The organism is Blautia sp. AM23-13AC (genome assembly GCF_003435675.1).
Lineage (GTDB): Bacteria > Bacillota > Clostridia > Lachnospirales > Lachnospiraceae > Fusicatenibacter > Fusicatenibacter saccharivorans.
Genome location: NZ_QTUL01000006.1, coordinates 57,672 through 115,342 on the forward strand (window position 1 = coordinate 57,672; position 57,671 = coordinate 115,342).

Here is a 57,671-nt window from a genome sequence, read left to right on the forward strand (position 1 = left end):
GCCTGCGTATACGGATGCATCGGATTGCTGTAAATTTTCTCTTTTTCTCCGACCTCCACGAAATTGCCGAGATACATAACGCCGACACGGTCACTGATGTATTCCACAACGCTCAGGTCATGTGCAACAAAAATATAGGTCAGATCCAGGTCATGCTTCAGTTCATTTAAAAGATTCAGAACCTGCGCCTGAATAGACACATCCAGTGCCGAAACCGGTTCGTCTGCGATGATCAGAGACGGTTCTACCGCAAGTGCACGGGCAATTCCGATTCTCTGACGCTGACCGCCGGAAAATTCATGTGGATAACGGTTTGCATGGTAGTCATCCAGTCCTACCCGGTGCAAAAGATCCAGCACTTTCTTTTCCAGATCCGCTTTATCCTGATACAGATGATGCACCAGCAGCGGCTCTGCAATGATGTCAAAAACGGACATCCGTGGATTCAGGGACGCATACGGATCCTGAAAAACCATCTGTACTTTTTTCCGGATGGAACGCATTCTCCGGTCATTGTACTCTGTAATATCTTCGCCATCCAGATACACATGGCCTGATGTCAGATTTTCCAGTTTGCAGACCCCTCTTCCCAGTGTGGATTTTCCGCAGCCGGACTCGCCTACAATTCCGAATACCTCTCCTTTTTTCACCTCAAAGGTAACTCCGTCTACCGCTTTGACGAATTCCTTTTTCCCAAATCCGCTTCCGGCAACCGGATAATAAATTTTCAAATCCTCTACTCTAAGTAATGTATCCGACATCCTAGTCACCTGCCTTCTCTACGTGATCTGTTTTGAGCTGTCCGCTTTCGCAGAGCCAGCATCTGCTGATATGGCCTTCCTCGATCTGGAAAAATCCCGGTTCTTCCTCGCGGCATTTTTCCGAAGCGTATGGACATCGCGGCTCAAATTTGCAGCCTTTCGGCATATATTTCGGGTTTGGAACGTTACCCGGAATCGACTTCAGTTCTTTTCCGGCGTCTCCCAGTCTCGGAATCGATCCCAGCAGTCCCTTCGTATACGGGTGGGACGGATTGGCGAAAATTGTTTTTACATCTCCGCGCTCTACCACGCGGCCGCAGTACATAACGGCAACATCATCGCAGACCTCTGCAACAACGCCAAGATCATGTGTAATAAACAGGATGGATGTACCCGTCTCTTTTTTCAGCTGATTCATCAGATCCAGTATCTGTGCCTGAATCGTTACATCCAGTGCGGTCGTCGGCTCATCCGCAATCAGGATTTCCGGCTTGCATACAAGCGCCATGGCAATCATGACCCTCTGTCTCTGTCCGCCGGAAAGCTGGAACGGATACTCCTTCATCATATGCTCCACACGCGGAACACCCGTTTTCCGGAGCATGTCCTCTGCCTTTTTCAGTGCCTCTTTTTTTGATATTTTTTCGTGCTGCAGAACACATTCTGCCACCTGGTCTCCGATCTTCATGACCGGATTCAGACTGGTCATCGGTTCCTGGAAAATCATGGAAATTTTGCTTCCGCGCAGCTTTCTCTGCTGTTCCTTCGTCAGCTTTACAATGTCATCGCCATCCAGCAGGATTTCGCCATCAGCAATTTTTCCTTTCGTTCCGGTCAGTAATCCCATCACAGAGAGGGATGTCACGCTCTTTCCACTTCCCGACTCGCCTACGATGCCAAGCGTTGCGCCGCGTCGAAGCTCCACATCGACACCGTCTACTGCTTTGATCACACCGCCATCGGTATAGAAATACGTATGTAAATTTTTTATCTCAAGTACGTTATCAGTAGCCACTTCTGCTCCTCCTTATCAATCGGAAAGTTTCGGATCGAGTGCATCGCGAAGTCCGTCGCCTAACAGGTTAAAGCTCAGTACGGTAAGGAAAATCGCAAGACCCGGGAAAATCGTCACATACATTGCGCTCGTCATATAGTTTCTTCCGTTGGAAAGAAGCAGTCCCCATTCCGGTGTCGGCGGCTGTGCTCCCATTCCCAGGAAGGAAAGGCTCGATGCCGTCAGAATGGAAGATCCAAATGACATGGAATACTGTACAATGATGTCCGGAATGGCTCCCGGCAGAATATGGTGAAACAGAATTCTTGCATCGGAAACACCGATGTTCCGTGCCGCCAGGACAAAGACGGAATTTTTCAGGCTCAGCGTTTTGCTTCGGACAAGTCGTGCGAAGGTCGGTGTAGAAAAGACAGCGACCGCAATCACAACGTTTGTCATGCCGCTTCCGAGGATTGCCACGATGGCGATTGCAAGAATCAGTCCCGGAAAAGCGAACAGGACATCGCAGATTCTCATAATAATAGAATCAATCCATCCGCCGTAATATCCGGCCAGAAGTCCGAGAATGGTACCACAGACTGCACCGACCGTAACAGCGCCGAATCCGACTGCAAGTGAAATCCGGGTTCCACAGACGATACGGGAAAACAGATCCCGTCCAAACTCATCCGTTCCAAACAGGTGCTTCATACTTGGTCCCTGCAGAATCGCATTGTAATCATACTCATTGATTCCGTACGGCACAATTTTGCTTCCGAAAAACGCAAGGAAAATGAGAAAAATGATAAAACAAAGCGCAACTACTGCATTTTTCTGTTTTTTAAATTTTCGAACCATCTCAGAAAACGGAGTTTTAATTCTCTCCTGGTTCTCGGTCTGTACTTTTTTCTTTTCTTTCATTCCACTCATCTCCTACTGAAGTTTAATTTCCGGATTCAGAACCGCATAGAGGATATCGACAATCAGGTTGATGACGATAAACTGCAGCGAAAAGATCAGAATCAGGGACTGGATTGCCGGATAATCTCTGTAATTGACCGATTCAATCAGAAGGGAGCCAAGGCCAGGATAGGCAAATACCGTTTCTGTGACAACAGAACCTCCCAGCAGAAAGCCGAACTGCAGACCCACAACCGTCACGACGGAGATCATGGAGTTGCGGAAAACATGCTTCCAGATCACAACCTTTTCTTTGATTCCTTTTGCTCTTGCTGTTCTGACGTAATCTTCTTTTAAAACCTCAATAATGGAGGATCTTGTAAATCGTGCGATCACGGCTGCAATTCCGACGCCGAGCGTGATCGACGGCATAATCAAACTTTTCAGGCTTGTTCCGCTTGTTGTCGGCAGAATTCGCAGTTTTACCGCAAACAGCATAATCAGCAGAAAGCCGATCCAGAACGAGGGGAGTGAAATACCCGAGACCGCAATCGTCATTCCGGTATAATCCTGCCATTTTCCCCGGTGTGTTCCGGACCACACACCAAAGAGCACACCAACAACCGAGCTCCACAGCAATGTGACAAATGCCAGACGGACGGTATTTCCGAATCTTCCCGCAATTTCCTTTGTAACCGGCTGCTTTGTTCGAAGGGAGGTTCCGAGATTTCCTTTTAAAAGTCCTGTCACGTAGGTAACATACTGTGTCGGAATGGATTTATTGAGGCCAAGCTCTTCTCTTACTGCCTCTACGTCATCCTGTGTTGCCTGCTCTCCTGCAACGAGTCTCGCCGGATCTCCCGGAATCAGGCGGACAAAGAAAAATACAAATGTAACAACAATAATCAGTGTGGGGATCGTACCCACAATACGCTTCAGTATATATTTTGGCATATTGTATCTCCTACTTTCATGCTTATCCTACAGGTACAATCCCACGGATCACTGCCTGCTTTCCTGTTTGTAAGAAACCGGCGCCCTCTTTTGATGGAAGGACGCCGGGGTCTTTTTCATATCCTTATTTCAGTCTGCCGTTATTCGGCTGCCATTCTGGCATTTCTCATGCCGATGCTTCCATCGCCTAACAGATATACTCCGGTAATGTTGTTGCTGGTTGCCCAGATGTTTTTATCGTTTGCGATGCAGAGCAGCGGGAGATCCTTCCATACGATATCCTGTACTTCTCCATAGATCTCACCACGTTTGTCTTCATCTGCAGTTGCAAGACCGTCTTTGAGAAGCTGATCTACTTTTTCATTCTCATAGTAGCTGATATTGTAGCTCATCGGCGGCTCAGACTCGGTTGCCAGCATCGGACGAAGTCCCCAGTCGGCATCACCGGTGGAAGTAGACCATCCGCTTAAGTAGCAGTCAACCTCGGCATCTGCTCCTGCGCAGTCAGCTCCCTGAACCTTTTCATTCAGAACGGCACTTTCCATTCCGTTCAATTCCAGATCAATACCAACCTCAGAAAGCTGCTGTTTGTAGAACTCTGCTTTTTTCTGATTTGCTGTCGTGTTGCTGTACATCAGTGTTGTGGTAAATCCATCCGGATATCCTGCTTCCTTTAACAGCTCTTTTGCTTTTTCCGGATCGTAGGAATACGGATCATTTCCTTTGTAGTGCTGTACTGCTTCTCCTACCATAGAAGTTGCCACAGAACCGTAACCGTTCATAACAACCTGGATATATGCCTCTTTGTTGATTGCATAAGCCATTGCCTCACGAACCTTAACATCGTTGAACGGTGCTTTCTGTGTATTCATGAAGAAGTACCATACGGTGATGCTGTCGCCCATTCCAACGGATACGTTGCTGTCACCTTTTAAGGTGTCAACGCTTTCGGTCGGTACAGACCACATAATCTGTGCGTCACCTGCCTGAACTGCAGATACACGGGTAGCACTTTCTGCAACCGGTTTGAATGTGATGCTCTTAAATCCTGCATCTGCATCTGCCAGAGCAGTTCCGCCGCAGACGTCTGCGTCATATCCCCACCAGTCTTTGTTCAGCTCTACCTTCATATGGTCACCGGCAACCCACTCAACAAATTTGTACTGGCCGGTTCCTACCGGTGCCTGTGCACAGGCATCTTCTCCTGCTTCAATCTGTTTCGGGCTCATGATCAGCGTAGCCGGATGTGCCAGGTTGCTGATGAAAGCACCGAATGACTGTGATAAATAAATTTTAACGGTATAATCATCTATCTTCTCTGCATGATCCAGAACATTGCAGAGGAATGTAGTACGTTTCAGTCCAAGGCTCTTGTCTGCCCATTTATTTACGTTTGCAATCAGGGCATCTGCATTCCACGGAGTTCCATCGGTAAAGCTTACGCCCTCACGAAGATGAATCGTATACTCGGTTGCTTCATCATTTGCTTCATAGCTGGTTGCCAGCATCGGAATGATCTGCATATTCTCATCGAATCCAAACAGACCGTCCATCATCATTCGCTGTACACCACCGGAAAGTGTATCGGAAGTATCCATCGGATCCATGGTGGTAAAGTCTACAGCTACCATTGCCGTAACATCAGAATCCTGGGATACCGACTCGCCTGCCGGAATCGTGATGGTATTCTCCGTACCTGCTTCTGAACCGGATGAGGTCGATGCAGCGGATGCTGTTGATGTGCTCTTACTTGTGTCAGAAGAACCTGTCGATCCACATGCTGTCAGTGCCAGTGCCGTTGCTGCTGCAACCAGAGCACGCATTACATGTCTTTTTTTCATTGTTGTCTCCTCCTTTTCTGCAAGTGTTGCTGTTTTCTTTGTTCTTTCTTTTCACAGATAACAGAACCATGATATAAAAAAGAGCAAAGATGCCTTACCTTTTTTTTACAGCCCCTTTGCTTAATCGGTATTATAGATGTAATGCGTCACTATGTCAAAGCATTCTTCTTGATTTTTTCTTTTCTTTTTTGTCTTTTTGCATTTAGGTTGTTTATTTTCGTCAAAAATGATATAATTATCCTAATTTTTAACCCATTACCACTTTTTAGCAGGAAAAGAGGTCCCTTTATGAACAGAAAACAAAAGCTTGGCAACGTATTGATCATTTCTTCCCGGAAACGAATGCTTTCCGAATTTCAGTCTTATCTTCACTCCGTGCTCGGTGAATATCTCACCTTCAACACCCTTTTAAGAGAGCAGGCCACAGACCCCTCTCTCTTCCGGGGATACCAGTGCGTCCTTTTTCCAAGCGTCCGCGCCATGGAAACCTTTCCGCTTACCCTTGACTCCTCCATTTTGCAGCTCCCCTGCGACCGCGTTTTCAACCATATGTTCCTGGATAAAATCATTCAGATTCCGCCGCACGAACGTGTCTATCTGGTAAACGATGATAAATATTCCACGCTCGCTATCATTTCCCAGCTTGAGGAATGCGGCATCACACAATATGACTTTGTTCCGTTTTATCCCGGATGCAAGGATACCGAGTCTGACATTCAGTTTGCCATCACCGCCGGCGAGCCGCAGCTCGTTCCTTCCCGCATCCCCAATGTGCTGGATATCGGCAACCGTATCATCGATATTTCCACTATTTTACAGCTCTGCGAATATTTCAACATTCCTCTGCAGACCGTAAACCGTGTATCGCGCAATTATGTCAATCAGATTCTTCACACCGTCAAGACCTCAGAAACTTACTATACAAATTATGTACAGACCGAACAGCTCATGCAGGTTATCCTGTTCTCTCTTCCCATTGGCATCTGTCTGTTTGGTGCGGATGGCCGCATTCAGTTCATGAACGCTAAATTTGCACATGCCTTCTCGCTTCCTTCCTCCAACTTTGAAGGACAGCCTTTTTCGGAATGTCTTCCGCCTGCCTACGCGGACACTGCTTTCGACCGCAACGGTGACTGGACCATTCTCCTTTCGGATCAGAAAACACAGATCACGTTAAGCGTTCTCTCTATGGTTTTTCCGGATACAGAGCCTGTTTTTCTTGCGTTTCTTCCCGAGAGCAGATCCACGGAAATGTCGGTACCGAAAGACGAAAAAACGGAAGAAAGCACTTTTTTCGCTTCCTCCCGTACCTTTTCCCTTTCCCTGTCCCACGCAGATTCCGTCCAGAATCTGATGGCGCAGGCCAGACATCTTGCACTTTTTGATTTTCCGATTCTGATCCAGGGAGAAAGCGGTACACAGCGCAGGACACTCGCACGTGCGATCCACAATTTTTCGCGCCGCCATCATTATCCGTTTTCCGTTCTTCATTCTCCGGGAAATGATCTGACCGAAGCCTCCCTGCTCCGGCTTCTTGCCGAAACCAACCATGGCACACTCGTTCTTTCCCAGGTGGACCGTTTTCCGCTTTCCATTCAGGATCTGCTGGTCAATGTTCTTACCAATGTTCATGGTAACTTCTTTTCCGCACCGGAAACCCGCCGTTTCGATGTGCGGATCATTGCTATTGCGGATGATAACCTTTACAAAAAAGTAGAAAAAGGAACCTTCCTGCGGGAACTTTTTCACCTTTTAAGTGCTTCAGAGCTTCAGACAGTCCCGCTCCGCAGACGCAGGGAGGATATTCCCGATCTTCTCAATTACTTTCTGCTTCAGTTTTTCCACAACACCGATATGACCTGCGACCGGATCTTTTCGGAAGGGCTTCTGCGCTTTCTGAAGGAATATGCGTACCCCGGAAATATTCATGAGCTGTACAATCTGTCCTGCAGCCTGTTTACCCGGTACAGCAGCCATAAGCTGCAGCTTTCCGATCTGCCGACATACCTCCGTTCCCGCCAGATGGCTGACGTTTCCCTCACCAACCTTCAATATCAGGTTCTTTCTTTCGTATCGACACATCCAAAAGCAGGCCGCCTGGCAATCAAAAACGGACTGGCCGACGGAGAAACCTTTGTATCCGAAGCGGCTCTGCGCACCGTACTCGGAGAGCTTTCTTCCGCCGGTTATCTCATCGTGCACCGGACAAAAGGCGGATGTGAAATTTCCGAGCTGGGGCGTATGGTTCTGGAAAAATAATTTATTCCGGGAATCCCGGTATTTCCAGAAACTCGGCAAGGCTGCGGTATCTGGCTCCGTCCAGGCCTCTTTTTTCCTTTGCGGTTACCATAGAGTTCAGGATCGCTTCCTCCACAGCCTCTGCCGCTGCTTCAAATGCCTCGTTGATTTTTTCTTCTTTTATCCGGGCACACACTTCCACCTCACATGTACTCTTTGTGTCTACGCGGTTTGCTGTTGTAAATCCGATCATGATTTCACCGCTTCCGTGGCCGGTGTAGGCTCCTGTTCTGGCGATTCCAACTCCACAGCGGCGGATAATCCGGTACAGCTGCCGCTCCGATACCGGAAGGTCTGTTGCCAGAACCGTCATAATTGATCCCCGGTCTTCGGCGCTGCTTCCGCATTCTTCCTTCCGGATCCGCTCCAGAATCTTCTCTCCTGCCGGTTTTCCACTGATTTTCAAATCTCTGGTTGCCCCGAAATTTGACTGTACCAGAACACCAATGGTATATGTTTTTCCGTCAAGCACCAGCGTGCGGGATGCTGATCCGATTCCCCCTTTCAGCCCATAGCAGATAGTTCCTGTTCCGGCACCGATATCACCTTCCGCAAAGTCTGTATCCGCCTGCTCCAGTGCCTGATACAGCTCTTTTTCCCCCACTACCCGGTTACAAATCTCATTGATTCTCGAATCATTACATTCTCCGACAACCGGATTGATAGAAAAAACATCTTCCCCTTCTTTTTTGGTCTGCTGTATCATCCAGGAAATCATGGCATCCGCCACTTTTCCGACATTCAGTGTATTGGTCAGGGCAATGGGCGTTTCAAGAGTTCCGAGCTCCTGTACCTGCACAAGACCGCACGTTTTCCCGAAACCATTATGCACATAGGCAGACGCCAGGTACTTTTTCAGAAACGGATTGCCTTCTCCCGGCACAATCACCGTCACTCCGGTATGCTGATTTCCACTTTCCACCGTCGCATGGCCTACCCGCACACCGGGCACATCCGTAATTTTGTTTCGCGGTCCGTTTTCATGATGTCCGATCCGATATCCGTAATCGCTGATTCTCTTCTGTCTCATCCTGTTTCCTCCTCTTTTTATGATGTACTCCCGGAATTTTTCAGCTCGCGCAAATACAGGCACAAAAAAAGACTCCGAAGATACATTTTTCTCTCACTTTACGCTCTCTTCTCTCTTCTGTCCATACCTCTTCCCACAATTTTTCTTCTTTTCTTTATATTTTTTTCCATTTCTTTTAGAATTTGGACACACTTTGCTCACATATTCCTTTTATAATAAAGCTCGGATAGTTGATAAACCACTCACTATCTCCCCCCTCATAAAAAGATGGCGATATACTTTTGTATATCGTCATCTTTGTTTTTACTGACAAAAACGCCCCCGGGCGGAAAACGTAACCACTTCCGTTTTCCGCCCGGGGGCATTCTTTCTTCCTTTTTGCTCAGGCCTCTGCAGCAGCTTCCTCTGCTTCCGCTTCTGCCATCGCCTGTTCGTACTGTTTCAGGATAATGGTCTGAATTTTTTCTCTGGTTCCGGAGTTGATCGGATGTGCGATATCGCGGTACTCCCCGTCCGTAGCCTTACGGCTCGGCATTGCGATGAACAGTCCTTTTTCTCCTTCGATTACCTTAATATCATGTACGACAAATTCGTCATCGATTGTGATAGACACAACCGCCTTCATTTTTCCTTCTTTTGTTACCTTGCGTACTCTCACGTCTGTAATGTTCATAAACTTTTATGCCCCTTTCACCCCATAATCAGATGGCGTATCTTTCGTTTTTTTCGACAACAATTTTGATGCCGTCCTCCCCACAGTGATAGGAGTTTGCACGGATGGTGTCCCTGCTCTCCACAATACAGTTTTCAATGTGAGTGTTGTCTCCGAGATATACATCATTTAAGATGATAGAATTTTTAATCACACAGTTGTTTCCAACATATACCTTCTTGAACAAAACAGAGTTCTCAACCTGTCCGTTGATGATACAGCCGCTGGATACAAGAGAATTTTTCACTGTGCAGCCAGGATTGTATTTTGCCGGCGGAAGATCGTCGATCTTGGAGTAGATGCCCGGATACTGTCCGAAGAAGTAATCTCTTACCTCCGGTTTCAGGAAATCCATGTTGGTTCTGTAATAGGAATCTACGGTAGCAATGTTGCTCCAGTAGGTATTGATCTTGTATCCGTAAATCCGTTTCAGGTTTTTGTAACGGATTAAAATATCCTTTACAAAGTCGTAGCGGTCTTCCTGTGCGCTGCGCTCAATCATTTCGATCAGCTGGCGACGGCGGATGACATAGATACCGGTAGAGATCACGTTGGAGCTCGAAACCATCGGTTTTTCCTCGAACTCCTCGATGCGGCAGTCCTCATTCATCTTCAGGACGCCGAAGCGGCTGGTATCTGCTTCCTTTGAATCCGTGCATACCACGGTAACATCCGCACGTTTTGCAATATGGTATTCCAGTACCTTATTGAAATCCAGTTTGTATACGCCATCTCCCGATGCGATGACTACGTACGGTTCATGGCTGTTTTTCAGCCAGCTCAGGTTCTGACTGATCGCGTCTGCCGTTCCACGGTACCACCAGCTGTTATCTGATGTAACGGTTGGAGAAAATACAAACAGACCGCCATGTTTTCTTCCGAAATCCCACCATTTGGAAGAGCTCAAATGTTCATTTAAGGATCTGGCGTTGTACTGTGTCAGGACAGCCACCTTCTGAATATGAGAGTTTGCCATGCTTGACAGCGCAAAATCGATGCTGCGGAAGCTGCCTGCGACCGGCATAGCTGCAACGGCTCTTTTATTGGACAGCTCTCTCATTTTGTTGTTGTTACCGCCTGCAAGAATAATTCCCAATGCTCTCATATTACTCACCGTCCTTTTCTACAATTGCTCCGCCGGACGGAAGTGTGCCATCCGGGTAATCCTCAAGGGAAGTTTCGCCGGAAATGCAGACATTCTTTCCAATGGTTACGCCATCCGGAATGACTGCCTTTTCTCCAACGGTCACAAGTCCGAATCCGTAAATATTCGGTTTTAAGACGTTCGGCGCTTCCTCGCCAACGCCCATCACAACATGCTTGCCGACATGTACGTTTTCTGCAATAATGGCCTTATTGACCTGGGTTCCCTCGCCGATTGTGCTGTGGCGCATAATAATAGAATCTCTTACAACAACACCCTTTTCAATGCGCACATCCGCACCGATGACGGAATTATGTACCTCTCCGTAGATTTCAGCGCCCTCGCCGATAATACAGCGGTCGACGACAGCGTCCCCTGAAACATACTGCGGACGGATGATATCACCTTTGGTATAGATCTTCCAGAACTCCTCATATAAATTGAATTCCGGAATAATATCGATCAGCTCCATATTTGCTTCCCAGTATGAGCCAAGCGTTCCGACATCTTTCCAGTAGCCGTTGAACTCATACGCAAACAGACGTTTTCCGTTGTCGCGGCAGTACGGCAGAATGTGTTTTCCGAAGTCACAGCTCGGCTGATCCTTCAGGGCTGTCAGAGATTCCTTTAATGCTTTCCAGCTGAAAATATAGATGCCCATAGAAGCGAGGTTGCTTCTCGGGTGCTCCGGTTTTTCTTCAAATTCGGTAATTCTTCCGTTTCCGTCTGTGATCATGACACCGAAACGGCTCGCTTCTTCGATCGGTACCGGCATACATGCGATGGTCACATCTGCGTGATTTGCTTTGTGATAGTCAAGCATCACCTCGTAATCCATTTTGTAAATGTGGTCGCCGGAAAGAATCAGAACATATTCCGGATTGTATGTTTCCATATAAGCCATGTTCTGGTAAATTGCATTTGCTGTTCCTGTATACCATTCACTGCTTGTACTTTTTTCGTATGGCGGCAGAACGGTTACACCGCCTTCGTTTTTATCGAGATCCCACGGAATGCCGATTCCGATATGGGTGTTCAGCCGCAGCGGCTGATACTGGGTCAGTACGCCTACCGTATCAATTCCTGAATTGATACAATTACTGAGCGGGAAGTCGATGATTCGATACTTTCCGCCAAATGCTACTGCCGGTTTTGCCACTTTCTCCGTGAGCACACCGAGACGGCTTCCCTGACCGCCTGCCAGCAGCATTGCTATCATCTCTTTCTTAATCATGCAATCACCTCTTGTCGTATCTAAAGATTTGCAGTAACTGTAAGAATGTACGGTTCTACGCTTACCGTTCACCGCTTTTCCGCGAACGGTAACCTTCGCTGCCCCCCTTCAGGCTTTGCCTTGCAGGAAGGGGCTACTTACACCTGAATCACTTTCTCACGCAGCGAAACAGCACCTGTCTCCCTGTGTACGAAACAGCAACCATGCTGTCGGTTCTGGTTTTTCATATCCACGCACTTCTTTGATAACTACAATTAAAATTATATCACACTTCCGTCTCATTGTGAACATTTTTTATAATTTTTCTTTTATTTTATCTTATATTTTATTGATTTTGACTATGCATTTTATTTGTGTCAAAAATCGTATCATGATTTTCTACAATTTTCGACAGCGTATTCATTTATTTTTACCAGTTTTTGTTACATTTCGTTCATTTTAGTTTGCAATATTTCTTTTTGCATATGTTCTGGTTTATAATACTTATCCATTGTTTTTTATTTCATTTTCGAATTCATCCGCTTTTTTTCTTTTACTTTTCCGGCAAATACGTGTATACTATTAGCCAGAACAGTTCCAGCCGGATTCCGGGGAACCGGCGCTGCATTTCGTTCTGTTCTTTCCTATATTAATTGAAAAATATGTATTGAGAAAATTTCCCCATTTTCAGTGAAAAGACACATTGAAGGAGATACCATGTACGAAGTAGATTTCAGCAAACCAATCCATATACATTTTATTGGCATCGGCGGCATCAGCATGAGCGGCCTTGCCGAGATTCTTTTAAAAGAAAGCTTTACAATTTCCGGTTCCGATGCAAAAGAAAGTGACCTGACCCGCCACCTGACTTCTCTTGGCGCACAGGTTTTCTACGGTCAGAAGGCAGAAAACATTCTTCCGGGAACCGACCTTGTTGTTTATACCGCAGCCATCCATCCGGACAATCCGGAATTTGCCGCTGCAAAAGCTGCCGGTGTTCCGATGCTGACCCGTGCCGAGCTGCTCGGACAGATCATGCGCAACTACGATACACCGATCGCCGTTTCCGGTACACACGGAAAGACGACAACAACTTCTATGCTCTCCCACATTCTGATGGCCGCTGACTGCGATCCGACTATTTCTGTCGGCGGTATTCTTCCGTCCATCGGCGGAAATATCCGTGTCGGCCATTCCGAAACCTTCCTGACCGAGGCATGCGAGTATACCAACAGTTTCTTAAGCTTCTTTCCGAAAATCGGCATTATCCTCAACATGGATGCAGACCATCTCGATTTCTTCAAGGATATCGACGACATCCGCCACTCTTTCCGTGCGTTTGCCCGTCTGCTCCCGACCGACGGCATGCTGATTATCAATGCCGATACGCCGAAATACGATTACGTGACCGAAGGTCTTGGCTGTAAGGTTGTCACCTACGCGCTGGAGAATCAGGCTGTCGCTGATTATACCGCTGCCAACATCACCTACGATGAGTTCGATCACCCGTCCTTCGACTGCATCTGCCGTGGCGAGCTGCGCGGTCGCTATACGCTGATGGTTCCGGGACTTCACAACGTTTCCAACGCCCTGGCTGCCATTGCACTGGCCGATGAACTGCAGCTGCCGGAAAACGCCATCCACGAAGGCTTTGCCACCTTCCGCGGAACCGACCGCCGTTTCCAGTATAAGGGTACATACCACGGAGCAAAGGTGATCGACGATTATGCGCATCATCCAACCGAAATCCGTGCAACGATGGAAGCCGCTGAAAACTGTGCGCACAGAACACTGTGGTGCGTCTTCCAGCCGCATACCTACACCAGAACGAAAGCGCTGCTCGATGATTTCGCTGCCGCTCTTTCCCTGGCAGACCATGTGGTTCTCGCCGATATTTACGCAGCCAGAGAAACCGATACGCTCGGCATCTCCTCCAAAGATATCCAGGAACGCATTGTAAAACTCGGCACTGCCTGCGAATATTTCCCATCCTTTGCGGAAATCGAAAACTATCTGAACGAAAATCTTGCCGAGGGCGACATGCTGATCACCATGGGTGCCGGAGACGTTGTAAAAATCGGTGAGGAGCTTCTTGCTTCCGAAAAATAAAATCATTCTTTCGCTTTACCTGCTCCCTGTGGAAAATGGAGTTTTCCTTTTTTCCACAGGGTCTTTTTTTGCTCCGAATCCACACAATCTGTCTTTTCGCCAAATAGTTACGCACATTTTTATTCACAGCTATTTTCCTGTATTTTCGCCTGTTTTCAGAGTTATCCACATTGTCCACAATTTTATACACATTTTTACGATCCACACAATGTGGATTTCCTGTGTATAACTTTGTTTACATAACGATATCACCAGAAAGTCCTATACTTCCCTGTTTTCCTCCATTTTTCAACATTTTTGGTAGATGATAATATTTCACAAAACGGATTTCTCCACATTATCCACATTGTCCACAGTCCTTTTTCATCCACCGTGCCTTTTTCCCGGAATGTTTTTTCCGCAAAACACCTATTCACTTGTCGAAAATACTGTGTTATACTTGGTTGTGTATGAGAAGGCAAGACGTATAATAAAAAACAGATCGCTAAAAGTAAAAATCTGCCGCACGATAAGAACAGGATGGTGTAATTTTGAGTATGCTGACATTAAACAATGACTGCCTGGCCAGTGTGACTGCTGTGCCGGATCTTTTTCTGGAACAATATATGCCCGCAGCCAACGGAGAATTTGTAAAAGTGTACCTTTATCTGCTGAAGCTGGTCAAAGACCATCAGCAGGATTCCACTCTGTCATCGATGGCAGATTTTTTTTCCTGCACGGAAAACGATATCGTCCGGGCGCTGAAATACTGGGAGAAGCAGGGACTCCTCTCGCTCTCCTACACCACTGGGGAAAGCGTTCCGACCGGAATCGCCTTTCTGCCGCTTGTCCGGAAGGAAGAAAGCGGAATCCTTCCAACACCGGAATCCTCGATTTCCGGCCCGATTGCGGCTGCACCGGCTGTTTCTGCTGTATCCGTTGAAATCCCGCAGACGGAACAGACCCCGGCTCCATCACCACAGCCGGCCGTTTCTGCCCCATCTGCCTCTTCTCCGGCAGATGATCTTTCCAGTTCCGGTATTTCCGGACAGTCAGTAGAAAAAAAACACGCTCCCGGCAGCCGCGAAGAACTGCAGCACGTTCTTTACGTTGCGCAGACGTATTTCGGTCATCTTCTGTCGCCAACGGAAATCGAATGCATCATGTTTTTCTATGATGATCTCCACTTTTCCGCGGATCTTCTGGAATACCTGGTGGAATACTGTGTTTCGAAGGGAAGCACCAGCATCCACTACCTGAAAAAGGTAGGACTCGCCTGGCAGGAAAGCGGAATCCGCGATGTTGCCTCTGCCAAACAGGAGACCACGACATTCAACAAACATTACTACACAATTTTGAAAGCATTCGGCATCCGCAACCGCGCACCGGTGGAAAAAGAAGCCGAGATGATGGACCGCTGGCTGAATACCTACGGTTTTACGATTGATCTTATCACCGAAGCCTGTCAGCGCACCGTTTCCAAGATCGGCCAGCCGAGCTTCCAGTACGCGGAAGGCATTCTCTCCAAATGGAAGGAACAGGGCGTCCGCTCCATGGCAGACGTCGAACAGCGCGATGCGGAGCACCAGAAAAGGAAGAAAACCGCTTCTGATCAGAATGCGGCACGAAAAACCGCTCCTGCTGCTTCAAGTAACCGCTTCAACAATTTCCATCAGAGAGAATACGACTACCAGAAGTTAGAAGAACAGCTTCTGAAATAACGCCCGGAGGACGAAACAACTATGGCACTGACAAACCCGCAATACGATGCGATTATGCGCATGTACAACGAACGGCAGCTCCGCCACCAGAGAGAACAGCAGGAGCACATCCGCATTGCTTATGAAAAGATTCCGCGCCTTGCGGAAATCGACGCCGAGATTGCATCCCTCTCGGTTCGGAAAGCAAAAGCGATGCTGAACGGAGACGCTTCCATGGATCTCGACCTGAATGCTGCCATCCGTGACCGTTCCCAGGAACGCGCGGCGCTCCTTTCCATGCACGGCTACCCGGCAGACTATCTCGAGCTGACGTATGACTGCCCGCTCTGCCGCGACACCGGCTACATCAACGGCACGCAGAAATGCGCCTGCTTCAAAAAAGCTGCCGTCGATCTTCTGTACCGGCAGTCCAACGTGGAGGAGCTTCTGAAAGCCGAAAATTTCAGCCAGTTCTCTCTGGATTACTACTCGGACAGCCTGACCAGTACCGGAACACCGCTCACTTCCCGCGAGGCCGCTGCTGCCGCGCTCGAAAAAAGCCAGGCGTTCGTCCGCAATTTCGGCTCGTCGTTTGAAAATCTCTTCTTTTACGGCGACACCGGTGTCGGAAAAACGTTTCTTTCGCACTGTATTGCCCGCGAACTGATCGAGCAGTCGTTCTGTGTGATTTATTTTACTGCATTTGATCTGTTTGACCTGTTTGCACGCTACACCTTTTCCAGTTCAGAAGAAGCAAAAGACGCTCACGCCAATATCTTTGACTGCGATCTTCTGATCATCGATGATTTAGGTACGGAACTGACCAACAGCTTCGTCTCTTCCCAGCTCTTTCTCTGCATCAACGAACGCATCCTGCGGAAGAAATCGACGATCATCTCCACGAACCTGCCCCTTGACCGCTTCATGGAGACGTACTCGGAACGTACCTTTTCACGAATTTCAAGTAACTACACCATCATTAAACTTTTTGGAAACGATATTCGGATCCAGAAAAAACTTTTGGGAGGAACCAAAGCATGAGTAAGGGAACTGAAGGACATTTTGACACACTGCCAATCGGAAGACTGGGACTGATCCCGCTGAACAGCAGCGCCGCACTTGGAAAAAAGGTCGACGATTATCTGGTCAGCTGGAGAAAGGGACGCGGCAATGAATTTGCGGAAAAATATGTCGCTGCCTATGAAGGATATGAGCGTGACAGCTACATTATCCAGTCTCAGGTTCCGCGTTTCGGTTCAGGCGAGGCAAAGGGTATCATCAACGAATCTGTCCGCGGTGACGATATCTACATTCTGCTCGATGTCTGCAACTACAGCCTGACCTATTCTCTGTGCGGCTACACCAACCACATGTCTCCGGACGACCACTTCCAGGATCTGAAGCGTGTCATCGCAGCCATCGGTGGAAAAGCCCGCAGAATCAATGTCATTATGCCATTCCTGTATGAGAGCCGCCAGCACAAGAGATCTGGAAGAGAGTCTCTCGACTGCGCACTTGGTCTGCAGGAGCTGACTGCTATGGGCGTAGAAAACATCATCACCTTCGACGCTCACGACCCGCGTGTCCAGAACGCGATTCCGCTGCATGGATTTGAAACCATCCAGCCGGCTTACCAGTTCATCAAAAACATCCTGCGCAATGCACCGGATATGAAGCTCGACAAGGATCATCTGATGGTCATCAGCCCGGATGAGGGCGGTATGGGCCGTGCTATCTACATGGCAAACAACCTCGGTGTTGACATGGGTATGTTCTACAAACGCCGCGACTACTCTACCATCATTGACGGACGCAACCCGATCGTTGCCCATGAGTTTCTCGGTGCTGATGTCAAAGGTAAGGATATGATCATCATCGACGATATGATCTCCTCCGGCGAGAGTATGCTGGAAGTTGCCAAACTCTTAAAGGATCGTGAGGCACGCAACATCTACATGTGCTCGACCTTCGGACTGTTCACCAGCGGACTGGAGAAATTCGACAAGGCTTATGAGGAAGGACTCTTCACAAAAGTTCTGACCACCAACGTCGTATACCAGACACCGGAGCTTCTCTCCCGCGAGTACTACATCAGCTGCGACCTGAGCAAATATATCGCTCTCATCATCGACAAGCTGAATCACGATGCCTCCATCAGCGGACTGCTGGATCCGGCGGATCGTATTCAGAAAGTTATTAAGAAATTTAAGAATCACGAGAAGATCTGATATTCCAGGGTTCAAAGTTCGAAAGCTGTTCGTGCTTGCACGATAAAGCGTTCGAATTTGGAACCCGCCAAACATGAGGACGTAGCGCCAGCGGATTCCGAATATTTGCAGAATCGCGGAACAATTCGTGAATATCCACAAACGCCGAAACTGTCACGAAAACGGTTTCGGCGTTTTTTTATATTTTTAGCAAATTCTTGCTAGTTTTTTCTTTTTTCGGCTGTATAATGAAATTACATTGTACGACGAAGGAGGTATCACACATGCAATTTGGACATTTTGATGATGCGAAAAAAGAGTATGTCATCACAAGCCCGAAGACTCCGCTTCCGTGGATCAACTATCTGGGATCTGAGAACTTCTTTTCTCTGATTTCCAATACCTGCGGCGGATACAGCTTCTACAAGGACGCAAAACTTCTGCGTCTGACCCGTTACCGTTATAACGATACGCCGCTCGATCAGAACGGACGCTACTACTACATCAAGGACGGCGATACCGTCTGGAACCCGGGCTGGCAGCCGACCCAGACGCCGCTCGATTCCTACGAGTGCCATCATGGCCTTGGCTACAGCCGCTTTGTTTCTTCCAAAAACTTAGTTGCCGCTGAACTGACCGCTTTTGTTCCGCTGGCAGATTCCTGCGAAGTAAACCGTCTCATGCTGACCAACAACGGCACCGAAGAAAAAACACTGGCTCTGACTTCTTTTGTAGAGTTCTGCTTCTGGAACGCCGCGGACGATATGACCAACTTCCAGAGAAACTTCAGCATCGGCGAAGTTGAGATTCAGGGTTCTGAAATTTACCACAAAACTGAGTACCGCGAGCGCCGCAGACATTACGCTGTTTATGCAGTCAACTGCCCGATCGACGGATACGATACCGACCGCGACGCTTTCCTTGGCGCTTACCGCGGAAATGACCGCCCGGAGACCGTTCTGCGCGGCACTGCAGGCAACACCGTCGCCAGCGGATGGGGTGTGATCGGTTCCCACCACATCGACGTTACCTTAAAACCAGGCGAGTCCCGCTCCTTTATCTTTGTTCTCGGCTACTGTGAGAATGCAGCGGATGACAAATGGGAAGCTCCTGGCGTGATCAACAAAAAACCGGCAAAAGAGATGCTCTCTCACTATCAGACCGACGAGCAGGTTGACGCAGCACTTGCAGAGCTTGCTTCCTACTGGGAAGGCCTGCTGGCAAAATATGCGCTCTCCTGTGCAGATGAAAAACTGGGACGCATGGTCAACATCTGGAACCAGTATCAGTGTATGGTTACCTTCAACATGTCCCGTTCTGCATCCTACTTCGAATCCGGCACCGGCCGTGGTATGGGCTTCCGTGATTCCTGCCAGGATCTGCTCGGCTTCGTTCATCTGATTCCGGACCGCGCAAGAGAGCGTCTGCTCGATATCGCTGCTACCCAGTTTGAAGACGGAAGCGCATATCACCAGTATCAGCCGCTGACCAAGAAAGGAAACATGGATATCGGAAGCGGCTTCAACGATGACCCGCTCTGGCTGATTGCCGGATGCGCCGCCTACATCAAAGAGACCGGAGATTTCTCCATTCTCGATGAGCAGGTTGATTTCGACAACGATTCCACCAAGGCACAGCCTCTGATGGAGCACCTGAAACGTTCCTTCGACTTTACCGTAACCCATCTCGGACCGCACAAACTGCCGCTGATCGGCCGTGCTGACTGGAATGACTGTCTGAACCTGAACTGCTTCTCTGCAGAGCCGGGCGAACCGTTCCAGACAACAGGACCTTCCGAGGGACCGGTTGCTGAGTCCATTTTCATCGCCGCTATGTTCGTAAAATACGGCAAAGAGTACGCAGCCATCTGCCGCCGCAGAGGCAATGAGGAAGAAGCTGTTTACGCAGAAAAAGAAGTCGAAAAAGTTTACCAGGCAGTCCTTGATGCAGGCTGGGACGGCGAATGGTTCCTGCGTGCTTATGATGCAGCAGGCGAAAAAGTCGGCTCCAATGAGTGTGAGGAAGGTAAGATCTACATCGAGCCGCAGGGCTTCTGTGTTCTTGCTGAAATCGGTGTCAAAGAAGGACTGGCAGAAAAAGCCCTGACTTCTGTCCAGAACATTCTGGAAACCAAGTACGGCGTTGTTCTTCTGCAGCCGGCTTACACCAAGTATTACCTGAATCTTGGTGAGGTTTCCTCCTATCCGCCGGGATACAAAGAGAATGCTGGTATCTTCTGCCACAACAACCCATGGATCTCCATCGCTGAGACCGTTATCGGCCACGGAAACCGCGCATTTGACCTGTACCGCAAGATCTGCCCGGCTTACATTGAGGACATCAGCGAGATCCACCGCACCGAGCCGTACGTCTACTCTCAGATGATCGCCGGAAAAGACGCTGCTCACTTCGGTGAGGCAAAGAACTCCTGGCTGACCGGTACTGCCGCATGGACTTTTGTCAATGTTTCCCAGTACATACTCGGCATTCAGCCGGATTACGACGGACTGACCTTAAATCCGTGTATTCCGTCCGATATGGAAGAGTTCAAGATCCGCAGATACTTCCGCGGTGCATGGTATAACATCACCTTCCAGAATCCGGAGCACAGGGAGAAAGGTATTTCTTCCCTCACGGTAAACGGAACCGCAGTAGAAGGAAATCTGATTCCGCTCACCGAAGGCTGCACCGAATATGATGTTGTTGCCGTAATGTAATTTTTCAAATTTCAAATCTCCATAAACACAAGGCGAGCCCCGGAAAGCACAACTGCTTTTCCGGGGCTCGTCCCTTTTATTCTTATTTTTTACTGCAGCTGCCGTCTCTCTCTGACACCGGAAAGATCTTTGATGACCTCTCCCGCCAGAATCAGTCCTGCTACGGACGGCACAAACGCTACGCTGCCCGGGATATCACGCCGCTCCGTGCATTTTCTTGCAGCTCCCGGAGGACAAATACAATTTGTCCGGCAGCTGATGCTCATATCCTCAAGCGGACGGAGGGATTTTTCCTCTGAATAGACCACTTTCAGTTTCTTCACGCCGCGTTTTTTCATCTCACGCCGCATGACCTTTGCCAGCGGACACATGTTCGTTTTATAGATATCCGCCACGCGGAACTTCGTCGGGTCCAGCTTGTTTCCAGCTCCCATGCAGCTGATGACCGGCACATTGCACGCTTTGGCGCGCATGATAATCTCAATCTTCGCTGTCACGGTATCAACAGCATCCACCACGTATGAATACTTCGAAAAATCAAAATCGTCCGCATTTTCCGGCAGATAAAAGCATTTGTATACCTCTACCTCCGCTTTCGGATTGATATCCAGAATGCGTTCTTTCATTACGTCTACTTTATATTTTCCGACACTGCTTCTCGTCGCAATAATCTGACGGTTGATGTTGGTGAGGCAGACCTTATCATCGTCTACCAGCACAAAATGGCCGACACCGCTTCTTGCCAGTGCCTCCACGGTATAGCCGCCCACGCCGCCGATACCGAAAACGGCAACGGTTGCATTCGCCAGAAGATCCATGCTCTCCTGTCCGAGCAGAAGCTGTGTTCTGGAAAACTGATTCAATGCCATTTGTTTTCCTTCCTCCTTGTTTATAATCTCTACTACAATAATAGGTTATTTGCTTTTGTCTGTCAACACCTTACGGAACCAGCTCTGCGGAAACTCAAAAGCAAAGAGAATGCCAAGTACAATCGCAACTGCATCCTTCAGTGTCAGAAATCCTCTTGCACCGGCGCGCTCCAGATCATTGGTTACCACGTAAAAAGCAGTCCAGTAGATGCCGCTTCCCGGCACCAGCGGGAAAATACCCGCAATCAGAAATACCGTTACCGGACAGCGCTTGTACACCGCAAAACTGCGCGACAGAAGGATGACGAGCACCGTTGCAAAAAAGATGGATACCGGCTCTGTCGTATGCGGGAGGATCAGTTTATAGCAGATCCAGCCGCAGGCACCTGCCAGTCCGCAGTACAGGTAGTATTTCCGCGGCACCTGGAACAGCAGCGCAAACGCAATCGTTCCGACGCAGGCTGCAAAAAATTCCGCAATTAAACGAATGGTATCACTCATAGCTGCAGCCCTCCCGCCAGTTGATGATATCCTGTGATAATCAGTCCGACGCCAAGCGCAATACAGAATGTCACAAGCAGCGCATCGAGCATCCGCACGGAACCAGCGATGTAGTCCTGATCCGCAATATCACGGATGGCGTTCGTGAAATTGACACCGGGCACCAGCGGAATAATCGAACCGATGATGACCTTGTCCAGATGGTGCCCAATCCCCGCCTGATACAGAAAAACGGCAATCAGCGTGACAAGCGCGCCGCCGGAAATATTCGTCGCAATCTTTGACATTCTGCCACGCAGCAGGTACAGCAGATAGAAATACAGAACAAAGCCCGACAGAAACGCTACCATGCTGTCCACCACATCGCCGCCGAACAGAAAACAGAAGCAGGCGCTTCCGACACCGGATGCAAGCACCTGGTGCCATCTTGGTTTGTCCGGCATCCGCTGAATATCGAGCAGCCAGGCCTTCGCCTCCTTCGGCATGTGCAGACCCTCCTCGATTTCACGGGAGAGCTGGTTGACTGCCGTTACCTTGTCGAGCCGCGCCGCCGACAGCGGAATGTGACGCACGCGGGCAAATTCCTGCTTTTTTCCGCTCTCAGCTGTCAGAAAAATACCACTGCTCAACACAAACGCATCGCTGGAGTCAACGCCATACGCCCGCGCAATGCGGTCGATCGTCTCCTCCACACGGAAGATTTCCGCACCGCTCGCCAGCAGGATGTCTCCCGCCAGCGATGCCACATCAAGCGCTTCTCTCGTCGATTCTGCGTTCATCTTTGTTTTCCTCCTTTTTCAAAACCGTATACCCATTTTCCTTTCAAAAACAGATACAGGAAAATGACAGAACTGATACTCCAGGTCAGCGGGTAAGCCCAGAAAATCACGCGGATATCCGGGATCAGCCGGACCGTCACGGTAATGTAGCTGACGCGGAACAGGCACCAGACGCAGAGCATGACAACCATGGGAACCGCGGCGTGCCCGGAACCGCGGAGCACAGCCGCGATGCAATGAGAAAACGCCAGCAGAAAATAAAACAGTGCAATCGTTCTCGCCTGCATCACGCCGTAATGGACAACGGCCGGATCGCTGTTAAACGCCGCAATCAAAGTCGGTGCGGCCGCATAGATCACAAACCCGATCAGCTCGGCGATGGTAATGGAACAGAGAATGCCAAACCGCGCTCCTTTTTTCGCCCGGTCATACTGTTTTGCACCGAGATTCTGGCTGACAAACGTCGTCAATGCCATCGTAAAGCATGTAACCGGAAGGAATGCAAAACCCTCGATTTTTGCATATGAACCGCAGCCTGCCATCGCCATTTTCCCGAATGCATTGATGTTCGTCTGCACGAAAACGTTTGCGATCGAAATAACCGAGTTCTGGAAACCGGACGGCACACCGTTGCGGATGATTTCACCGAGCGCTCTGCCATCGAAGCGGATTTTGCGGATGGAAAGACGATACTCTTCCTTCGTCCGCAGCAGATGGATCATACAGAGAATCGCACTTGTAAACTGGGAAATTACCGTTGCAAGCGCTGCCGCACCGACCCCAAGGCCAAGGCCGCCGATAAAAAGCAGATCGAGCACAACATTGATGCACGATGACACGATCAGATAGATCAGCGGGTGGCGGCTGTCGCCGACGGACTGCAGAATGCCGACGAAAATGTTATACATGATAAAACCGAGAGAGCCTGCAAAATACGTACGAAAATATTCGACCGACTGCGGCAGGACATCGGACGGCGTTCCCATCAGCACGAGGATTTTCGGCGCCAGATACATGCCAAGCACAGTCAGCGCTGCACCGGCCGCCAGGCCGAACGCCACGGTCGTATGGATCGCTTTCTGCAGATCTTCCCGGTTTTTCGCTCCGTAATACCTTGCAATCACGACACCAGCGCCCATTGCGATACCGTTAATAAAACCAACCATCAGAAAGATCAGATTGCCCGAAGAGCTGACCGCTGCCAGTGCATTGCTTCCCAGAAAATTTCCTACAATCAGCGAGTCGGCCGTATTGTACAACTGCTGGAACAGATTGCCAAGGAACAGCGGGATCGCAAACAGAATCATCTTTTTTGAAATACTGCCCTCCGTCATTCTTGTTTTACTGTCTGTACTCATTCGTAAAAACCCCCATTTCTTTTTCGTACAGCCAAAACCGGTCATCCGCAGGTTCCCGCCCGGTGCGTGTCCAGCCTTCTTTTCAGCAGACACACACCGGAACTCACCCGAGATGACCGGTTTGGAAATATCCTTTTTTCTATTATATCGAACCTTCTCTGGAATGACAAGCCACAAATTCATACAGAATGGCTTCGACACGTCCCAGCATCTCCTCTTCCGTGCAGAGTTCTTCCGGTTTCATGGATTCCAGGTAATCGTAGAATGCCATAAGAATGCTCGGTTCCCGGATGCTGAGGTAAATCAGCCGCTCTGTCCGCGTCTGGAACAGAAGATAGCCCTCGTTTGCATTGACCGAAATATTCAGCGCATGCTCTGCTCTCTCTTTCGTTTCCCGGATCATACGAAGATTCGCGCGATCCCGCAGCGCCAGAAAGCGGCGGATCAGGGCGATACGCTCGTCAAAGTCCAGCGGAGAATAGCACTCTTTTGGATACTCATCCACGCGCCCCGTTTCCAGGAAACTTTTGATGCCATCCTCTGAGAAAAACATCGTCGTTTTTTTATCCAGCACCTGTGTCTGCATCACCTTTGCGTACTGTGCAACCGCCCGTATCATCTGCTCACGCCCCGGCATTTCTTTTACGAGATGGCGCTCCAGCATTTCTGCTGTCAGAAGGCCGGAAAGACACGGCATTCTCTGAAAGAAATACCGCGGAGAATCTGACGCAACAAAGTGACGAATCAGCGTTTCCGTATAGCCAAGCTGGGACTGCACCGTGTCAAGACGTTCAAACAGCGGTTCCGACTGTTTTAAATAGCCTTCAAACATCTCACGCATCATCCGCAGCGTCGTTTCCTCCCGGAACAGAATTGCATTCTGGTAATCGGCACTGAATGCAAGTGCACAGTGTTCCGTCAGAATGAGATATGGGAACAGACGGAACTCATTCAGCCGCGCCGCCACATTGTCATAGTAGTACCAAGCACGGTAATCACAGCCACAGGCACAGATCGGCAGAATCTTCTGCAGACAGCTCAGATTGTAATTTTTCCGCATCGAAACCATCTTCTCGTTGTTGTTCATGCAGAACAGATGGTGAATCGTCAAATTCGGGTTCTGTTCCCCGAATACCTGCAGAAGTTCCATGGCAAAATCGAAGTCCGGCTGGACCAGAACGGAAATTTTTCCGTCTTCTTTTACAGCTTCACCGAAAAACAGCTGCAAAATTGCATGCCGCACATGCACTGTGCCCCGAAAGGGAATCTCTCCGCTACCCCCCCCCCGTTCAATTCCAGTTTTGCAATCTCCGCCTCATGGAAGATATATTCCTTTTTCCCCTCGCGGTGGCTGAACGTTTCAATCAGTTCTCCGACCGATTTGCGCCGGTAATAAACCTCTTCACCCATCTGGGTAATGTAAAATGCATCCATGAAATCTGTTTTTTCCCGTGGCGTCAGCTGCATGAACTGTGCCATCTTCCGCACAACATCCTCCCCGGACGGATTTCGTTTTCCATTGATGATCTTATACATGAAAGAACGATCGAGTCCGCAGAACTGTGAAAGCGGGTAAACCCCGACATCCTTCATGGTGATATATTCGGATAATAAATCTGAAAAAACTGACATAGAGCCTCCTGTATCTCGATATTTTGTGTCGATTCTTTTCCAATATAGGTAAAAGTTTACCATGTTCAGAGAGACTTGGCAATTCTTCCGTTCGGCTTTGCATATCGTTTTTCTTTTTTTTACAGGATTTTCACACTGTTATGGAAAAACCGACGGAAAATTCCGCCGGTTTTTCTCTCTTTCGACCTGTTTAATCTTTTTTTATTCCAAATACAGTCAGTGCCTGACGTGGTGAAATACCGAGTCCACCGACACTAATCAGCGTATCCTCTGCCTCCAGCAGAAGATTTTCCTTCTGGAATCTGACGATCATGCGGCCACCACTCAAACCGTCCATCCGGCGAAGCTCCATCTCAAGCGTGTTGACGGTACGCCATGCAGCGGATCCTGCGTAAATATGGCCGTCTGCTTCACTGTAGGCGAAATCCCGGCGCATGGAGAGGACAAATTCCTTTTCTTTGCCGCCTTCCTGTACTTTCCAGTACATCTTATCGCAGCCAAAAGCGAATCGCATCTCCTGAATCGGACTTGTCTCCAGCGAAAACAGGCCGCTTCCGCCGATCAGAATTTCTGCAGAATCCGGCAGCTGCTGGTTGTCCATCAGCGGAACAGATACATAAACATGCTTACTTACCTTTTCTTCCATAAACGGATTTCTCGTTCCTCTGCGCGGCTGCAGTGCCAGCTGCGCGGTACGCTCTTTTACCGCACCGGCAAGCGGGGACGGCGGCAGCTCTCCTGCCTCTTTCTTCACATACGGGATCAGTTCCTCCTGCAGTGCACTCAGCTCCTCCTGCGTCTGTTCTGTTGCTGTTGTCAGGATCACAATCAGATCGAGATCCGGGAACACAACGCCGAACTGACCGTACGCACCATCTGCGCGGAAGGAGCCCGGATAACGGCACATCCAGCACTGATAGCCGTAGCCCTGCGCCCAGTCTTTTACGTGGCCTTCCGAATCGCCCTCCGTCTCAATCTGCTTGCGGCAGGCGCGTTCAAACCAGTCTTTTCGAAGCAGCTGCTTTCCTTCCCACTCACCCTGTCTGGACAGAAAATACGTGAATTTTGCCATATCCTCCGTTACCATCTTCATACCGCCTCCACCGAGCTCCGTTCCGTCTCCGAGCAATGCACAGGTAAGGGATGTGATGCCAAGCGGCTCCAGCAGACGGGATTTCAGAAACTCTGTAACATTCTGTCCCGTTTTTTTCCGCAGAACGGCAGCCAGCATGTTGGTTCCGGCTGTATTGTATTTATAAAACGTTCCCGGCTCATGGAGCACCGGATGATGAAGAAAGGTAGAAATCCAGTTTTCGGAATTGTCCATAATCTCCGTCTCGTGGCCGCACCCCATAATCAGCAGGTGATGCAGCGTGATTTTTTTGAGATTTTCGGATGGATTTTCCGGCAGCAGGTCCGGAAAGATATCGACAATTTTCTCATCCAGCGATAAGATTCCCTCCTGCTCGGCAAAACCAATCGCCGTTGCTGTCAACGATTTGCTGAACGAATACAGTGGATGACGGAATTTTTCATCATACGGCTTCCACCAGCCCTTCGCTGCACACTGTCCATGGCGGATCACCATAAAGCTATGCAGCTCAATCTGGCTTTCTTCCATCCGGTCGAGAAAATTCAAAATTCCTTTGGAGCTGATTCCAGCTGATTCCGGTGTCACATCTTTAAAGTATCCCATTTTGCTTTTCCCCTTTCTCGCAGCCCTTATGCATCAATTTCGTAAAGTTCGACAGAAAGATCGCCCTTCCAGCTTACACGGTCGTACGGTGTCTCCGGATAAACCACTGTAGAGATAGCATCTACGCCATCCTCAGCAAACAGTTCCAGAATGGAAACATCAAAAACAAGCTCCAGATTCCATGCTCCGTCTTTCTTTCTCGCTGCGGTGCTGATGGAATATTTTTCCGTCATGAAGTGCTCACTGAATTCTTTGTAGCCCGCCATGGTACGGTCAACCGTGATTTTGGTGTCAGTTACATAAATCTTCAATTTCTGTCCCACTGAGTTTTTCAGGCAAATTTTCGCATCTCCTTTTCCGGAAACCTTCAGTCCAAAGGTCTCTGTGCGGATCGTTGTATGATTCTCGATCGGATAGCTGCTGTGACGGAATTTTTCCAGTCCGGCCGGAGCAGCCACGAGGGTCAGCGCACCATCTACTTCTGTCAGGGACAGCTTTCTCGCCAGGGTTGCCTGGCCACAGTACTCTTCTGTCGGAGTCTGTGCTGCATACTGCCAGTTCATACCCCATCCCATCAGCAGAACATCTTTCGCATTCTGGAATGTAACGGCTGCATAGTTGTCGAAGCCTTCATCCAGCCATCTCGGCTCATCGGATGGGTAGGTGCAGAGGAATTTTTCTCCATCGAAATCGCCCAGGAAATACTGCATTTTGCAGTGGTCATCTTCGGAAGCTTTCGTCATGCTGACAACAAGAACCCATACATTTTTTCCTTTATACTCAATCGGGAACAGATCCGGGCATTCCCATACACCCTTCACATGGTTTCCTTCCGGTCCGAATTCTCCTGTTTTCTCCCAGTTTTTCATATCCTGGGATGCATAGAAGAAGACACGGTCCTGCGCTGCAAGGACAAGACTCCAGCATCTTCTGACCGGATTCCAGAACGCTTTCGGGTCACGGAAATCGGAAATTCCCGGGTTTTTGATGACCGGATTCAGATATGACTTTTCAAAATGCCGGCCCTTATCATTGCTGTATGCAATACTCTGCTGTTCCAGGCCGTCCTTATGATGACTCGTGTAAATAGCAATGATTGGCGGATTTTCATTGGTGCCATACTCAGAAGAATTCTGCGTATCATACACAGCACTTCCCGAGAAGATAAATCCAAGTTCATCCGGATAAAGTGCGATTGGCTGATGCTCCCAGTGAATCAGGTCGCGGGATGTTGCATGGCCCCAGTGCATCGGTCCCCAGCTGGTATCATACGGGTACTTCTGATAAAAGAAGTGGTACACGCCATCTACATAAACCATGCCATTCGGATCATTCATCCAGCCTTTTTCCGGCGAAAAATGGATTTTCGGTCTGTAATCTCTTTTTTTCATCATTTTTGTAAAACCTCCCAAAATAAACATATCCCCTATTTTTTAATGGTGTACATTTTCACTTCCAGATCTCCGTCTGTGGAAACCACCTGATACGGAGCATCCGGGTAAACACATACAGAAGCGGTCTCCAGACCACCATCTGCATAAATCTCCAGATAGGAAACATCAAAAATAATCTCCATGTTGACATTTCCGCGCATGTAACGTTTTGTTGTGGATATCAGCAGATCCTCTTTTTTGAAGAGCTTCGGATCTACATCATCAAAGTAACTAAGGTCGCCGCTCTTAGAGCGGTCCACCGTGATGCTGTCCACCGTTACCTCGATGACTACTTCCTCACCTCTGCTGTTTTTCAGCGCAATTCTTCCGAAATTGCCCTGCACGAGAAGTCCAAAGCTCTCGGTCAGCAGCGGCTTCTGATTTCCGATCGGGAAGGCACCCGCACGGTACTCATCGATCCCGAACGGTTTTGTTTTCAGGCGGTATCCCTCATCGGTCTCACAAAGTGAAAGTTCTCTTGGCAGTGTCATCAGACCGGAATACTCACCGGTCGGAACAAAGTTCGCGTAGAGCGGATTAACGCCCCATCCAAGGTAAACCGGGCGGTCGTAGTTTCCATACGTTACGCCGGCATAGTTGTCGAATCCGAAATCAATCCACAGCGGCTCGTCTGTGATCTCGGTGCACTGGAAGGTATCTCCATCAAAATCACCGACGAAATACTGTATATTGGCACGGCCTTCGGTTCCCGGATGTATCATGCTGACTATCAGAATCCATTTGAATCCGTCAAATTCATTTCCTGTCTTAGCACGGATCAGATCGGTGCATTCCCATACCGTCGGCACTTTATTGACACCGACACCGAACTCGCCTGTTTTCTTCCAGTTTTTCAAATCCTGGGATGCGTAAAACTCTGCATGGTCGCCAGATGCCAGAACAAGGCTCCAGCAGTCCTTTTTGTCATTCCAGAAGACGCGTGGATCACGGAAATCCGGTGTGCCCGGGTTTTTGATCACCGGGTTGCCATAATATTTTTCAAAATGCTTTCCCTGATCCAGACTGTATGCAATACACTGCTGCTCCAGGCCTGTTTCCATATTGTGCGCCGTGTAGACAGCCACCATCGGCTTCTCACCGTATTTCGCAAATCCGCTTGTGTTATTTTCATCGTATGCCATACTTCCGGAGTACATCGTTCCGATCTCATCCGGGTACAATGCGATCGGCAGATGCTCCCAGTGAATCAGGTCTTTCGATACTGCATGACCCCAGTGCATCGGTCCCCATACAACGTCATTTGGATTGTGCTGATAATACAGGTGCCAGATACCATCGATATAAATCAGTCCGTTCGGATCGTTGTTCCAGTTTTTCTCCGGTGTAAAATGAATGTTCGGCCTAAAATCTCTTTTTCCCTGTTTACTCATGTAATCCCTCTTTTCCTGCTCTCTCTTTTCCTATTTTATCTTTTTCCATTTGTTTCAATCCACAGTCGGTAATTTCACAGAGTCTGACATGTCAGCAGAATGCTGACTGTGGTTTGCCTCATGTCAGTGGGGGATACCGATTTCTCTCCGCCCGCCACTGCCGTTAACTTTCTTATTTGCAATTCATCTCACCACCTATAGAGGTGGGAGAATCCTTGCTATTATTTGTTGAAACTTCAACAAATAAGAAATAAAAACGAAATAGTCTTCTTTTTAAATATGGCCATGTTATATGGGATACAACATGGCCACATTTAGAATTTCTTTAGTTGTAGAACATCAATTACAAATCGTTTACGTTACTGTTTTTTTCGTAATCGCTTTTCGCCCGATTTTTAGTTTGCTGCAGAAGCTGCTCGATCTACTGCGCCCTGGTAAATCTCAACCAGTTCATTCAAGCCAGCGCCTTCCAGCTCTGTTTTATAGGAATCCCAGCTTGCATCATCAACGCCGCCGGTTACCCATGTGGTGATATAACGATCAACGATATCGGAGATGGTCGGCTGAATCTGTGCCAGACGCTGAATCTCTTCCTGGGTCATCAGAACACGCGGAATAGTGTCATACTCTTCCATGATGTCATCTTTACCGTTTTCTTTCTGCATCTCGAGAAGCTTTACAGCATCAAAGGTGTATCCGCAAACAGTATCATAGTACTCGTTCTGAACGATCATAGAACCACGGCAGGTTGTGGAGTTTATACGAGCCTCACCAAAGTTCTTATAATCCGGATTCAGAGGTTTGTAGTTTCCATTTTCATCAAGTGGTGTACGAAGAATGCCGTCCTCGTCTTTCTCATAGTTGTATCCGATTGCACCCCAGTTAGATGTAACAGAAATTTCCGGATCGCCTACCATGTAATCTACAAATCTTGCAACAACGTGCGGGAATTTGCAGGTTGTTGTGATTGCTGTATCGGAAGAATCCTGCAGCTCAGAGTAGTTACACTCGAAACCGGTCATACCGTCTTCGCCCTGCAGTCTTGGAACTGCTACGTACTGATCATGTACTTCCTGGTTTGTAATTTCCTGATCGCCCCAAACACCGAAGGAACCGATCTTTGCAACGTTCTCTTTGATCAGGGAAGCGTTGAATGCCATACTGGAGTCTGCCTCGAAGGAGCCGTTCCAGATCAGTCCTTCTTCATACAGCATATTGAAGAATTCTGCTGTTTTCTTGAATGCTTCATCCATTGCAGTGAAGGTAACTTTTCCATCAACCAGTCTTAAGTGATCCGCATATGCATTTCCTCCGCAGTAGGAGTCAGCGCATCCGAATGCACCCGTGAAACGATAGAACAGGTTGTAGGAACCAAAGGTATCGGTTGCACCGAACCAGGTAGCCATTGGTGTACAGATTATTCTCGACATGTTTAACCAGAGATGCCATAAACGGATGTGAAAGATTCTTAACAACAATTCCGATAAAACCGGACTTGTTGCGGAACAGGTTCTGGGCAAGCTCATTTGGTTTATAGTTCAGTTCCTCCACTGCCTGCATGATCTTCTGTTTTGTTTCATCGGAAATATACCCGCTCCCATTGAGTGCACGGGATACCGTTCCGATTCCTACTCCCGCTTTGATCGCGACATCTCTAATACTTGCCATAGTTTCTCCTAACTCCTATTCTGACACTGGGCTGTTTTCTCTGACTCGTTCCGGCTTTTCCCCCGCTGCCGGTCTGTGGAGCCCGTTCCACAATGCTTGATTACTTTTATTTTAAAGCACCGCAATCTACAAATCAAGTTAAAAGCTGAAAATTTAAGTACAAAAAACAAGCGACTGTTTGGATCATTTCCCTTTTTCTGGTGAAACCATCCAAACAGCCTCCTGTGTTTTTGTCACTTTTGTCTTATTTTCCAAAAACGCTCATTCATGCGGGCATGCTTTGCGATTTTTCTGGAATTTCATATGTCCCTGAACATTCAGAAACGCTTAATCGTTTTCCAACGAGATATCACCATCCTTTGTCATCAGTGTGATTCTGCCCGCTGGCTGATCCGGTACATAAGAAAAGCTCTGCTCGTCCTCCTCTTTCTGCATCAGATTCTCCATGGTATCCGGTACATCGATCTCCCCAAAATCTGTCTTTGCCGTAATTTCCAGCCGTTCCAGATCTTTTTTACCCAGTTCAAGTTCAATATCGCCGTAGGAGTTTTCCACCGACACGTCTCCGGAAAGCTTCGTATTTTGGATTTTCGCATCGCCATCCTCCAGCGTGATCGACCCATTCTCCCACGTTCCGCTCTTCAGTTCCACATCACCGTAATCTGCTTTGCATTTGATATTCTGCATGTCACATCCGAAAAGTGTGATATCTCCATCCGCATTTTGCAGTCTTCCGCTTTCCGCCTGGATGCCATTCATCTGCACATCACCGAATCCCATCGTTACCTCTATTTTTTTCAGTACCTTCTTTTCCGGTACATACAGAATCACTCCTGTTTCCGACTGTTTACCGCCACTTAAGATTTCTTCCGTAAAGTCAATATTAATGTAAATCGTATCGGACACTGCGCTTGTCTCTTCGATGCTCAGAACACCGTCCCGCACGCGATATTCCACTGCATTCTCTCCTTTTTTCGACGGAATCCGCCAGGCGAGATAACAGGAATCGTCACCGGACGGAAGGATGTTCAGGTCGCCGATCGTAAGGTCTGCCTGCAGTTCATCAAAATCATCAAGTTTTATCTTTTCCTGTGTGGAAATGCCGTCTTCCTTCTTCGCAGAACCGCTCATCGCATTCAGATCATACGTTTCCGCGTATGCTTTTCCGCCGCTTGCCCATCCGCTGAACATCAGCACTGCACCGGCAATACAGCAGGCACATCCTGTCAGTAATGCTGTTTTTGTCCATTTTTTCATGATCTGCTTCCTCCTTTTTTCGTTACCTTACGTGTACACCACACGAACAGCCGTCCCATCCATTTTGCAAAGTATACGCCGAACACTGCGCACAGAATACTGATTCCCAGCATGAAAACGCCCATTCCGGTAATAAAGCAGAATCCGCCGAAGGAAACCGTAACTGCCAGAATGCCGCGCAGCAGCATTTTAATTCCGGCGGCCACGCCGACAACTGCAATCAGAAAAACGCTCATATCAAGCAGTGCCGCACAGAGGGCCGCGCAGAGCAGAACGATGAGAATGCTGATCAGAATCGGGGCTCCGACCGGGGCTGCAAACAGGGCGAGAATCGCGATCCAGACGATGTTGGCGCCTGTCGTTTTTTTCTTCTCTTTCCGTTTTTCTTCCTTTTCCATTGCCTCGCGTTCATCTACTTTTTTGTCCAGAAGATTCCGCATCAGCTCGGCGGCTGCCTGTTTCGGTGTTCCGAGTTCTTTGATCACGGCCTGCTCATTTTCCGGACCGGCATCTGCAAAATACTCGGTGAAGTATTCCATCGCATCTTCATAGTCGCTCTGCGGAAGCTTCCTCAGATACTTTTCCAATTGTTTCAGATATTCCCCACTCGTCATTCTTTTTTCCTCCACACGATAATGTCGTCAATGGTGTCACGGTAGGACTTCCATTCGCCCTGCAGGTACGCCATCTGTGTTTTTCCTGCTTCTGTGATCGAATAATACTTCCGTTTTCTGCCCTGGTACTCTGCGGAATACGTCGTCACGTAGCCCGCCTTTTCCAGTTTTTTCAGGATCGGGTACAGTGTCGACTCTTTGATGTCTGCAACCAGTTTGATCGTCTGGCTGATTTCATATCCATAAGAATCTTCCCGATTCACAATCGACAGGATCATAAATTCGATCAGCAGTGCTGATACCGGAAAATACATAAAAAACCACCTCCGTTAGTTTCTGATATGTAAAATATTTATATATATAATTTATACATATCATAAGACGATGGAGGTGGTTTGTCAAGGGGAATATATAAAATTTTTACATATTCGCTGTCATGTCATCATCTGTGTTTATTTCAGGGCTTTTCCGGAACCGAATGCGTCGCCGACTTTGTCGCCCATGGCGAGATAGGTGTTGTTGACCGGGTCGAAGGCGATTGGTTTCAGTTTTTTCGGGTCGATCTTTCCGTCGGTCAGAACGCTCTCGTCTGCGCAGACGTTCACGATCTCGCCGACCAGAATGCCGTTGTCAAAGCTTTTCACTTTGCACTCCAGTGCCATCGGAAGCTCGTCGATCAGCGGCGCGTTGACGAATTCGCTCTTCGTTGCATGGAAACCGGCGCGTGCAAATTTATCCGGAACTTTTCTGCCGGACTCGATGCCGACGTAATCGCAGCCAACAACAGTATCCTCGGTTGCCATGCTGACGGTGAAGGCACCGGTTGCGGCAAGGTTGTCTGTTGTCTTGTGGTCGCCCATGCTGATGGAGATCTCATTGAAATCTGTGACTACACCCCATGCAGCATTCATGGCATCCGGGTTGCCATCTTTGTCATATGTTGCAATAATCAGAACCGGAAGTGGATACATGTTTGGTTTTGCTCCAAAATTTACTCTGCTCATGGTTGTTCCTCCTGTTTTGCTTGATTTTCTTTATTATAACGCTTACAGCAAACTTTAACACAAGAGATTTTCTCTGCAAATTTTCTTAATCGTTTAATTTTCTCGTCATATCATGCCATTCCTCGCCGCCCCAGGTGGATGCGGAGATTCCCTCGTCGCGGAAATTCATCTTTTTGTACATCTCCACCTTATCCTGCAGGCAGGTCAGAATGAGCTGTTTTCTTCCGTTTTTCTGTTCCCGGCGGCTGTACTCTTCCATCAGCGCGCGGGCGATTCCCTGGCCGCGGTATTCCGGCAGGACACTGAGACCCAGCAGCATGACGTTTTCTCCCTTCGGGTCGTACAGACTGATTTCATCGAAAAAGGCATCACGGAATTTTGTCTCGTTTGTTGCAAGTCCGTTCAGCGTTCCGGCGATTTTTCCGGTTTCTTTGTCTACTGCCGCCAGAAACAGCTCCGGCGCGTACTGCACCCGCTCGCGCATGCTCTTTTCGGAGCACGCCTCATTCGGCGGAAAGCACGCCAGCTCAATGGCAACGCCCTGTTCCATTTCGTCCTGGCGGATGGTTCGAAGTTCATATCGTTCCATTTTATGGTATTCCTCCATTGCCCGCTCAAAAAACTGCAGAAAACCGTCTTCCACGGCAAGCTGATCGAGCGCGGCTTCTTGCTCATTCAGATCGTAATAATATTTTCCGGTCCGCAGATCGATCGACAGACGGTCGAGCGGAAAGCCTTTTTTGCTCATCGGATGGGGTGTGCTGACCATGCGGAAAGGAGCGCTCTCCATTGACGGGTCCATCGCGTCATAGCGGTGGTCCGCATCAAGAATCAGCGAAACTGCGTTTTTGTAGCGTCCCGTCAGGCCGCCGTACTTTTCTGCAAGGGCGGCGTAATGCACGGTCATTTCTTCATCGGACAGATACTTTCCGTTCACGGTCCGCACATGGACGCCGGGCTGGTCGTCCTCTGCCACGTTGTCAAAATACAGACCGGAATCACAGGAGAACACCGGCATATGAAGCGCGTTGAAATACGCCTCCACCTTTTTCCTGGCATTTTCCAGCGGCGTTTTTCCATCCTCGATAATCTCTGGCTGCTTAACACCGCCAAGATCTTTCAGCCCGATCAGCTCAATTCCAAGACCGGCAAGGCGGTGACGCATCGCGTCGAGTTTTGCCGGGTTGCCGGTTCCGTACAGTAACTTCATTTCTGCCCCCTTCTATGCCTCGATGCCGAACTCTTCCGGGCGGAAGCGCGGGCAGACATTTTCCGACGATGTGATGACGGATGCAGCAAGACGCGTACCGATTTCAACTGCCTTGCCAAGCGTTTTTCCATAGGTCAGACCGGCGGAAACACCTGCGCAGAACGCATCACCGGCTCCTGTTGTATCTTTTACCTGTACTTTCTGCGCCGGGCAGAAGCCGCTCTCTCCGTCTGCTTCCGCATAAACCGCTCCGTCGCCGCCCATTGTTACGACCATGGCCGGAACATTTGCCGCTTTCAGACGCTCGGCGAGAATCTTTTCCATCTCGGCCGGTGTTTTTTCGCTGTAATCATCGGAGAAGAAAACGCCTGCCTCGATCTGGTTGCAGATCAGGCAGTCAAATTTCTGCAGAAGATCTCTTCTGCTGACTGCGATGTTCATGTTGCTGACAACGCCGTACAATTTTTTATCGTATTTTTCACAGAGCTGTACCAGCTTTTTGATGATCTCTTTGTCCATATCGATCTCTGCCACAATGGAATCGCAGTTTTCGATAATTTCATCTCCGTTTTCTTCCAGAATATCGAGAATCGGCATCAGGTTCGGGCGCTGGGAAATGGAGCCCGCCAGGTCACCGTTGTGATCGAAGACAGCAAGCCATGTTCCCATACCGTTCGGGATTTCTTTCATGTATTCGGTATTGACTTTGTGGCGCTGCAGTTTGCGCACAACATCCTCGCCGAGTGCGGTATTATCCGCGATTCCAAGGAAGGTCGGGCGCAGTTCCAGGTTTGCGATATCCTCCACCACGTTTCGGCTCACACCGCCGTGGATGTATTCGACATGGCCGGCGTTTCTGCCGTCCGGGACGTAGATGTCCTCTGGAAAACCTTTGATATCCACAAAAACTGCTCCTAATACTACGATTCCATTTTTATTTACTGCCATGTTTCTTTTTTCCTCTCCTGTTTTTTCATTCCTTCTTTTTTCAGACAAGCCTCTTCGTCTGTTTCACGAAATTGTTTTCTTCTGTTGTATTAAGCCTTCTTTTGCGTTAGTAAACAGACTGTCTCCACATGCTCCGACCACGCGAACATATCATACCCCCATGCCTCTTCTGCCTTATATCCGTGTTTTGTCAGATACCGCAGGTCTCTCGCCAATGTCTCCGGATTGCAGGAGACGTAGACCACTTTTTTCGGTGAAAGGGTTACGACAGAGGACAGAAAGGCTTCATCACTGCCGGCTCTTGGCGGGTCCATGAAGACGATGTCGGCTTTTTCGCCTTTTTCGGCCATGGAGACCATGAAGGCGCCGGCGTCGTTCTGGTAGAAGGAGACGTTTTTGATTTGGTTTCGTTTGGCGTTTGTTACGGCATCGCGGACGGCGTCCGGGTTCAGTTCGACGCTGATGACTTCTCTGGCATCGCGGGATGCGATGAGGCCGATGGTTCCGATTCCGCAGTAGGCGTCCATGACGCGTTCGTTTCCGGTGAGGCCGGCCAGGGAGATGGCTTTTTCGTACAGGTTTTTCGTCTGAACCGGGTTGACCTGGTAGAAGGACTGCGGGGAGATGCGGAAGGTGCAACCGCAGAGTTCATCCTCGATGTAACCGCGTCCGAAGAGGACAATGTCGCGTTTTCCGAGTACCATGCTGTCGGTGCGGTCGTTGACGTTCAGTACGATCGTGGTGATCTCCGGGTGGAGTTTGCGCAGGGCCTTTACGAAGTTGTTTTTTGACGGGAAGACTGGTGATACGCAGACGAGGACGACCATGATCTCGCCGGAAGTAAAGCCGGTGCGCACCATGACGTGGCGCAGGAGGCCGTAGCCGCTGTCCTCGTTGTAGATCATGATTTTGAAGCTCTTCAGCAGACTGCGGATATCGCGGATGATGGCATCGGCACGCTGATCCTCGAGCAGGCACTCATCGACCGGGACCACTTTGTGTGTGCCCTTTTCATAAATGCCGGATATGATCGTTCCGTCTTTTTTGCGTGCAAAGGCGGAATTGACTTTATTCCGGTAATGATAAGGATTTTCCATGCCAACCATGCCTTTGACCGGGACGATGCCCTTCAGAGTCTTCTTCAGGAACTGCTCTTTTTTCGCGAGCTGCTCTTCGTAGGAGAGGTTCAGATATGTGCATCCGCCGCATTTTTTCTGATAAGGACATTTCGACGATGATGAACTCTTTTTCTGCTTTCCTTTTTCCGGTGCCACGCTCTTTGTTTTCTCGATACGAACAGCTTTCTTTTTATTTTCCCTGTCGAAATACGTCTTTTTTCTTCCGTCAGTTCTTTTATTTTTCTCTCTCGTGTTTTCCACTTTCTCTTACCTTCTTCCTCTATTTCGCAAACCCGCGCAGCAGCGCGATCTCTTTTGCATATCCGTCCAGCTCATTCGGTGTTTCCAGATAGAACGGCAGTCCCGCCAGCGCCGGATGTGTCACAATCCGCTCAAATGCCGCAAGTCCCAGCGATCCCTCGCCGATCTTCTCATGGCGGTCCTTATGGCTCTCAAACGGATTCTTGCTGTCGTTCAGATGAACCGCTTTCAGCTTCGAAAGTCCTACCACGCGGTCGAACCTCTCAAGCACATCATCGAGGTGATCCACAATATCGTATCCCGCATCGTACACATGGCACGTATCTAGGCAGACACCCATGTGGTCTTTTAATTCCACGCGCTCCAGAATCGCCGCCAGCTCCTCAAACGAGCGGCCGACTTCGGTTCCTTTTCCTGCCATCGTCTCAAGCAGCACCGTGGTCGTCTGCTCCGGTTTTAAAATTTCATTCAGCATCTCCGAAATCAGACGGATTCCCTCTTCCGCCCCCTGTCCGGTATGACTGCCCGGGTGGAAATTGTAGCAGTTTCCCGGCGTATACTCCATCCGTTTCAGATCATCCGCCATCGTCATCCATGCAAACTCTCTCGTGTGCGCATCCTTCGAGCACGGATTCAGCGTGTACGGCGCATGTGCCAAAATGCGCTCGATTCCATGCTCCTTACTGTAAGAAAGAAACGCTGCGACATCCGCCTCGTCGATGGCTTTCGCCTTGCTTCCTCTCGGGTTTCTTGTAAAAAACTGAAAGGTATTCGCCCCGATGGACACCGCCTCTTTTCCCATGGCAAGATATCCTTTGGACGATGATAAATGACATCCTATTGTCAGCATAACTTCTATTCTCCTTTATTTCCAAACCACAACTCACCGATTCTCTGCGAGCCGCATTACTTAAAGCACAATTTTCCGGTACGGAATTCCCATCTCCGAGAGTGCTTCCTCCTCCCGCTTCTGACACGTAAAGAGCAGCACCTGCGTCCGGTTTTCCGCCAGCCATTTCAAAGTTTCTTTCAGCCGGTTTTCATCGTAAAACGCAAACGATTCATCGAGAATCACCGGCAGCTCCTCCTCGCCGCAGAGCACATCCATCGCCGCCATGCGGAGCGCAAAGTACGCCTGCTCGATCGTGCCGCGGCTGACCTGTTCAAGCGGCACATATTCGTCTGCGGTGTGAAGACCGATCCGCAGATTCTCATCCATATTCACCTGCAGATAGCGACCATTCGTCAGCGATGACAGCGTTTTTGACATCTGCTGTTTTAAGCGGTCGCCGATCCGGCTCTGCATCTGTACGGAGAGACTCTGGATCGCCTCCCCCGCTAGGGAAAGCGCATCGAGTTCTTCCTGCAGATGATCTTTTTCCGTCATGGAAATGCAGAGCTCTTCGTATTCACTCTGCAAGTTCGACAGCACCGTCTGTTTCTGCCCCAGCTCCTGCTTCAGGCGGTCCACATTCCACTGCTGGCGGCGGATCGCCTGCTCCTCCGGCTCCGTCACGACCTGCTCGACCTCCGTTTTCCGGTGACGGAACAGACTGTACGCCAGATACAAGAGCGCCGCAATCGCAAGCCCGAGTCCCGTTCTCGTCAGCAGCGAATCAATATGGAAGAACTGCAGAATGCATAAGAACAAGAGAAATCCAGCCAGCGCCACGCACGCGGCACCCCATTTGCGGCTCTTCCGAGATTCTTTTTTCATCTTCCGCACCCGTTCGATCGGCACATCCTTCTGATAAATATCCCGCTTCATCTGCTCTTTCGCCTGCTGCAGATTCTCCTCGCTCTGACGGCACTCCTCCGTAAAAACGGAAATTTTCGTCTCAAGTTCTTCCTTCCGTTTTTCCAGTCCCGCCAGCGTCTTTTTCTGTTCCTGCTCCAGGCGCTTTCTCTTCTGCTTCAGCAGATCCAGCGCCGCCGCCACATCGAGCTCTCCATCGCTGCTCCCCTGGTAATTTGCCATATAGTTCCGCAGCTCATCCGCAAGCCCTTCCTCGGTTCTGCCTTTTAACTGCCCGATCGAAGCCGTATTATCATACACAATCTCACTGACACCGCCGAGCAGCATGGAAAGATCGCCGTCCTCCACGGAGAGCACCTCGCCGTCCGTCAGGCACACCAGCTTTGCATTGGCGTTCTGCCGCCCGAAATTCCGGGTCAGGCGGAACCGTTTGCCGCCGCTTTCAAGCACCATCTCTCCCGCATAGTATGCCGGATTTTCCCATGGCTCATAACGACTGTAGACATCATTTTTTGCCGCCCGCCCCCGGCCGCGTGTCATGCCGAACAGCATGCTGCGGATGAAGGTATGGACGGTCGATTTTCCGCTCTCATTTTCCCCGCTGATGAGCTGAATCCCATCGGAAAATTCCAGTGTGCGGTTCTGCATTTTTCCAAAATTGCGGATTTCCAGTTTTTCTATTTTCATCTTCTATATACCTCCCGCAATCTTTTTTTCAGCCGTTCCTGCGTGCCGCCAGCAGCGCCTCGAGACCATAGTCGAGCGCCTTCTGTGACTGCGCATCCGTCTTTGTTTCAAACGCTTCAATATAGGCGCTGATCAGACTAGCGCCATACGTTTTCTTCAGCTGTTCCAGATCGTACGCCGGACGTGTTTCATCCTCCACGGAGATGACTCTGCCGCAGTCCAGCAGCCGTTTCGGAGAAAATTCCAGCTCGGCGGCGCGGTGTCCCACAAGTTTCAGACGGATGATTTTTCGGATCTTTCCATCCTCCCGCAGCGCCAGTTCCTGTTTCAGCTTTGTCTCAAGCGCATACTGCGTCAGATCCTCCGTCACGTTCAACACCAGATCTTCGTACTCATATCTGGCAAACGGCACAAACTGAATCCGCGTGCCGTGCTCGTCCACCGTTCCGCGGATGTAGCCGTGCGGCCCCGACTGCGTCTCATCCGTCGGTTCGAGTGCGCCTGCGTATGCCATTTTGTCGGGAATAAGAATCCCCGGCTTATGAATGTGCCCGCACGCAATATAATCAAACCCAGCCTGCGCCATGCGGCCCGGATTCCACGGCATGTGGCGGGCATCGCCGCCGTGCGCGAGCAGCAGATGATATTTCATTTTTCCCTCCGGCCGCACGCCGTCCAGCCGGTTTTCCAGAATCTCTTTTTTGTCGTAACTGCATCCGTACACCGCCGTCTTCTTCTCCGGGACTTCAACACACTCCGGCTCCGGCGACAGGAGCATTACCACGTTGTCTGCCCAGTCGAAACCGCGGTAAAAGCTCTCCCGCTTCACATAATCGTGGTTTCCGGCAATCAGCACGACGATCGTCTCCGGGATGGAAGCAAAGAGATCATTAACCTCTTTCAGTTCCCGCAGAAGCGGCTGGCACTGAAACAGATCTCCCGCGATCAGCAGAAAGTCCGTCTTTTCCCGACCGGCCAGGCGGATGATCCGCCGGAAGCTCTCCCAGATGGCCTCCCCGCGCTCCTCGCTCCAGGGAAATCCCGCATCCGGCTGCATGCCGAGATGCACATCCGCAATATGAATAAACCGCATAGGCGCATACCCCTTTCTGGATTCATTTTCTCCATTACTGCAATACGGACGTCAGGCGCACCAAATCCACATTGGATTCCACTGCACCCGGCATCCGTATTTTTTAAGTTTCTATATCACTTTTCGTAATTACAGCTCACAGTTGTTTACTGTTCTCGGGAACGGGATGACGTCGCGGATATTACCCATTCCGGTCAGATACATGACGCATCTTTCAAATCCCAGTCCGAATCCTGCATGGTGGGTAGAACCATATTTTCTGAGGTCCAGATAGAATCCGTAATCTTCCTCAGCAAGTCCCAGCTCTTTCATACGGCCAAGCAGTTTCTCGTAGTCGTCCTCACGCTGACTTCCGCCGATGATCTCTCCGATGCCAGGAACCAGACAGTCCATAGCGGCAACGGTCTTGTTGTCATCGTTCAGCTTCATGTAGAACGCTTTGATCTCCTTCGGATAATCGGTAACGAAAACCGGTTTCTTGAAGATCTGCTCGGTCAGATAACGCTCATGCTCGGTCTGCAGATCGCATCCCCAGTATACTTTGTAATCGAATTTGTCGTTGTTTTTCTCCAGAAGCTCGATAGCCTCGGTGTAGGTTACACGGCCGAACTCAGAATTTACGACATGGTTCAGACGCTCGATCAGTCCCTTGTCCACGAAACTGTTGAAGAACTGCATTTCTTCCGGTGCATGCTCCATAACGTAGCGGATGACATATTTCAGCATTGCCTCAGCAAGCTCCATATCGTCCTCCAGATCAGCGAATGCGATTTCCGGCTCGATCATCCAGAACTCAGCTGCGTGGCGGGTGGTGTTGGAATTCTCTGCACGGAAGGTCGGTCCGAAGGTGTAGATATTGCGGAATGCCTGTGCAAAGGTCTCGCCGTTTAACTGTCCGCTTACGGTAAGGCTTGTCTTCTTTCCGAAGAAGTCCTGTGTGAAATCAACAGCGCCGTCCTCGGTTTTCGGAATATTGTCAAGATCCATGGTGGTTACCTGGAACATCTCGCCGGCTCCCTCGCAGTCGCTGCCGGTGATCAGCGGGGTGTTGACATAAACGAAGTCTCTCTCCTGGAAGAACTGATGGATCGCATAGGCGCAGAGGGAACGAACACGGAATACTGCCTGGAAGGTGTTGGTTCTCGGACGCAGATGGGAAATGGTACGAAGGTATTCCATGGAGTGGCGTTTTTTCTGCAGCGGGTAATCCGGTGCGGAAACGCCCTCTACGGTAATTTCTGCCGCCTGAATCTCAAACGGCTGTTTTGCCTGCGGGGTAGCAACGAGGGTACCTTTTACGATGATGGCTGCGCCGACGTTCATTTTGGAAATCTCAGCGAAGTTTTCCATCTCATCGTGGTATACGATCTGCAGGGTTTCGAAATAGCTTCCGTCGTGCAGAACGATGAAACCAAAGGTTTTGGAATCACGTACGCTGCGCACCCAGCCGCCTACGGTTACTTCTTTGTCCAGGTATGCTTCCCGGTTTTTATAAATCTCTCGGATGGTTGTAAGTTTCATTGTCTTTTTTCTCCCTAAATATTCATAGTGCTTTCTTTATTCTAGCACTTTTTGCGTCATTAGAAAACCCCGCAAATCACTCGATCTTTACTTTTTTAATATAACTGATGAAGACATTGCCGTTCTGTGCGAACAATGCATCGCTGTCATCGTCAGAAAGTGCAGTTGTCTCGCCCGTTGCCGGGTTATACAGCCAGGAATTTCCAAAAATATCGTATCCGGTCAGAAGCAGACTCTCGTTCGCGCCGGTCTTTACAACAACGCCGTAGCCGCTGCTGATCATGTAGAGAATTTCTTCTCTTGTGCAGCCCGTCAGGTTCAGCAGTTCGTAATCATCACCGAGTGACTCCTTCAGCACGTTTTCGTCCAGAGATGCACTCTGGAATCCCGACGGCATCGTTGTCTCGTCGAGGCGCATGCCCTGCTGGCGGTTTCCGCGCTCCCACACATAGGACTGGCTGCTGTTCAGCACAACGCCGACATTCTCATCGGCAAGCTGTACGGCCTCGGCCGGGGAGCTTAAAATGGCGATCAGTTTTCCTTTTCCATATACATAGTAAAGATCTGCGCTGCCCGTGTCGTACGACATCGTAAGATCGGTCCGTAAGGTTGAATAGATATATTTCGGTGTCAGTGTCAGAAGCGACTGTGTTTTGCCGCTCGTCGAGAATTCCAGAAGGAACTGCTGCTCTCTTCTGTCGTCCACCGTTGCCAGGCGGCCCGTCACCAGTTCCTGGCTCTGCTGCTCGCCGTTCATGATGTGATCCTCCGGCGCATCCGCATAGCCGTTTTCCTGGCGTACCACGCGGTCCAGCTCCAGAAGGCCGTCCGAAATCGACACGCCTGTCACATAATAGCCGTCCTGGTGATACTCTTTTTTCACGTTTCCGTCGATGCTGACAATCCGCACCGTATGCATAGCGAAAACTTCATTGCCGGAAATATCTTTTAAAATATCGCTGTCATTTGCCATACCATAGACAAAGTCTTCATTGATAAAGCCAAGTGCCCGGATCTTCTGTCCGTCATCCGCCGCAAAGCGCTGCGTTTCCCCGCTCTCCAGATTCATCACGGTGATGTTCATCGCACTGCTTGCATTGTCCGCATCCATCCACGCGATGCTCTCCTGGCTTTCCGATACTACAAAGCAGTCCTCCGGGATACTTTCCCGGACCACCGTCGTCGTGCCGGTTTCAATATCTACCTTACACAGGTTCTCATTCAGATAGAGATACATCTCTCTCTGCTTGTTGACGTAGGAGAGGCGGTCGAGCTGTTTTTTCAGCATCTCGTAGGAAATATCCGCCGGAACGAAAATCTCCTCGGTTGCCACATTCCGCTCAGCGCGATAATAGTAAACGGCTGCTCCCACTTCACCCTCGTGGTTTCCGCGGTTCATATAGCCATAAACAACAAACGTCACATCGCCCGCATCATCCACACGTACAATGTTGACATCATGCTCTCCGTGCTGTTCCCGGTCATCCATGCTGCCGTTCTCACGGAAGCTGAAAACGCGGATCGTCTTGTTGGCGCTGCGGTTGTAGCACCAGAGATCACCGTTTACTACAAATGCGACAATATCACCTGCCGTATTCGTCACATACTTGGTATCCTCGCCGGTCACACCGAGGTTAATGCCGGATTTCGTCAGAACACCAAGCTCCGGATCAAAGATCTGCTGTGCGCTCCGCTCGAAGTCCAGCAGAATAATCTCTCCGTCGGACTCTCGCATCCGGTAGAACTCGCTTACGGTATAATACTCCGTCTGTCCGTTCTCATCCTGCGCACTGATCATGTACTCCTGTGTGATGCTGGTCGTCGTCTCATTCGCTTCTTTGATCTGCTGCACCGGCTGCTGTACGATCGTCGGTGCGAGGCTTCCCCAGGAAATCTGGTCGAGGCTGGAATGAATGTTGACATTGAGGAACGAAGAATTATCCCCCGTCTCATCCGGCTCAAGCTGCGGAACGAGCGCTTCCGCCTGCGTTTTATCCAGGCATGTCTGCGCAAACATCTGCGTGTAGGCCAGATAATCGCCGACCTCCACGCCGTTGCGCTGTACAATGCGGGTGTAATACCAGGCAGACTGGCCGTTTCCGTAGGCAACCTCGAGCTTCAGCGTATATTCCTGATTCATCAGAATCGCGGTCTCTAACTGGAAGTCTGCTTTCAGATAGCTTCCGTCCTCGTCAAACGATTTCAGCACCGAGTTTTCAATCAGCGCTCCGCCGTCTGTGCTTTCCACCGTATAGGTCACGTTTTTAATTTTCTGTCCTTTCGCATCAATTTCCAGCGTAAGCGAACGGTCCATCGGCAGCGGTGTCAGGTTTTCTCTTGTCGTTACGCCGTTCATCTCCTGGCGGTATCCGTACATGCGGTTCACTGTTGTGTCCGCGGTCTTCATGTACAGCACCGGAAGACTCGCTGCGTCCAGATCGGTCGCATTCTCCGTCGTCTCGTGGCTCATCAGGTGTGTGAACACACCGACTGATGCGGCAAAAACAAGAAAAAGGATCAGAATCCTTGCTGCTCTTTTATTCATCACGGCTCCTCCTTTTCTGTGAGGAGGTCTGCCAGTGTCGGCTTCACATGGTACGCTTCCATGCACGCTTTCAGTTCTTCCGGCAGTTTTTTCGAGCCTTCCTGGCGTTTTACCGCGCGGATCAGAAGGTTCTTCGGCGTGTGCTCCATGTCGATGAATTCGAGAATCTGTGTCTCATAGCCTGCATTCTCCAGAAGCTTTGCCCGGATTCCGTCGGTCAGAAGCGCCGCCATGCGCTCTTTTAAGATGCCGTAATCCATGATCGGATACAGTTCTTTATTTGCAATCTGGCGGTTCAGCTCATGCTGGCAGCACGGAACGGAAAGAATAACTTTTGCATTCCATTTGACGGCCTTTTCCAGCGCATAGTCAGTCGCCGTGTCGCACGCGTGCAGCGTCACCACCATATCGACCTCGTCGCGGCCGGTATAAGAAGCGATGTCACCCTGATAGAAATGCAGCTTTTCATAGCCATATTTCTCTGCCAGTCCGTTGCAGATTGCGATGACATCCTCTTTCAAGTCAAGTCCGATGATATTGACATCCAGTTTTTTCAGTTCGCGGAAGTAATAATACATCGCAAACGTCAGATACGATTTTCCGCAGCCGAAATCGAGAATCGTGATCTCGCGGTCCGATGGGAGCTGCGGCAGGATATCTTCGATGAACTCCAGGAAGCGGTTGATCTGGCGGAACTTGTCGTAGCGGGTCCGCACGATTTTGCCTTCTTTTGTCATAACACCGAGATCCTGTAAAAAAGGAACCGGGATTCCTTCTTCCAGAATATACCGTTTCTTCCGGTTGTGCGCCAGATTGACGGGTTTGCCGGTTCCTTTCATATGCGGTTTCTTTTTGATCGTCATCGTTCCCTTTTTGCTGACCAGAACGGATGCTGTGCAGGTGTCGGATTCGAGCTGCATCTGCTTGAAGGTTCCGTTCATCCAGTCTCTGATCCGGGTGATCACGTCGTCTTTTGTCATATTTTTATGAAACTCCTTCGTGCCGACGGTCTCCTGGCACTGAAAGAGCAGTTTTCCTTTTATTTCAACCGGGCGTATTCTCACTTTGGACACTTCACTGTCCCCTCTTGGGCCGCTGATCGTGATACGGTACAGCCCTTCCCGGATTTCATCCTGTAATAATTTCTGTAATTCCATTTATACTCTCCAAACTTTCTGAATCGTTTGTAAACATGTGTAATAAAGCCCCTTACAACCCCGCTAATATTGTAATCTGTTTTCCGCAAAACCACAACAGAAAAATTATTAAAAATGTGTTACCCTCTTATTACTTTATGGCGCGGTTTAAAGCCACAGATTGTAATAATGTTTCCTCCTGCTCCGCCTCCGGAACATTTCATTATAAAAAAGAACGCCGATCAAATCGAGCAGTTCCTCTTCTGCCGTTTTCTCATCCTTCCCGCCGTTTTCCCTGCCGTACTGACGTGCGATATTCCGACAGGTGTGCTCCATCATGAGTCGGTCCGGGAATTCGTCGTACATCATGCTGCCGCGGTAATCCATGCGGTCACACTCTGCCTCCACCAGCCGCTGCAGATCAGATGCCGTCCGGGAATAATACGACTGCATCCGCTGCCGTTCCCGCGCTTCCTGCTGCTCCTCCATACTTCTTCCCCATAAGGGCTGTGCTGCAAAAAACGGCTCTGGCCGCTCCATCGGGTTTCCCTGATAGGAATTTCTTCTATTTTCATACACTCTATCCTGATTCATGCCTGTTTTATTTCCTTTCTGCTCTTCCTTATACCATATGCACACCGCCGCCATTCTGCCGTTTCCCAGATCTCAAACACAATTTCACTTGCCAAAACCGCCGTTCCGTACTAAAATACAACCTGTATCTATTTTTCCGATACATCATATAGGAGTGAATATCATGAATCTGAATATGCAAGCTTTCAACATCAACACGCTGCTTGGCGGTCTCGATAAAGTCCGGGACGTCATGGGTGTTTACCAGCAGCAGCTTCTTCTGATTGTGATTGTTTTTGCCCTGCTGAACTGTTTCTTCGGCTATGCGCTCCGCAAGCTCTGGAGCGTCATTCCCGGATTTTTTCTCGGCGCGGCCGCCGGTTATGCAGCGGGTACCTACACGAATCAGACCACGACGATCACCCTGGCGCTTGCCGTCGGCACCGGTCTTCTGACCGCAATCATTGCTTTCGTCCTCTACAGGATCGGACTTTTTCTTCTGATCTGCGGGCTCGTCGGCTTTTGCCTCTGGCATCTCGTCAATCCAAACGATATCACAGGTTATGGACTCGTCGCCCTCGTTGCTTTCGTGATCGGCCTGATCTGCGTTCCGTTCGAACGCATTTCCGTAATCCTGGTCACCTCCATCTGCGGCGCCCTCACGACGATCCGCATGGCATATTTCTTCAAGGATCTCGATCTGAACATGATGTTCTGGATTGTCTCTGCCATTCTCGCCGCAGCAGGCATGCTCTTCCAGTTTAAACCGTGGAAAGAGGCGGACTACTGGGAGGATGACGACGAAGAAGAACGCGAACACCGTGCAAAAGCGCGCGCCAGACGGAAGCGCAGATCCGGTTTCGATCCTCTTCCATCCAGAAAGAAGAAAAAGAAACGCCGCGGCTCCTCTTCCTCTTCTTCCGGCAACGCAAGAGATCCGTACCGCAGCTATCAGAAACCGTCGAACCGTACCCGTGTTTCGCAGAACACCATGTACGATTTCCGTTTTGTTCCGGAAGAACCTGACGATGACGACGATGAGAAAGATCTTCCGAAAATCATCCGCCGCCGGCCATCCGCAAAACCGGCCGCTCCGGAGGAGTTTGACGAAGAAGAAACATCCCCAAAAGCTTCCATGGGCGACACGAAGCCGTATACCTCTCCTTCCAAACCGCAGATCACCGAGGACGGCATCCCGGATGTCGATCTCTCCGCGATCCGGCAGCAGATTTCCGAAGAGGTACAGAGAATTTACGAAGACGATCAGAACTCGTAATCCGCACTGCAGCGCAGAAAACCCGTCAGGCAAAGGAACATTCCCTTGTCTGCCGGGTTCATTTTTTATCCTGATTTTCAGTTATAAAGATACTTCTGATTCGTCTCCAGATCGATCGTGTCTTTGTCGATCCACTGATATCCCGTATCGATCTTCTGATCTACCGGAAGTCCCTGAATCGCGCGGACGGCCGCCACGATTGCCGCATAGCCAAGACCGTACGGATTCTGCGTTACGGTACCGTACTCGCGTCCCTCCTGGATCGCTTTCTGCTGTTTTTCACCGGAATCAAAACCGACAATCTGAATCTGCTCAGTATTTTCCATATCCGCCAGCGCATCCAGCGTCTGGTCTGCCATGTCTTCGTTCGTACAGAAGATGCCCTTCAGAGCCGGGTAGGTTTCAAGTGTATTTTTCAGCATGTCCGCGATGGATTCTTCTCCATCTCCGTAATTCACCTGAACCACTTTCACGTCGGTATATTTTTCTTCGATCTCTTTTTTAAATGCTTCCACGCGCTCTACGCTGCTCTCGGTGTTGTACTGATGTGCAACAATCGCAACCTCTCCGCTGTTGCCGATGGCCTCGCAGAGATGATCTGCCGCAAGCTTTGCTGCCGCTGCGTGATCAGTCGCACATGTCGAGGTGATCAGATCACTCTCGATACCGGAATCCGCGATGACGACTGGAATCTGGCTGTCGGAAGCCTCTTCCATCTGTGCCTGTCCCGACTGCTGGTCAATGATGCCAAGGATCAGCGCGTCCGGATTTTCCGAAATGACAGAGTCGATGATATTGATCTGAGAGTTGGTGTCACTTTCATTTTCCGGGCCTTCAAATGTCATATAAACTTTGTCGTTTCCGTTGTAGCCAAGCGAGGCGTTCAGATCGTCAAGTGCCTGCTGTGCACCGGCTTTTACGGCTTTCCAGAAACCGGCACTTAAGTCTTTTGCAACCACGGCGATGTAAGAGCCTTTTTCAACGGTAAGTCCATCCACGGTGTCGTACAATGCTTCCATGCCGTCCTTGTGCGGAACGGTGATTTCTATTCGTTTTTTGTCTGCTTCTTTTCCTTCATCTCCAGAGCTTTCAGAAGATGTGGATGCACTGGCTGACTCTGCTGTAGAATCTGCGCTGGACGATGAGGCCTCCGGGCTTTCTTCTTCCGCCGGAGTTTCTGTCACTTCCTGAGACGACGATGCTGCGGTGCTCTTGTCTGTCACTGCTTCTTTTCCGCATCCAGCTGCCGAGCACAGCAGGATTCCGGAAAGCAGTACTGCAATCATTCTGCGTTTCATAATTCTCCCTTTCTGCTTTGCCTGATGAATCATTTTCCATTACTTTTTGCAGTTTTGTTACATAACCTTTCTCTATTATACACAAACCGTAAAAATAGTCCAGTCCTGTTTTCTTATGATTTTCTGAACTTTTTTGCAATTTCACATAGCTCTGAATAGTTACACAAAGCTGTGGAAGGTTTCACCTTCTGGTTTTACGGTAAACGAAAGCTGTTTGCCTGTCCGCGGATGCTTCAGCTCGAGATGATGCGCGCACAGCGCCAGAGATCCTTTCTCCTTCGCCCCATATTTTGCATCCCCCGCCAGCGGATATCCCGCATGGGAAAACTGGACGCGGATCTGGTGGTGGCGGCCCGTTCCGAGGTGGATCTGCGCCAGGGTTCGGTTCTCCTGTGTCCTTATCACTTCATATTCCAGCACCGCTTTTTTCGCTCCGGCGGTGCCTGGCTGTACGACGCGGGATGTGTTGCTCCGTCCGTCTTTTACAAGGAAATCTTCAAACTTCTGCACGCCCTGTTTTTCGATTTTTCCCTCACAGACGGCGAGATACTCTTTCTTCATCGTCCCGTCCTGCACCTGCCGTCCCAGTTTTCCTGCGGCGTCTTTGTTTTTCGCAAACACCAGCACGCCCTCAACCGGCTGATCGAGCCGGTGAACGACCGCCAGATATGGAATCTGATTCCGCGCCTGCCCCGGTGTTTTCGCCCTTGCCTGCTTCGCCAAATAATTCAGCAGCGCATGCTCCAGATCCATCTGTCCCATCCGCGCATTCTGCACTGCCATGCCCGCGTGCTTGTGAACAACAAGAATATCGTTATCTTCCATTAAAATATCTTCTCTGCAAAATCCAGCCACTTTCTTCTCCTGTCCTGACTTCTTATTTTCGATACACGGATTTCTCCGCTGTTATGCTTTAAGAAGTATGCACCATTTCCGCCGCATCTGTCAAGAAAAACATGCCCGGCGGACGAATTACACAACACAGAAAGCGATCGCCATACCAATCATTTTTTCTGATACAGCGACCGCTTTTTCTTTATTTTCCATATTCAGTTTTTTCTCTACTTTCAAGGATTTTCACTGGTTTTCTTTCTTTACCGATCTGTGATCTTTGTTTTCGCTTTCGTTTGATATTTCAAAGATCGTTTCTCTTCCATTTCCCTGTTGTAGATTTTCTTTTTTCGGGAAGATGTTCTTTTTCAGAGGCTTTTCCTTTGCGGTTAAGATTTCCACTCCGAAAATCTTTTCCTTAGGATTTCCTAAGATCTGCTCTGATCTCATGTTTATCAAAAGGTTTTCTTTCGAACTTCTTTTGTATGGATCTTTATCTCAGGTTTTCTTTCCTTTCGGAAGTCTCTCATCTTAAGAACATCTTCCTTTTCCCTTTTTTTCCATTCTTCTATAGAAGATTTCTCGTCTCTTTCTATGAAAATGGTTTGTTCTCTTGAAAAGGGGGTCCCAAGTCTTTCTCTTTGTACCTCTTGGTTAGGTTTTTGTTTTCTTGTTTCTTTGTGATTTTAATATAACAGATCCGTCAGTATTTGTCAACACATTTTTAAAATGTTTTTACTGTTTTTTTATATTACTTTTCCTTTTCTTAATTATTGTGTTTATTTTCTGAATTTTATATTGTTTTCTGATATTTTATTTCAAATAAGTGCGCAGAAAAAGAGCTATGAAACAGACTTTTCTCCTGCCACACAGCTCTTTCTCAAATACTTATCCTCTATAATAGTTGATCAGGCATCCCTTGCGGATGATTTCTCTCTCATCATCGGTCAGCGCGCCTAACGTCATCTCGAACGGAACAAGTGCTCCGTCTTTTACAACGTACGCTTTGATCACATCGGCTTTCTCTTCCACTGCCTTGCGGATCTCCGGTACAAAGATGTAATCTCCGTTTGTAAACGGCAGATCTCCCTCCGGGATCAGGAATGGAAGCATGCCCCAGTTGATCAGGTTGGAGCGGTAACGCTTCGTTGCATACTCGTTGGCAATGTTTGCCCAGCCGCCTAATACCTTCTGGCAGGATGCAGCCTGCTCACGTGCAGAACCGTCGCCTGGTTTTACGGCAAAGATGGTGGATCCGACGCCGACGTTTGTCTTGTCGATATCCGGGTACTGGGTGTGAATTGCTGCAAAGACCGGTTTCAGTTCCGGAAGTGCCTCTGCCGGGCAGTTGCCTTCCTGGATGGCTTTCTCTGCAACCTGTACTTCTTTTGCACGTCCCACATAAGCCGGATCTTTTCTGGACAGGGTAAACTCTGCCAGTCCAAGCGGGTTGGAACGGAAGGACGAAGTCTCGCCGGATGGAATCAGCTCGTCGGTGGTCGTAACCGGATCATGGATCTCAGAGACAACCTTCAGAATCAGGTTCTCAGCAAGCTGCGGCATTGCCGGCCAGTCTTTGATGTTTGGTCCGAACTGAATTTCAACAGATGGATCTGCCACGCCCTTGCTGTCGAAGACACGGTTCTCGTAAATCTTCTTGTCGAAGTGGTATGCCGGTTTGGTATACGTTCCGGTAAACTCATCTGCTGCAGTCAGGAATCCCTTGTTTGCTGCGGTTGCTGCAATGGAACGTGCATCCATCAGGGCAACGGAAGAAATCTGGCCGTTCTGGATCTTGGATCCCTCGCGGTTCGGGAAGTTTCTGGTGGAGTGACGGATTGAGAACGCATTGTTTGCCGGAGTATCGCCTGCGCCGAAGCACGGTCCGCAGAATGCGGTTTTTACGATCGCACCGGTTTCCAAAAGATCTGCCAGTTTTCCGTTTCTTGCCAGCTCCATATAGATCGGGGTACTTGCCGGGTAAACACTTAAGGTGAACGCATCGTCGCCAATGCTGTGGCCTTTCAGGATATCGGCTGCGTCGCAGATGTTCTCAAATCCGCCGCCGGCGCATCCTGCGATGATTCCCTGGTCTACCAGGAGTTTTCCGTCGTGTACTTTATTTTTCAGAGTGAACGGAACTTTTCCGTCGAGGCTGATGGCTGCTTTCTTCTCTACATCGTTCAGGATGTCATCGAGGTTTGCTTTCAGCTCTTCAATGGTATAAACATTGCTCGGATGGAACGGCATCGCGATCATCGGTTTGATCTTGTCGAGTTCTACTTTTACAACGCCGTCATAGTAAGCAACCGCGCCAGGATTCAGCTCTTTGTAATCTGCGCTTCTGCCGTGGATCTGATAGAACTCGCTGATCTTCTCATCGGTTCTCCAGATGGAGGACAGACACGTTGTCTCGGTTGTCATAACGTCCACACCGATCCGGTAATCTGCGCTTAAGGAAGATACGCCAGGTCCTACGAACTCCATAACTTTGTTCTTTACGTAACCATTTGCAAAGACTGCACCGATAATGGCAAGTGCAATATCCTGCGGTCCTACGCCCGGCTGCGGTGCGCCTGTCATGTAAATTGCGATCACTCCCGGCATAGCGATATCATATGTTTTGGAGAGAAGCTGTTTTACCAGCTCCGGTCCGCCCTCGCCCATGGCCATGGTTCCGAGTGCACCGTAACGGGTGTGGGAGTCGGATCCGAGGATCATTTTTCCGCCGCCGGCAAGCATCTCGCGGGCAAACTGATGAATTACTGCCTGATGAGGCGGTACATAGACGCCGCCGTACTTTTTCGCACAGGTAAGACCAAACATGTGGTCATCTTCATTGATGGTTCCGCCGACTGCGCAAAGGGAGTTGTGGCAGTTGGTCAGCACGTACGGTACCGGGAATTTTTCCAGTCCTGACGCGCGCGCGGTCTGAATGATTCCAACAAAAGTAATGTCATGCGATGTAAGTTTGTCAAATTTGATCTGCAGATTTTCCATGTTGCCGGAAACATTGTGGTCTTTTAAGATTCCATAGGCAATGGTTTCTTTTGCAGCATCCGCCGGACACGGCACAGCGCCGGTACGCGCTTTGAGTTCCGCGCGGCCTTCTTCTGTATCCGGGATGATGTCGATTCCGTTGACAAGGTATGCACCTGTGTTCAGTAATTCAATCATGTCGTTCCTCTCCTCTTGTTGTTGATAAAATGTTAGGGTCAAAAAGTCTTTTGACCCCTTCGATACCCGGATTGCTCCGTGCTTTGCACTCCCGCAATCCTGTACGGCTCTGAACGGTTTTACAGATTTTCGCTGTTGTTCATATACGTCATGTAGCTTACGACCATCATGGCAATTTTAAAGGTCAGCGCATCGTCAAATTTACGAATGTCGAGTCCTGTGCTCTTCTCGAGCTTCTCCAGACGGTACACCAGAGTATTTCTGTGTACATAGAGCTGACGGGATGTCTCGGACACATTCAGGTTATTTTCAAAAAATTTATTGATTGTGGTCAGTGTTTCCTCATCGAACGTATCCGGCAGATTTTCGCCGAAGACTTCGGTCATAAACATTTCGCACAGCGGAATCGGGAGCTGATAGATCAGACGGCCGATGCCAAGATTGTTGTACGGCACCACATTTTTGTCTGCGTAGAAAATTTTTCCTACCTCAAGCGCCATCTTCGCTTCTTTGTAGGAACGCGAAACACTCTTAATCTCGCTGACCGGATTTCCGTAAGAAACACGTACCTGGGACATTGCCTCTGCATTCAGCATATCAACCAGCATTCTTGCGGTCTGGTTCATATCCTCGAAGGTGTCGGTATCCTTCAGTTCTTTTACAATGATAATGCTCTTCTCATCGACTGCGGTGATGAAATCTCTCGGTCTTGAAGCAAAGAGGCTCTTTACTGTCTCCTGTGCGCTGATGTCTTTTTCCAGCTTCGTCTCTACCATGTAAACAACGCGGCGCACATCTGTGTCGATGCGAAGCTTTTTCGCGCGGTTGTAGACATCCACCAGAAGAAGATTGTCGAGAAGAAGGTTCTGAATAAAGTTGTTTTTGTCCAGACGCTCTTTGTATGCAATGATAAGATTCTGAATCTCACATACGGCAACCTTTCCGATCATATATGCATCGTCGCTGCTTCCTTTGGAAATCAGAATATACTCCACATTCTGGTTGTCATATACTTTAAAATAATGATATTCCTGTACAATCTGGCTGTCCGCAGCGGATAATACAAAAGAACGGATGCTTTCTGCATCAATCGCGGTTTCCGGGAATGTGGTCACCAGCAGAACACCATCCGTATTCGTCACACATAAATCAATTCTCGTAATATTTCTTAATTCATCAAGGGTTTTCTGTAATACCTGACTTGATACCAAATCTGCCACTTCCTTTCTCCTGGCGTATTTTACTCCAGGGTGCATCTTATCTATAACTATAGCTTATTTTTTTCTCATTGGCAACTATTTTTTGCTTCGCAAAAGGAGGGCGGTGCATATGCAAAAAGGACCGGCATCCGAACGGATGTCGATCCTTTTCTCTATGTTTGCGCATACGCGCTGATGTTCATATAGATTAGTTGGTAATGGTGATCTCTGTCTCTTTGTCGAACAGATGAACTTTCTCCATATCCAGAGCAAATTTAACGGTATCGCCGCTTCTTGCAGTTGTACGAGGATCTACGCGGGCTGTCATTGGGAAGCCTTCGCAATCGAAGTACAGGTAAACTTCTGCACCTAACAGCTCGTATACGTTGATCTTGCACTCAACTACGCTGTCTTTGGAAGTCTCGATGAACATCTGAGAATCATGTACGTTCTCAGGACGGATACCCATAACAACGGTCTTTCCGTCATATCCGCCGTCGATAACTGCTTTTGCTTTGGAAGCCGGCAGTTTCATGTTGTATTTACCAACAGTAAGAGTTACATCGTTTCCGTTAACTTTTACTTTTGCATCCAGGAAGTTCATCTGCGGAGATCCGATGAATCCTGCAACGAACAGGTTGCCCGGTGCGTTGTACAGGTTCTGCGGGGTATCTACCTGCTGAACAACTCCGTCTTTCATAACAACGATTCTGGTACCAAGTGTCATAGCCTCGGTCTGGTCATGTGTTACGTAGATGATGGTAGCGCCCAGTCTCTCATGCAGTTTGGAAATCTCGGTACGCATCTGTACACGAAGTTTTGCATCCAGGTTTGACAGAGGCTCGTCCATAAGGAATACTTTAGGATCACGTACGATTGCACGTCCCATAGCAACACGCTGTCTCTGACCACCGGAAAGAGCTTTCGGTTTACGGTCAAGCAGTTTCTCCAGGTCAAGGATTTTAGCTGCCTCTTTAACCTGTTTGTCGATCTGATCTTTCGGAACTTTTCTCAGTTTCAGGCCGAATGCCATGTTATCATATACGGTCATGTGCGGATACAGAGCGTAGTTCTGGAATACCATTGCGATATCACGGTCTTTCGGCTCTACATCGTTTACTACTTTATCGTCAATTTTCAGAGTACCATCGGAGATCTCCTCAAGACCTGCGATCATACGAAGTGTTGTAGATTTACCACATCCAGATGGTCCTACGAAGATGATAAACTCTTTGTCAGCGATTTCCAGGTTGAAGTCTTTTACTGCTTCAAAACCGTTCGGATATCTTTTTGTAATGTGCTGTAAAGATAAACTTGCCATTTTTGAATCCTCCCTAAATGAACATCATGCGTTTTATTATGAGTTTTGCATTTGCATCTCTCTTGCTTATGGGACTAGTATACCTTTTCTACCCGCATTCGACCATGCCACAATTACACAAACTTTCCTCCGGCAGATTGGCAATTCTGCTTTCGGATTTTCTCGAACCGTTCTCTTCTGTCCACTTTGCACAAACAAAATGTTCACTCTTATACAAAATGACGAAACGAAAAGTTTATATTCTCTTCATTGCATTTTTCTGAAAAATTCGCTATACTTTTCTATGATGTCTGCCAGCCGGAACGTTAATCGGCGGCACACTTAATTCAACAGAAAAGAGGAACAAATTATGAGTTTTTTCAGCCTGGACAGTAAGTTCTCGCAGATTATGGGCCGTGTCTTCGACCTGATGATGCTGAACATTATTTTCCTTATTATGTGTATCCCGATTGTGACAATCGGCGCCAATTTCACAGCAATGTACTACGTCACGCTGAAGATGATCAAAAATGAGGAGACGTATATCTTCCGTACCTACTGGAAATCCTTCCGCGAAAACTTCAAGCAGGCAACTGCCATCTGGCTCATCCTGCTGGCGGTTCTGATTGTTCTGATTCTTGATCTTCTGCTGGTCATGAGAATGCCGGGTACCATCACCTACCTGCGTTTTGTTTTCCTGGTACTGATCTTTTTCGAGGCCATGGTACTTTCCTATGTATTTCCGGTACTGAGCCGCTTTGACAATACTGTAAAAAACACAATCAAGAACTCCATCCTGATGGCAATCCGCCACCTGCCGTGGACCATCATGATCCTGCTCGTCAATCTCTGTCCACTGCTGATCTATGTATTCTCCACGACAAAGATTGTCAGCTATCTGATTCTTCTGATGTTCCTTCTGGGCTTTTCCACGGTAGCGCTTGGATGCTCCTGGTTCTTTGTAAACAAAATCTTCCCATT

47 protein-coding genes (2 of these 47 cut by a window edge) are annotated in these 57,671 nt (G+C 49.0%); 8 read left to right on the top strand and 39 right to left on the bottom strand.

What is annotated here, in order from left to right:
• From DW642_RS08635 to DW642_RS08655, 5 genes are all read right to left on the bottom strand, one after another.
• A protein-coding gene (locus DW642_RS08635; protein WP_055219243.1) for an ABC transporter ATP-binding protein crosses the window boundary here: on the bottom strand, positions 1–761 show its 5' portion. It extends 232 nt beyond the left edge of the window; 761 of the gene's 993 nt are visible here — the first part of the coding sequence; its start codon is at positions 759–761; the stop codon falls past the left edge of the window.
• A gap of 1 nt (position 762) precedes the next feature.
• Entirely contained in the window at positions 763–1,776 is a 1,014-nt protein-coding gene (locus tag DW642_RS08640) for an ABC transporter ATP-binding protein (RefSeq protein WP_055219240.1), read from the bottom strand.
• A gap of 15 nt (positions 1,777–1,791) precedes the next feature.
• Complete coding sequence (locus tag DW642_RS08645) at positions 1,792–2,676, bottom strand: ABC transporter permease subunit (protein WP_117509918.1); 885 nt, start codon at positions 2,674–2,676, stop codon at positions 1,792–1,794.
• A 12-nt stretch (positions 2,677–2,688) separates the two neighbouring features.
• Positions 2,689–3,609: an ABC transporter permease gene (locus tag DW642_RS08650; protein ID WP_022463233.1), complete on the bottom strand. Its 921-nt coding sequence runs from the start codon at positions 3,607–3,609 to the stop codon at positions 2,689–2,691.
• Between the two features lie 140 nt (positions 3,610–3,749).
• Entirely contained in the window at positions 3,750–5,450 is a 1,701-nt protein-coding gene (locus DW642_RS08655) for a glutathione ABC transporter substrate-binding protein (RefSeq protein ID WP_117509919.1), read from the bottom strand.
• 288 nt (positions 5,451–5,738) lie between these two features.
• Here DW642_RS08655 and DW642_RS08660 point away from each other — a divergent pair, with 288 nt between their 5' ends.
• Positions 5,739–7,709 carry a sigma 54-interacting transcriptional regulator gene (locus DW642_RS08660; RefSeq protein WP_158555000.1) on the top strand — a complete coding sequence of 657 codons (1,971 nt, stop codon included), beginning with the start codon at positions 5,739–5,741 and terminating at the stop codon, positions 7,707–7,709.
• A gap of 1 nt (position 7,710) precedes the next feature.
• Here the strand turns inward: DW642_RS08660 and DW642_RS08665 are convergent, their stop codons facing one another.
• From DW642_RS08665 to DW642_RS08680, 4 genes are all read right to left on the bottom strand, one after another.
• A complete protein-coding gene (locus DW642_RS08665) occupies positions 7,711–8,778 on the bottom strand; it encodes a P1 family peptidase (RefSeq protein ID WP_117509921.1) in 1,068 nt (355 codons plus the stop codon).
• A 382-nt stretch (positions 8,779–9,160) separates the two neighbouring features.
• Complete coding sequence (gene spoVG / locus DW642_RS08670) at positions 9,161–9,451, bottom strand: septation regulator SpoVG (protein ID WP_022463229.1); 291 nt, start codon at positions 9,449–9,451, stop codon at positions 9,161–9,163.
• Between the two features lie 28 nt (positions 9,452–9,479).
• Positions 9,480–10,595 (bottom strand): glucose-1-phosphate adenylyltransferase subunit GlgD, encoded by a 1,116-nt coding sequence (gene glgD / locus DW642_RS08675; RefSeq protein WP_055226716.1) that lies wholly within the window; start codon positions 10,593–10,595, stop codon positions 9,480–9,482.
• Position 10,596: 1 nt separating this feature from the next.
• Positions 10,597–11,868, bottom strand: coding sequence for a glucose-1-phosphate adenylyltransferase (locus tag DW642_RS08680; RefSeq protein ID WP_117509922.1), 1,272 nt, complete (start codon positions 11,866–11,868; stop codon positions 10,597–10,599).
• Positions 11,869–12,564: 696 nt separating this feature from the next.
• Here DW642_RS08680 and murC point away from each other — a divergent pair.
• From murC to DW642_RS08705, 5 genes are all read left to right on the top strand, one after another.
• A complete protein-coding gene (gene murC, locus DW642_RS08685) occupies positions 12,565–13,956 on the top strand; it encodes a UDP-N-acetylmuramate--L-alanine ligase (protein WP_055219224.1) in 1,392 nt (463 codons plus the stop codon).
• Positions 13,957–14,492: 536 nt separating this feature from the next.
• Positions 14,493–15,656, top strand: coding sequence for a DnaD domain protein (locus DW642_RS08690; protein WP_117509923.1), 1,164 nt, complete (start codon positions 14,493–14,495; stop codon positions 15,654–15,656).
• Between the two features lie 21 nt (positions 15,657–15,677).
• Positions 15,678–16,676 (top strand): ATP-binding protein, encoded by a 999-nt coding sequence (locus tag DW642_RS08695; protein ID WP_055219220.1) that lies wholly within the window; start codon positions 15,678–15,680, stop codon positions 16,674–16,676.
• Complete coding sequence (locus DW642_RS08700; RefSeq protein WP_022463223.1) at positions 16,673–17,863, top strand: ribose-phosphate pyrophosphokinase; 1,191 nt, start codon at positions 16,673–16,675, stop codon at positions 17,861–17,863. The genes DW642_RS08695 and DW642_RS08700 overlap by 4 nt, the downstream gene beginning before the upstream one ends.
• Positions 17,864–18,126: 263 nt before the next feature.
• Entirely contained in the window at positions 18,127–20,559 is a 2,433-nt protein-coding gene (locus DW642_RS08705; RefSeq protein WP_117509924.1) for a GH36-type glycosyl hydrolase domain-containing protein, read from the top strand.
• A gap of 89 nt (positions 20,560–20,648) precedes the next feature.
• Here the strand turns inward: DW642_RS08705 and DW642_RS08710 are convergent, their stop codons facing one another.
• The 25 genes from DW642_RS08710 to DW642_RS08830 all read right to left on the bottom strand — a co-directional run bounded on the left by DW642_RS08710 (position 20,649) and on the right by DW642_RS08830 (position 47,630).
• The gene (locus DW642_RS08710) at positions 20,649–21,428 is read right to left on the bottom strand and encodes a tRNA threonylcarbamoyladenosine dehydratase (RefSeq protein WP_055226710.1); all 780 of its coding nucleotides are present in this window, start codon (positions 21,426–21,428) and stop codon (positions 20,649–20,651) included.
• Between the two features lie 45 nt (positions 21,429–21,473).
• The gene (locus tag DW642_RS08715; RefSeq protein ID WP_117509925.1) at positions 21,474–21,929 is read right to left on the bottom strand and encodes a threonine/serine exporter family protein; all 456 of its coding nucleotides are present in this window, start codon (positions 21,927–21,929) and stop codon (positions 21,474–21,476) included.
• Complete coding sequence (locus DW642_RS08720; RefSeq protein WP_055226708.1) at positions 21,926–22,708, bottom strand: threonine/serine exporter family protein; 783 nt, start codon at positions 22,706–22,708, stop codon at positions 21,926–21,928. Before DW642_RS08720 ends, DW642_RS08715 begins: the two co-directional genes overlap by 4 nt.
• Complete coding sequence (locus DW642_RS08725; RefSeq protein WP_117509994.1) at positions 22,705–24,066, bottom strand: MATE family efflux transporter; 1,362 nt, start codon at positions 24,064–24,066, stop codon at positions 22,705–22,707. Before DW642_RS08725 ends, DW642_RS08720 begins: the two co-directional genes overlap by 4 nt.
• Positions 24,067–24,208: 142 nt before the next feature.
• Positions 24,209–25,309, bottom strand: a complete 1,101-nt coding sequence (locus DW642_RS08730) for a hypothetical protein (protein WP_117509926.1) — start codon at positions 25,307–25,309, stop codon at positions 24,209–24,211.
• On the bottom strand, positions 25,267–25,698 hold the full coding sequence (locus tag DW642_RS08735; protein ID WP_117509927.1) for a helix-turn-helix domain-containing protein: 432 nt from the start codon (positions 25,696–25,698) through the stop codon (positions 25,267–25,269). The genes DW642_RS08730 and DW642_RS08735 overlap by 43 nt, the downstream gene beginning before the upstream one ends.
• A 190-nt stretch (positions 25,699–25,888) precedes the next feature.
• Positions 25,889–27,394, bottom strand: coding sequence for a serine hydrolase domain-containing protein (locus DW642_RS08740; RefSeq protein ID WP_117509928.1), 1,506 nt, complete (start codon positions 27,392–27,394; stop codon positions 25,889–25,891).
• 26 nt (positions 27,395–27,420) lie between these two features.
• The gene (locus DW642_RS08745; protein WP_055219204.1) at positions 27,421–28,788 is read right to left on the bottom strand and encodes a glycoside hydrolase family 32 protein; all 1,368 of its coding nucleotides are present in this window, start codon (positions 28,786–28,788) and stop codon (positions 27,421–27,423) included.
• Positions 28,789–28,820: 32 nt separating this feature from the next.
• Positions 28,821–30,218: a glycoside hydrolase family 32 protein gene (locus tag DW642_RS08750; protein WP_117509929.1), complete on the bottom strand. Its 1,398-nt coding sequence runs from the start codon at positions 30,216–30,218 to the stop codon at positions 28,821–28,823.
• Between the two features lie 395 nt (positions 30,219–30,613).
• Positions 30,614–31,624, bottom strand: a complete 1,011-nt coding sequence (locus tag DW642_RS08755) for a hypothetical protein (RefSeq protein ID WP_147326114.1) — start codon at positions 31,622–31,624, stop codon at positions 30,614–30,616.
• On the bottom strand, positions 31,542–31,886 hold the full coding sequence (locus tag DW642_RS08760) for a LacI family DNA-binding transcriptional regulator (protein ID WP_117509931.1): 345 nt from the start codon (positions 31,884–31,886) through the stop codon (positions 31,542–31,544). The genes DW642_RS08755 and DW642_RS08760 overlap by 83 nt, the downstream gene beginning before the upstream one ends.
• Before the next feature lie 327 nt (positions 31,887–32,213).
• On the bottom strand, positions 32,214–33,143 hold the full coding sequence (locus tag DW642_RS08765; protein ID WP_117509932.1) for a DUF4097 family beta strand repeat-containing protein: 930 nt from the start codon (positions 33,141–33,143) through the stop codon (positions 32,214–32,216).
• Positions 33,140–33,757 carry a DUF1700 domain-containing protein gene (locus DW642_RS08770; RefSeq protein WP_117509933.1) on the bottom strand — a complete coding sequence of 206 codons (618 nt, stop codon included), beginning with the start codon at positions 33,755–33,757 and terminating at the stop codon, positions 33,140–33,142. Before DW642_RS08770 ends, DW642_RS08765 begins: the two co-directional genes overlap by 4 nt.
• The gene (locus DW642_RS08775; RefSeq protein WP_117509934.1) at positions 33,754–34,071 is read right to left on the bottom strand and encodes a PadR family transcriptional regulator; all 318 of its coding nucleotides are present in this window, start codon (positions 34,069–34,071) and stop codon (positions 33,754–33,756) included. Before DW642_RS08775 ends, DW642_RS08770 begins: the two co-directional genes overlap by 4 nt.
• A gap of 138 nt (positions 34,072–34,209) precedes the next feature.
• On the bottom strand, positions 34,210–34,761 hold the full coding sequence (locus tag DW642_RS08780) for a flavin reductase family protein (protein WP_055219194.1): 552 nt from the start codon (positions 34,759–34,761) through the stop codon (positions 34,210–34,212).
• Between the two features lie 85 nt (positions 34,762–34,846).
• Positions 34,847–35,971 carry a non-canonical purine NTP pyrophosphatase gene (locus tag DW642_RS16540; protein ID WP_117509935.1) on the bottom strand — a complete coding sequence of 375 codons (1,125 nt, stop codon included), beginning with the start codon at positions 35,969–35,971 and terminating at the stop codon, positions 34,847–34,849.
• Positions 35,972–35,983: 12 nt separating this feature from the next.
• Entirely contained in the window at positions 35,984–36,919 is a 936-nt protein-coding gene (locus DW642_RS08790; protein WP_055265602.1) for a carbohydrate kinase family protein, read from the bottom strand.
• A gap of 89 nt (positions 36,920–37,008) precedes the next feature.
• Positions 37,009–38,298, bottom strand: a complete 1,290-nt coding sequence (gene rlmD / locus DW642_RS08795; RefSeq protein WP_117509936.1) for a 23S rRNA (uracil(1939)-C(5))-methyltransferase RlmD — start codon at positions 38,296–38,298, stop codon at positions 37,009–37,011.
• Between the two features lie 19 nt (positions 38,299–38,317).
• Entirely contained in the window at positions 38,318–39,148 is an 831-nt protein-coding gene (locus DW642_RS08800) for a deoxyribonuclease IV (RefSeq protein ID WP_117509937.1), read from the bottom strand.
• A gap of 60 nt (positions 39,149–39,208) precedes the next feature.
• Complete coding sequence (locus DW642_RS08805) at positions 39,209–40,741, bottom strand: ATP-binding protein (protein ID WP_117509938.1); 1,533 nt, start codon at positions 40,739–40,741, stop codon at positions 39,209–39,211.
• Between the two features lie 28 nt (positions 40,742–40,769).
• On the bottom strand, positions 40,770–41,834 hold the full coding sequence (locus DW642_RS08810) for a metallophosphoesterase family protein (protein ID WP_117509939.1): 1,065 nt from the start codon (positions 41,832–41,834) through the stop codon (positions 40,770–40,772).
• A 129-nt stretch (positions 41,835–41,963) separates the two neighbouring features.
• Entirely contained in the window at positions 41,964–43,355 is a 1,392-nt protein-coding gene (gene asnS, locus DW642_RS08815; protein WP_117509940.1) for an asparagine--tRNA ligase, read from the bottom strand.
• A 76-nt stretch (positions 43,356–43,431) separates the two neighbouring features.
• Positions 43,432–45,900, bottom strand: a complete 2,469-nt coding sequence (locus DW642_RS08820; RefSeq protein ID WP_117509941.1) for a hypothetical protein — start codon at positions 45,898–45,900, stop codon at positions 43,432–43,434.
• Complete coding sequence (locus tag DW642_RS08825) at positions 45,900–47,057, bottom strand: class I SAM-dependent methyltransferase (protein WP_117509942.1); 1,158 nt, start codon at positions 47,055–47,057, stop codon at positions 45,900–45,902. The genes DW642_RS08820 and DW642_RS08825 overlap by 1 nt, the downstream gene beginning before the upstream one ends.
• Before the next feature lie 147 nt (positions 47,058–47,204).
• On the bottom strand, positions 47,205–47,630 hold the full coding sequence (locus DW642_RS08830; protein WP_082424871.1) for a hypothetical protein: 426 nt from the start codon (positions 47,628–47,630) through the stop codon (positions 47,205–47,207).
• 163 nt (positions 47,631–47,793) lie between these two features.
• Here DW642_RS08830 and DW642_RS08835 point away from each other — a divergent pair, with 163 nt between their 5' ends.
• Positions 47,794–48,885 carry a TM7S3/TM198-like domain-containing protein gene (locus tag DW642_RS08835; protein ID WP_158555001.1) on the top strand — a complete coding sequence of 364 codons (1,092 nt, stop codon included), beginning with the start codon at positions 47,794–47,796 and terminating at the stop codon, positions 48,883–48,885.
• 77 nt (positions 48,886–48,962) lie between these two features.
• Here the strand turns inward: DW642_RS08835 and DW642_RS08840 are convergent, their stop codons facing one another.
• The 5 genes from DW642_RS08840 to DW642_RS08865 all read right to left on the bottom strand — a co-directional run bounded on the left by DW642_RS08840 (position 48,963) and on the right by DW642_RS08865 (position 56,711).
• Entirely contained in the window at positions 48,963–50,183 is a 1,221-nt protein-coding gene (locus DW642_RS08840) for an ABC transporter substrate-binding protein (RefSeq protein WP_158555002.1), read from the bottom strand.
• A 159-nt stretch (positions 50,184–50,342) separates the two neighbouring features.
• The gene (locus DW642_RS08845) at positions 50,343–51,008 is read right to left on the bottom strand and encodes an RluA family pseudouridine synthase (RefSeq protein WP_117509945.1); all 666 of its coding nucleotides are present in this window, start codon (positions 51,006–51,008) and stop codon (positions 50,343–50,345) included.
• An 894-nt stretch (positions 51,009–51,902) separates the two neighbouring features.
• Positions 51,903–54,191 carry a hydratase gene (locus DW642_RS08855; RefSeq protein WP_022461535.1) on the bottom strand — a complete coding sequence of 763 codons (2,289 nt, stop codon included), beginning with the start codon at positions 54,189–54,191 and terminating at the stop codon, positions 51,903–51,905.
• A 119-nt stretch (positions 54,192–54,310) separates the two neighbouring features.
• Positions 54,311–55,402, bottom strand: coding sequence for a PucR family transcriptional regulator (locus DW642_RS08860; RefSeq protein ID WP_055219318.1), 1,092 nt, complete (start codon positions 55,400–55,402; stop codon positions 54,311–54,313).
• Between the two features lie 196 nt (positions 55,403–55,598).
• Positions 55,599–56,711 (bottom strand): ABC transporter ATP-binding protein, encoded by a 1,113-nt coding sequence (locus tag DW642_RS08865; protein WP_055219170.1) that lies wholly within the window; start codon positions 56,709–56,711, stop codon positions 55,599–55,601.
• Positions 56,712–57,060: 349 nt separating this feature from the next.
• Between DW642_RS08865 and DW642_RS08870 the strand changes: the two genes are divergently transcribed.
• On the top strand, positions 57,061–57,671 hold the 5' portion of the coding sequence (locus DW642_RS08870; protein WP_242991158.1) for a YesL family protein. 205 nt of this gene lie beyond the right edge of the window; 611 of the gene's 816 nt are visible here — the first part of the coding sequence; the start codon lies at positions 57,061–57,063; its stop codon lies beyond the right edge, outside the window.

Excerpts from the sequence above, each read along its gene's own strand:
- DW642_RS08825 (WP_117509942.1), bottom strand. The coding sequence starts at position 47,057 with ATGGAATTACAGAAATTATTACAGGATGAAATCCGGGAAGGGCTGTAC.
- DW642_RS08820 (WP_117509941.1), bottom strand. The coding sequence starts at position 45,900 with ATGAATAAAAGAGCAGCAAGGATTCTGATCCTTTTTCTTGTTTTTGCC.
- DW642_RS08690 (WP_117509923.1), top strand. The coding sequence starts at position 14,493 with ATGCTGACATTAAACAATGACTGCCTGGCCAGTGTGACTGCTGTGCCG.
- DW642_RS08720 (WP_055226708.1), bottom strand. The coding sequence starts at position 22,708 with ATGAACGCAGAATCGACGAGAGAAGCGCTTGATGTGGCATCGCTGGCG.
- DW642_RS08845 (WP_117509945.1), bottom strand. The coding sequence starts at position 51,008 with ATGGAAGATAACGATATTCTTGTTGTTCACAAGCACGCGGGCATGGCA.
- DW642_RS08665 (WP_117509921.1), bottom strand. The coding sequence starts at position 8,778 with ATGAGACAGAAGAGAATCAGCGATTACGGATATCGGATCGGACATCAT.
- DW642_RS08700 (WP_022463223.1), top strand. The coding sequence starts at position 16,673 with ATGAGTAAGGGAACTGAAGGACATTTTGACACACTGCCAATCGGAAGA.
- DW642_RS08790 (WP_055265602.1), bottom strand. The coding sequence starts at position 36,919 with ATGGCAGTAAATAAAAATGGAATCGTAGTATTAGGAGCAGTTTTTGTG.
- DW642_RS08800 (WP_117509937.1), bottom strand. The coding sequence starts at position 39,148 with ATGCTGACAATAGGATGTCATTTATCATCGTCCAAAGGATATCTTGCC.
- DW642_RS08775 (WP_117509934.1), bottom strand. The coding sequence starts at position 34,071 with ATGTATTTTCCGGTATCAGCACTGCTGATCGAATTTATGATCCTGTCG.
- DW642_RS08710 (WP_055226710.1), bottom strand. The coding sequence starts at position 21,428 with ATGGCATTGAATCAGTTTTCCAGAACACAGCTTCTGCTCGGACAGGAG.
- DW642_RS08760 (WP_117509931.1), bottom strand. The coding sequence starts at position 31,886 with ATGGCAAGTATTAGAGATGTCGCGATCAAAGCGGGAGTAGGAATCGGA.
- asnS (WP_117509940.1), bottom strand. The coding sequence starts at position 43,355 with ATGAAACTTACAACCATCCGAGAGATTTATAAAAACCGGGAAGCATAC.
- DW642_RS08855 (WP_022461535.1), bottom strand. The coding sequence starts at position 54,191 with ATGATTGAATTACTGAACACAGGTGCATACCTTGTCAACGGAATCGAC.
- DW642_RS08805 (WP_117509938.1), bottom strand. The coding sequence starts at position 40,741 with ATGAAAATAGAAAAACTGGAAATCCGCAATTTTGGAAAAATGCAGAAC.
- DW642_RS08735 (WP_117509927.1), bottom strand. The coding sequence starts at position 25,698 with ATGTCAGTTTTTTCAGATTTATTATCCGAATATATCACCATGAAGGAT.
- DW642_RS08655 (WP_117509919.1), bottom strand. The coding sequence starts at position 5,450 with ATGAAAAAAAGACATGTAATGCGTGCTCTGGTTGCAGCAGCAACGGCA.
- murC (WP_055219224.1), top strand. The coding sequence starts at position 12,565 with ATGTACGAAGTAGATTTCAGCAAACCAATCCATATACATTTTATTGGC.
- DW642_RS08725 (WP_117509994.1), bottom strand. The coding sequence starts at position 24,066 with ATGAGTACAGACAGTAAAACAAGAATGACGGAGGGCAGTATTTCAAAA.
- DW642_RS08715 (WP_117509925.1), bottom strand. The coding sequence starts at position 21,929 with ATGAGTGATACCATTCGTTTAATTGCGGAATTTTTTGCAGCCTGCGTC.
- glgD (WP_055226716.1), bottom strand. The coding sequence starts at position 10,595 with ATGAGAGCATTGGGAATTATTCTTGCAGGCGGTAACAACAACAAAATG.
- DW642_RS08830 (WP_082424871.1), bottom strand. The coding sequence starts at position 47,630 with ATGAATCAGGATAGAGTGTATGAAAATAGAAGAAATTCCTATCAGGGA.
- DW642_RS08810 (WP_117509939.1), bottom strand. The coding sequence starts at position 41,834 with ATGCGGTTTATTCATATTGCGGATGTGCATCTCGGCATGCAGCCGGAT.
- DW642_RS08780 (WP_055219194.1), bottom strand. The coding sequence starts at position 34,761 with ATGAGCAGAGTAAATTTTGGAGCAAAACCAAACATGTATCCACTTCCG.
- DW642_RS08750 (WP_117509929.1), bottom strand. The coding sequence starts at position 30,218 with ATGAGTAAACAGGGAAAAAGAGATTTTAGGCCGAACATTCATTTTACA.
- DW642_RS16540 (WP_117509935.1), bottom strand. The coding sequence starts at position 35,971 with ATGAAGTTACTGTACGGAACCGGCAACCCGGCAAAACTCGACGCGATG.
- DW642_RS08650 (WP_022463233.1), bottom strand. The coding sequence starts at position 3,609 with ATGCCAAAATATATACTGAAGCGTATTGTGGGTACGATCCCCACACTG.
- DW642_RS08865 (WP_055219170.1), bottom strand. The coding sequence starts at position 56,711 with ATGGCAAGTTTATCTTTACAGCACATTACAAAAAGATATCCGAACGGT.
- spoVG (WP_022463229.1), bottom strand. The coding sequence starts at position 9,451 with ATGAACATTACAGACGTGAGAGTACGCAAGGTAACAAAAGAAGGAAAA.
- DW642_RS08705 (WP_117509924.1), top strand. The coding sequence starts at position 18,127 with ATGCAATTTGGACATTTTGATGATGCGAAAAAAGAGTATGTCATCACA.
- DW642_RS08680 (WP_117509922.1), bottom strand. The coding sequence starts at position 11,868 with ATGATTAAGAAAGAGATGATAGCAATGCTGCTGGCAGGCGGTCAGGGA.
- DW642_RS08755 (WP_147326114.1), bottom strand. The coding sequence starts at position 31,624 with ATGGCTACCTGGTTCGGTGCAACCGATACCTTTGGTTCCTACAACCTG.
- DW642_RS08660 (WP_158555000.1), top strand. The coding sequence starts at position 5,739 with ATGAACAGAAAACAAAAGCTTGGCAACGTATTGATCATTTCTTCCCGG.
- DW642_RS08840 (WP_158555002.1), bottom strand. The coding sequence starts at position 50,183 with ATGAAACGCAGAATGATTGCAGTACTGCTTTCCGGAATCCTGCTGTGC.
- DW642_RS08695 (WP_055219220.1), top strand. The coding sequence starts at position 15,678 with ATGGCACTGACAAACCCGCAATACGATGCGATTATGCGCATGTACAAC.
- DW642_RS08740 (WP_117509928.1), bottom strand. The coding sequence starts at position 27,394 with ATGGGATACTTTAAAGATGTGACACCGGAATCAGCTGGAATCAGCTCC.
- DW642_RS08745 (WP_055219204.1), bottom strand. The coding sequence starts at position 28,788 with ATGATGAAAAAAAGAGATTACAGACCGAAAATCCATTTTTCGCCGGAA.
- DW642_RS08765 (WP_117509932.1), bottom strand. The coding sequence starts at position 33,143 with ATGAAAAAATGGACAAAAACAGCATTACTGACAGGATGTGCCTGCTGT.
- DW642_RS08835 (WP_158555001.1), top strand. The coding sequence starts at position 47,794 with ATGAATCTGAATATGCAAGCTTTCAACATCAACACGCTGCTTGGCGGT.
- DW642_RS08645 (WP_117509918.1), bottom strand. The coding sequence starts at position 2,676 with ATGAAAGAAAAGAAAAAAGTACAGACCGAGAACCAGGAGAGAATTAAA.
- DW642_RS08770 (WP_117509933.1), bottom strand. The coding sequence starts at position 33,757 with ATGACGAGTGGGGAATATCTGAAACAATTGGAAAAGTATCTGAGGAAG.